This is a genomic window from Pseudomonas sp. D8002, assembly GCF_013385695.1.
Lineage (GTDB): Bacteria > Pseudomonadota > Gammaproteobacteria > Pseudomonadales > Pseudomonadaceae > Aquipseudomonas.
In genome coordinates, this window is sequence record NZ_JACAPM010000003.1 from 55709 (window position 1) to 113379 (window position 57671).

The 57671-nt window shown below is 61.1% G+C and carries 46 protein-coding genes and 2 pseudogenes (2 of these 48 running past the window's edge); 21 read left to right on the top strand and 27 right to left on the bottom strand.

All coding sequences use genetic code 11. The features are described 5' to 3' along the window. The 3 genes from HX807_RS00730 to HX807_RS00740 form a co-directional block, all read right to left on the bottom strand. On the bottom strand, nucleotides 1–671 hold the beginning of the coding sequence (locus HX807_RS00730) for a diguanylate cyclase (RefSeq protein ID WP_177049040.1). The gene continues 835 nt to the left of window position 1, outside the view; 671 of the gene's 1506 nt are visible here — the first part of the coding sequence; it begins with the start codon at nucleotides 669–671; the stop codon falls past the left edge of the window. 51 nt (nucleotides 672–722) lie between these two features. Continuing rightward, the gene (locus HX807_RS00735) at nucleotides 723–2216 is read right to left on the bottom strand and encodes a sensor domain-containing diguanylate cyclase (protein WP_008434208.1); all 1494 of its coding nucleotides are present in this window, start codon (nucleotides 2214–2216) and stop codon (nucleotides 723–725) included. A gap of 86 nt (nucleotides 2217–2302) precedes the next feature. Beyond that, complete coding sequence (locus tag HX807_RS00740; protein ID WP_177049041.1) at nucleotides 2303–3625, bottom strand: OprD family porin; 1323 nt, start codon at nucleotides 3623–3625, stop codon at nucleotides 2303–2305. A 351-nt stretch (nucleotides 3626–3976) separates the two neighbouring features. Here HX807_RS00740 and HX807_RS00745 point away from each other — a divergent pair, with 351 nt between their 5' ends. From HX807_RS00745 to HX807_RS00760, 5 genes and pseudogenes are all read left to right on the top strand, one after another. Then, the gene (locus tag HX807_RS00745) at nucleotides 3977–4951 is read left to right on the top strand and encodes a D-glycerate dehydrogenase (protein ID WP_003216236.1); all 975 of its coding nucleotides are present in this window, start codon (nucleotides 3977–3979) and stop codon (nucleotides 4949–4951) included. A gap of 28 nt (nucleotides 4952–4979) precedes the next feature. After that, a pseudogene (locus HX807_RS31580) lies at nucleotides 4980–5078 on the top strand (outer membrane lipoprotein carrier protein LolA); the annotation flags it as partial. Nucleotides 5079–5129: 51 nt separating this feature from the next. Beyond that, complete coding sequence (locus tag HX807_RS00750; protein ID WP_102369883.1) at nucleotides 5130–6032, top strand: chemotaxis protein CheV; 903 nt, start codon at nucleotides 5130–5132, stop codon at nucleotides 6030–6032. 3 nt (nucleotides 6033–6035) lie between these two features. Next, nucleotides 6036–6518 (top strand): N-acetyltransferase, encoded by a 483-nt coding sequence (locus tag HX807_RS00755; protein WP_008434201.1) that lies wholly within the window; start codon nucleotides 6036–6038, stop codon nucleotides 6516–6518. A 108-nt stretch (nucleotides 6519–6626) separates the two neighbouring features. After that, complete coding sequence (locus HX807_RS00760) at nucleotides 6627–7370, top strand: YkgJ family cysteine cluster protein (protein ID WP_177049042.1); 744 nt, start codon at nucleotides 6627–6629, stop codon at nucleotides 7368–7370. A 3-nt stretch (nucleotides 7371–7373) separates the two neighbouring features. On the opposite strand, the gene HX807_RS00765 is transcribed toward HX807_RS00760, so the two are convergent. From HX807_RS00765 to HX807_RS00775, 4 genes and pseudogenes are all read right to left on the bottom strand, one after another. Continuing rightward, nucleotides 7374–8513, bottom strand: coding sequence for a methyl-accepting chemotaxis protein (locus HX807_RS00765; RefSeq protein ID WP_371316438.1), 1140 nt, complete (start codon nucleotides 8511–8513; stop codon nucleotides 7374–7376). 153 nt (nucleotides 8514–8666) lie between these two features. Next, a pseudogene (locus HX807_RS31880) lies at nucleotides 8667–8948 on the bottom strand (PAS domain-containing protein); the annotation flags it as partial. 107 nt (nucleotides 8949–9055) lie between these two features. After that, nucleotides 9056–9847 carry a transporter substrate-binding domain-containing protein gene (locus tag HX807_RS00770; RefSeq protein WP_008434195.1) on the bottom strand — a complete coding sequence of 264 codons (792 nt, stop codon included), beginning with the start codon at nucleotides 9845–9847 and terminating at the stop codon, nucleotides 9056–9058. Between the two features lie 169 nt (nucleotides 9848–10016). After that, entirely contained in the window at nucleotides 10017–10259 is a 243-nt protein-coding gene (locus HX807_RS00775) for a hypothetical protein (protein ID WP_003216247.1), read from the bottom strand. Nucleotides 10260–10473: 214 nt separating this feature from the next. On the opposite strand from HX807_RS00775, the gene HX807_RS00780 reads away from it, so the two are divergent. From HX807_RS00780 to HX807_RS00795, 4 genes are read left to right on the top strand one after another with little or no spacing between them, the layout of a single operon-like run. Then, entirely contained in the window at nucleotides 10474–11640 is a 1167-nt protein-coding gene (locus HX807_RS00780; protein ID WP_003216249.1) for an efflux RND transporter periplasmic adaptor subunit, read from the top strand. Next, the gene (locus tag HX807_RS00785) at nucleotides 11637–14732 is read left to right on the top strand and encodes a multidrug efflux RND transporter permease subunit (protein ID WP_177049044.1); all 3096 of its coding nucleotides are present in this window, start codon (nucleotides 11637–11639) and stop codon (nucleotides 14730–14732) included. Before HX807_RS00780 ends, HX807_RS00785 begins: the two co-directional genes overlap by 4 nt. A gap of 31 nt (nucleotides 14733–14763) precedes the next feature. Then, nucleotides 14764–15441: a heavy metal response regulator transcription factor gene (locus HX807_RS00790; protein WP_003216255.1), complete on the top strand. Its 678-nt coding sequence runs from the start codon at nucleotides 14764–14766 to the stop codon at nucleotides 15439–15441. Further along, nucleotides 15431–16795, top strand: a complete 1365-nt coding sequence (locus HX807_RS00795) for a heavy metal sensor histidine kinase (protein WP_003216256.1) — start codon at nucleotides 15431–15433, stop codon at nucleotides 16793–16795. Before HX807_RS00790 ends, HX807_RS00795 begins: the two co-directional genes overlap by 11 nt. Nucleotides 16796–16808: 13 nt before the next feature. Here HX807_RS00795 and HX807_RS00800 read toward each other — a convergent pair whose 3' ends face one another. Next, nucleotides 16809–17777 carry a LysR family transcriptional regulator gene (locus HX807_RS00800; RefSeq protein ID WP_003216257.1) on the bottom strand — a complete coding sequence of 323 codons (969 nt, stop codon included), beginning with the start codon at nucleotides 17775–17777 and terminating at the stop codon, nucleotides 16809–16811. Nucleotides 17778–17959: 182 nt separating this feature from the next. Here HX807_RS00800 and HX807_RS00805 point away from each other — a divergent pair, with 182 nt between their 5' ends. The 4 genes from HX807_RS00805 to HX807_RS00820 are packed head-to-tail and all read left to right on the top strand — an operon-like array spanning nucleotide 17960 to nucleotide 22726. Continuing rightward, a complete protein-coding gene (locus HX807_RS00805; RefSeq protein ID WP_177049045.1) occupies nucleotides 17960–19471 on the top strand; it encodes an efflux transporter outer membrane subunit in 1512 nt (503 codons plus the stop codon). A 10-nt stretch (nucleotides 19472–19481) separates the two neighbouring features. Beyond that, on the top strand, nucleotides 19482–21665 hold the full coding sequence (locus tag HX807_RS00810) for an FUSC family protein (protein WP_177049046.1): 2184 nt from the start codon (nucleotides 19482–19484) through the stop codon (nucleotides 21663–21665). Continuing rightward, complete coding sequence (locus HX807_RS00815; RefSeq protein WP_003216262.1) at nucleotides 21655–21855, top strand: DUF1656 domain-containing protein; 201 nt, start codon at nucleotides 21655–21657, stop codon at nucleotides 21853–21855. The genes HX807_RS00810 and HX807_RS00815 overlap by 11 nt, the downstream gene beginning before the upstream one ends. Nucleotides 21856–21865: 10 nt before the next feature. Then, nucleotides 21866–22726, top strand: coding sequence for an HlyD family secretion protein (locus HX807_RS00820; RefSeq protein ID WP_177049047.1), 861 nt, complete (start codon nucleotides 21866–21868; stop codon nucleotides 22724–22726). A 102-nt stretch (nucleotides 22727–22828) separates the two neighbouring features. On the opposite strand, the gene HX807_RS00825 is transcribed toward HX807_RS00820, so the two are convergent. Both HX807_RS00825 and HX807_RS00830 read right to left on the bottom strand, forming a co-directional pair. Further along, nucleotides 22829–23227 (bottom strand): DUF4440 domain-containing protein, encoded by a 399-nt coding sequence (locus tag HX807_RS00825; RefSeq protein ID WP_177049048.1) that lies wholly within the window; start codon nucleotides 23225–23227, stop codon nucleotides 22829–22831. Continuing rightward, nucleotides 23224–24414, bottom strand: a complete 1191-nt coding sequence (locus tag HX807_RS00830) for an MFS transporter (protein ID WP_177049049.1) — start codon at nucleotides 24412–24414, stop codon at nucleotides 23224–23226. The genes HX807_RS00825 and HX807_RS00830 overlap by 4 nt, the downstream gene beginning before the upstream one ends. Nucleotides 24415–24525: 111 nt before the next feature. On the opposite strand from HX807_RS00830, the gene HX807_RS00835 reads away from it, so the two are divergent. Further along, the gene (locus HX807_RS00835; protein ID WP_177049050.1) at nucleotides 24526–25389 is read left to right on the top strand and encodes a LysR family transcriptional regulator; all 864 of its coding nucleotides are present in this window, start codon (nucleotides 24526–24528) and stop codon (nucleotides 25387–25389) included. Nucleotides 25390–25550: 161 nt separating this feature from the next. Here the strand turns inward: HX807_RS00835 and HX807_RS00840 are convergent, their stop codons facing one another. From HX807_RS00840 to yaaA, 15 genes are all read right to left on the bottom strand, one after another. Continuing rightward, entirely contained in the window at nucleotides 25551–26363 is an 813-nt protein-coding gene (locus HX807_RS00840; RefSeq protein ID WP_177027778.1) for an SDR family oxidoreductase, read from the bottom strand. A gap of 20 nt (nucleotides 26364–26383) precedes the next feature. After that, on the bottom strand, nucleotides 26384–26848 hold the full coding sequence (locus HX807_RS00845; RefSeq protein ID WP_003216273.1) for a hypothetical protein: 465 nt from the start codon (nucleotides 26846–26848) through the stop codon (nucleotides 26384–26386). A 154-nt stretch (nucleotides 26849–27002) separates the two neighbouring features. Further along, nucleotides 27003–28454, bottom strand: coding sequence for a mannose-1-phosphate guanylyltransferase/mannose-6-phosphate isomerase (locus HX807_RS00850; RefSeq protein WP_177049051.1), 1452 nt, complete (start codon nucleotides 28452–28454; stop codon nucleotides 27003–27005). Nucleotides 28455–28603: 149 nt separating this feature from the next. After that, on the bottom strand, nucleotides 28604–29251 hold the full coding sequence (locus HX807_RS00855; protein ID WP_008434181.1) for an alginate O-acetyltransferase AlgF: 648 nt from the start codon (nucleotides 29249–29251) through the stop codon (nucleotides 28604–28606). Nucleotides 29252–29267: 16 nt separating this feature from the next. Then, nucleotides 29268–30455, bottom strand: a complete 1188-nt coding sequence (locus HX807_RS00860) for an alginate O-acetyltransferase (RefSeq protein ID WP_003216279.1) — start codon at nucleotides 30453–30455, stop codon at nucleotides 29268–29270. Between the two features lie 11 nt (nucleotides 30456–30466). Beyond that, nucleotides 30467–32032 (bottom strand): MBOAT family protein, encoded by a 1566-nt coding sequence (locus HX807_RS00865; RefSeq protein ID WP_087692834.1) that lies wholly within the window; start codon nucleotides 32030–32032, stop codon nucleotides 30467–30469. Nucleotides 32033–32249: 217 nt separating this feature from the next. Beyond that, the gene (locus HX807_RS00870) at nucleotides 32250–33359 is read right to left on the bottom strand and encodes a mannuronate-specific alginate lyase (protein WP_177049052.1); all 1110 of its coding nucleotides are present in this window, start codon (nucleotides 33357–33359) and stop codon (nucleotides 32250–32252) included. An 8-nt stretch (nucleotides 33360–33367) separates the two neighbouring features. Continuing rightward, a complete protein-coding gene (locus HX807_RS00875) occupies nucleotides 33368–34816 on the bottom strand; it encodes an alginate O-acetyltransferase (RefSeq protein ID WP_076014451.1) in 1449 nt (482 codons plus the stop codon). Nucleotides 34817–34827: 11 nt separating this feature from the next. Then, nucleotides 34828–36387, bottom strand: coding sequence for a mannuronan 5-epimerase AlgG (gene algG, locus HX807_RS00880; protein ID WP_043225844.1), 1560 nt, complete (start codon nucleotides 36385–36387; stop codon nucleotides 34828–34830). After that, on the bottom strand, nucleotides 36387–37874 hold the full coding sequence (locus tag HX807_RS00885) for an alginate export family protein (protein WP_177049053.1): 1488 nt from the start codon (nucleotides 37872–37874) through the stop codon (nucleotides 36387–36389). Before HX807_RS00885 ends, algG begins: the two co-directional genes overlap by 1 nt. Further along, nucleotides 37871–39250 carry an alginate biosynthesis TPR repeat lipoprotein AlgK gene (gene algK / locus HX807_RS00890; protein WP_218174027.1) on the bottom strand — a complete coding sequence of 460 codons (1380 nt, stop codon included), beginning with the start codon at nucleotides 39248–39250 and terminating at the stop codon, nucleotides 37871–37873. Before algK ends, HX807_RS00885 begins: the two co-directional genes overlap by 4 nt. Before the next feature lie 135 nt (nucleotides 39251–39385). Next, the gene (locus HX807_RS00895; RefSeq protein WP_003216292.1) at nucleotides 39386–40555 is read right to left on the bottom strand and encodes an alginate biosynthesis protein Alg44; all 1170 of its coding nucleotides are present in this window, start codon (nucleotides 40553–40555) and stop codon (nucleotides 39386–39388) included. 36 nt (nucleotides 40556–40591) lie between these two features. Then, nucleotides 40592–42073: a mannuronan synthase gene (alg8, locus tag HX807_RS00900; protein WP_003216294.1), complete on the bottom strand. Its 1482-nt coding sequence runs from the start codon at nucleotides 42071–42073 to the stop codon at nucleotides 40592–40594. 84 nt (nucleotides 42074–42157) lie between these two features. After that, nucleotides 42158–43474 (bottom strand): nucleotide sugar dehydrogenase, encoded by a 1317-nt coding sequence (locus HX807_RS00905; protein ID WP_003216295.1) that lies wholly within the window; start codon nucleotides 43472–43474, stop codon nucleotides 42158–42160. 868 nt (nucleotides 43475–44342) lie between these two features. After that, nucleotides 44343–45122: a peroxide stress protein YaaA gene (gene yaaA, locus HX807_RS00910; protein WP_008435666.1), complete on the bottom strand. Its 780-nt coding sequence runs from the start codon at nucleotides 45120–45122 to the stop codon at nucleotides 44343–44345. Between the two features lie 295 nt (nucleotides 45123–45417). On the opposite strand from yaaA, the gene HX807_RS00915 reads away from it, so the two are divergent. The 5 genes from HX807_RS00915 (at nucleotide 45418) to moaE (ending at nucleotide 49615) form a co-directional block, all read left to right on the top strand. Further along, entirely contained in the window at nucleotides 45418–46542 is a 1125-nt protein-coding gene (locus tag HX807_RS00915) for a polysaccharide deacetylase family protein (protein WP_003216300.1), read from the top strand. A 349-nt stretch (nucleotides 46543–46891) separates the two neighbouring features. Next, nucleotides 46892–48286 carry a PhoH family protein gene (locus tag HX807_RS00920; protein ID WP_008435664.1) on the top strand — a complete coding sequence of 465 codons (1395 nt, stop codon included), beginning with the start codon at nucleotides 46892–46894 and terminating at the stop codon, nucleotides 48284–48286. Between the two features lie 164 nt (nucleotides 48287–48450). Beyond that, nucleotides 48451–48924, top strand: coding sequence for a cyclic pyranopterin monophosphate synthase MoaC (moaC, locus tag HX807_RS00925; protein ID WP_008435663.1), 474 nt, complete (start codon nucleotides 48451–48453; stop codon nucleotides 48922–48924). Next, nucleotides 48921–49163, top strand: coding sequence for a molybdopterin converting factor subunit 1 (gene moaD / locus HX807_RS00930; RefSeq protein ID WP_003216306.1), 243 nt, complete (start codon nucleotides 48921–48923; stop codon nucleotides 49161–49163). The genes moaC and moaD overlap by 4 nt, the downstream gene beginning before the upstream one ends. Before the next feature lie 2 nt (nucleotides 49164–49165). Next, the gene (gene moaE / locus HX807_RS00935; protein ID WP_003216307.1) at nucleotides 49166–49615 is read left to right on the top strand and encodes a molybdopterin synthase catalytic subunit MoaE; all 450 of its coding nucleotides are present in this window, start codon (nucleotides 49166–49168) and stop codon (nucleotides 49613–49615) included. Between the two features lie 68 nt (nucleotides 49616–49683). On the opposite strand, the gene HX807_RS00940 is transcribed toward moaE, so the two are convergent. Next, nucleotides 49684–50820 carry an FAD-binding oxidoreductase gene (locus HX807_RS00940; RefSeq protein WP_008435662.1) on the bottom strand — a complete coding sequence of 379 codons (1137 nt, stop codon included), beginning with the start codon at nucleotides 50818–50820 and terminating at the stop codon, nucleotides 49684–49686. A 254-nt stretch (nucleotides 50821–51074) separates the two neighbouring features. On the opposite strand from HX807_RS00940, the gene HX807_RS00945 reads away from it, so the two are divergent. Further along, nucleotides 51075–52100, top strand: coding sequence for a hypothetical protein (locus HX807_RS00945; RefSeq protein WP_032899432.1), 1026 nt, complete (start codon nucleotides 51075–51077; stop codon nucleotides 52098–52100). Between the two features lie 46 nt (nucleotides 52101–52146). Continuing rightward, nucleotides 52147–56922, top strand: a complete 4776-nt coding sequence (locus HX807_RS00950; protein ID WP_177049055.1) for an RHS repeat domain-containing protein — start codon at nucleotides 52147–52149, stop codon at nucleotides 56920–56922. An 11-nt stretch (nucleotides 56923–56933) separates the two neighbouring features. Here HX807_RS00950 and rhlB read toward each other — a convergent pair whose 3' ends face one another. Then, nucleotides 56934–57671, bottom strand: the final stretch of a protein-coding gene (gene rhlB / locus HX807_RS00955) for an ATP-dependent RNA helicase RhlB (protein ID WP_032899430.1). 750 nt of this gene lie beyond the right edge of the window; the window shows 738 of its 1488 coding nt (coding positions 751–1488); its start codon lies beyond the right edge, outside the window — the gene reads right to left on this strand; it ends in the stop codon at nucleotides 56934–56936.

Genomic DNA, 57671 nt, shown 5'->3' on the forward strand with positions numbered 1-57671 from the left:
TGCTGGGCCAGCAGGATGCCTTGCCGGTTGATCAGGTTGATGGTGCTGTCGCTGCCGATATTCAGGCTGCGGAACAGTTGCTGAAAGTACGACAGGCGCATGGTGGCCACGGCCACGCCGAGGAATCGCCCATCCGGCCCGGAAACCCGGCGGCTGAATGCGATACGCCATTGGTCGTCACACACGCAGCGCGCCGTGAAGGGCCGGCTGATGAACAGGCCCAGGTCGGGATTCTGCCGATGGGCCTGGAAGTAATCGCGGTCGGCGAAGTTGGCGGATTTGGGCGTCTGCAGGGCTGAGTCGGCGATCACGTTGCCATCCTTGTCCAACAACAGGATGTCGCCTTTGTAGGGCGCCGCTTCCGAACGGTCGAACAGCACCAGGTGACGGATGCCGGCCGATACCCCAGCCAAATCAGTGCGTTCGGTGGCGGCGATCAGGCCTTTGATCGACAAGTCGTACAGCTCGACGTTGCGCAGCACGTCGGCGTCGATCAGTTGGGTGATGTTATTGGCCGTGCGCTGGGCCGCCTGCAACGTGTTGGCGTGTTCGCGAATCAGCAGCACCGCGACCACCAGCATGATCAGCAGCACCGTGACGCAACTGCCGATGATCAGCAGCAGCTCCGGACGGTGGGTGGGGCGGCGCGGGCGGGTAGTGCCTGGGCTCATCGGGCGTACTTCTGCTTCGAGGATGCCCTTAGCGTAGTTGCTGATAACGGCTTATGTGGCCTGGCTGTGAACGATGCGGTTGCGCCCGGAATGCTTGGCGTCATACAGCGCCCGATCGGCACTCAGCAGCAGTTCTTCCAGCGAGCCACGGCTGCGTTTGTCCCAGGTACTGAGCCCGACGCTGACGGTGACCGACAGCGCGTCGCCGTCCGCCGGTGGCAAGTGCTCTACCGCACTGCGGATATGTTCGGCGATGGTGCTTGCGCCCTCGCCGTCGGTATCCGGCAGGATCACCGCGAACTCTTCACCGCCGTAGCGCGCGGCCAGGTCGGCGGGGCGACGAATATTGCTGCCGATGACCCGGGCCACGTTGCGCAAGGCCTCGTCGCCACCCTGGTGACCATGGCGGTCGTTGAAGGCCTTGAAGTGGTCGACATCAATCATCAGCAAGGCCAGTGGCTCGCCTGAGCGTTGCGCGCGCTCCCATTCCAGGCGCAGGCGCTGGTCGAGGGTGCGGCGGTTGGCCAGGCCGGTGAGGCCGTCGGTGGCCGCCAGTTCCGACAACACCTTCTCGGCGCGATAGCGGCGGCGCAGTTCCAGGCGCAGCATCCAGGTCAGCCACAACAGCCCCACACACAGCACGCCGGTGGCGCCACTGATCAGCAGGGCGGCGCGCTTCCAGGCGGCAAACACGTCATCGCTCGACAACGCCACCACCACAATCAGCGGCAGCGCGCCGACGCTGGTGAAGGTGTACAGCCGTTGCGCGCCACTGATGGCGGAGATGGCGCTGAAACTGCCGCTGCCTTCGCGCAGCATTCGCTTGAAGTTGGGCCGCGCGCTCAGGTCCTTGTTGATCATGTCTCTTTCGAGCAGCGGCTGCTGGGCCAACAGGATGCCGTCGTTATTCAGCAGGTTGATGCTGCTGCCGCTGCCGATGGTCAGGCTATTGAACAACTGGTCGAAATACGCCAGGCGCATGGTTGCCACCGCCACACCGGCAAACTCGCCATTGGGCCCGGGCACCCGGCGGCTGAAGGCGATGCGCCAGACTTGATCGCAGTCGCAACGAATCCTGAAGGGCCGACTGATGAACAGCCCGGCATCGGGGTTCTGCTGGTGGATCTGGAAATAGTCGCGATTGGCGAAATTACGTGGCGTGGGGGTCAGCGTGGAGGAGTCGGCGGTGACCGCGCCGGTTTTGTCCAGCAGCAGGACTTCGCCTTTGAAAGGGGCGGCCGTGGATTGGTCGAACTGCACCATATGCAGGACTTCGGCGGAAACCTGGGGCAGGTCATCGCGAGTGGTTGCGGTGATCAGGCCGTTCAGCGCCAGGTCGTAGAGCTCGACGTTGCGCAGCACATCGGCATTGATCAGTTGGGTGATATTGCTGGTGGAACGCTTGGCTGCCTGCAAGGCGCTGGCGTGTTCGCGGATCAGCAGTACGGCAACGATGACCACGATCAGCACGACAGTAAGGCCACTGCCCAGAATCAGCAAAAGCTCCGGGCGTGCAGGCAGGGTGAAGGCGCGGCGTTGACTCATGGGACTGGCTTCGGCACTCAAGATGCTGGCAGTTTAGTTCCATGCTGTGAAAAATAAGTCGTCGCCGCTAAAAGAAAGCCTGAAGGTTAAAAAACGTCAATCGGATAGTCGACGATCACGCGGTACTCATCCACGTCCCGGTCCACTGCCGCGTAGCCATTGCCGCCGCGATTGGTCGCCCATTGCAGGCGCACGGCCAGGTCCTTGGCCTTGCCGCCTTGCACCACGTACTTGAGGTCGATGTCCCGTTCCCAGTGCTTGGCGTTCTTGCCGTCGGCACTGTACCAGGATGAGTAACCACGGCTGTCCGGATCGACCGTGGTCAGGTCGGTCTTGCCGCTGATGTACGACACCGCCGAGGTCAGGCCCGGCAGGCCCAGCCCGACGAAGTCATAGGCGTACTTGAGCTTCCACGAGCGCTCGTTGGGGCCGTTGAAGTCGGAGTATTGCTGGGAGTTGTCCAGGTAGATGCTGTCGCCCTGGCTGATGTAGTCGAACGGCGTGTTGCCGTTGACCCGCTGGTAGGCGGCGGTAACGCTGTGATTGCCCACGCCCACGGTGAAATGCAGGCTGTAGGTGTTGTTGTCGATGTTGCCCAGCAAGGCTTTGCCGGTCTCCTGGGTGTGGTAGTAGTGCAGGCCCGGGTTCAGGCTGACCAGCTCGTTCAACTGCCAGGTGTAGTCCAGGTCGTAGTAGTACTGGTTCCAGATGTCCTTGAGTTCGGACGCGTACAGGTTGCTGGTCAGCCCCGGCACGCCGCTGAAGGACACGCCGGCCCAGTCCAGGTGGCGGCTGTCTTCGCCATTGGGCAATGCGCCGTAGCTGGTGCCGATGCGGCGATGGCCGCTCTGGTTGTAGAGCTTGGTGAAGCTGGCCTGGCCGCCCTCGAACATCCAGCCGTCCAGGCTGTGGTTGGTCAGGCTCACGCCGCGGAAGGTCTGGGGCAGCATGCGGGTCATGCCGCCGGCAATCACCGGGTTGTTGAGGAACAGGTCGCCGGCTTTCAGTTCGGTGTCGAAGGCGCGCATTTTCAGGGTGGCGCCGGCGGTGGAGAACGAGCCGGGCGCTTTGCCGTTGCCGGAGCTTACCGGCAGGATGCTCGAGCCGTCGGTGCCGCCACCGCCGTCGAGCTTGAGGCCGAGCATGGCGTTGGCGTCCAGGCCGAAGCCGACGGTGCCGGGGGTGTAGCCGGATTCGAAGATGCCGATGAAGCCCTGGCCCCATTCCTTGCTGTCATCGGTGTGAATGTCGCGACGGTCGCGGTTCATGTAGTAGTTGCGGGTGTTGATCTTGAAGCTGGAACCTTCGACGAAGCCGTCGGTGGCCGGGGTGTCTGCCGCGTGGGCAAGGGGAACGATCGTTGCAGCAATCGCGAGGAATAACGGGGTGAACGTCAGCGAGGTTTTCACCGGTGGAGCTCCTTTGGGTCAATCGAAACCGGCCAGTGTTGTTGGGGTTCCTGGCCTTTTTTCAGCGCAAAAAAAAGCCGCTGAACTCAGCGGCTTTAAGACAGATTCCCAGTGTAGAGCCCTGGAAATAAGTCGAGGGAAATCGGGGGAGAGCGGGTCGGTCTTAACCGCTGCGCTCATCGATGCGACAAATTAGCGCAGGTGAGCGGTGCGATACAGAGTGTAACAAGATAATGACTGTTGCCCAAATCGCAACAGTCTGGCTGTGGGGTGTGAGGGGCGGCCTGACAAGCCCTACCCAAGAATGTTAGCGTGCTTGCCATTCCCACGTAGTCGATGAGCCCGCCTTCCATGAAAAAGACCGTCCTCGCCTTCAGCCGCGTCACCCCGGAAATGATCGAACGCCTGCAACAGGATTTCGATGTCATCGCCCCCAACCCCAAGCAGGGCGACATCAACGCCCAGTTCAACGAAGCCTTGCCCCATGCCCACGGCCTGATCGGCGTAGGCCGCAAACTGGGCCGCGCGCAACTGGAAGGTGCAAGCAAACTGGAAGTGGTTTCCAGCGTGTCGGTGGGCTACGACAACTACGACCTGGCGTACTTCAATGAGCGCGGGATCATGCTCACCAACACCCCGGATGTGCTCACCGAAAGCACCGCCGACCTGGCCTTCGCCCTGCTGATGAGCAGCGCCCGCCGTGTCGCCGAACTGGACGCCTGGACCAAGGCCGGCCAGTGGAAAGCCAGCGTCGGCGCGCCGTTGTTTGGCTGTGATGTACACGGCAAGACCCTGGGTATCGTCGGCATGGGCAACATCGGCGCGGCCGTCGCGCGTCGGGGTCGCCTGGGTTTCAATATGCCGATTCTGTACAGCGGCAACAGCCGCAAGACCGAACTGGAACAGGAACTCGGCGCGCAGTTTCGCAGCCTCGACCAGTTGCTGGCCGAAGCCGACTTCGTCTGCCTGGTGGTGCCACTGAGCGAGAAAACCCGCCACCTGATCAGCCATCGCGAGCTGGGCCTGATGAAATCCAGTGCGATCCTGGTGAACATCTCCCGTGGCCCGGTGGTGGATGAGCCGGCGCTGATCCAGGCCCTGCAAAACCAGACCATCCGTGGTGCCGGCCTGGATGTGTACGAGCAGGAGCCGCTGTCCGAGTCGCCGCTGTTCCAGCTGAGCAATGCGGTGACCCTGCCGCATATTGGCTCGGCCACCAACGAGACCCGCGAAGCCATGGCCAACCGCGCCCTGGAAAACCTGCGCAGCGCCTTGCTGGGCGAGCGTCCGCAGGATCTGGTAAACCCGCAGGTGTGGAAGGGCTGACGACTGCTTGTTGTAGGTAGGAGCGAGCTTGCTCGCGAAAAGCGTCAACGATAACGCGGGCATCCTGGATAAACACAGCGCCCTCAGGTTCTTCGCGAGCAAGCTCGCTCCTACAGTTTTTCGCGTGCAAGTCGATAACGGTCTATAGATCGTCATCCCTGATCCACAGAAGGTTTTTATGTCCACCACTAAAGCCCGCGCAGATTCACTCTCGCTTCTGCTCTTTACCTTGCGCAGCGGCAAGCTGATGGCGATCAACCTGCTGAAAGTCAGTGAAATCATTCCCTGCCCGCCGCTGACCAAGCTGCCGGAGTCGCACCCCCACGTCAAAGGCATCGCCACCTTGCGCGGCACCGCGTTGTCGGTGATCGACCTGAGCCGCGCCCTGGGGGAAATGCCCCTGCAAGACCCGGACGGCGGCTGCCTGATCGTCACCGATGTAAGCCGTTCCAAGCAGGGCCTGCATGTGCAGGCGGTAAGCAAGATCGTGCACTGCCTGACCACCGACATTCGCCCGCCGCCGTTTGGTTCCGGCGGTACGCGTTCGTTTATCACCGGGGTGACCCAGGTCGAAGGCGCCCTGGTGCAAGTGCTGGACATCGAGAAAGTCATCCACGGCATCGCCCCGGCACAGATCGAAGCGGCGCCCACCGACCTCACCATGGAAGAAGCCGAAGTGCTGGGCAACGCCCGAATCCTGGTGGTGGACGACAGCCAGGTGGCGCTGCAGCAGTCGGTGCACACCCTGCGCAACCTCGGCCTCACCTGCCACACCGCCCGCAGTGCCAAGGAAGCCATTGACCGTTTGCTGGAGCTGCAAGGCACCGTCGAGCAAATCAACGTGGTGGTCTCGGACATCGAAATGTCCGAAATGGACGGCTACGCCTTCACCCGTACCCTGCGGGAAACCCCGGACTTCCAGGACCTCTACGTGCTGCTGCACACCTCTCTGGACAGTGCGATGAACAGCGAAAAAGCCCGCCTGGCCGGTGCCAATGCGGTACTCACCAAGTTTTCTTCGCCGGAACTGACCAAGTGCCTGGTGGTAGCCGCCCAGACCGTGGCGCAACAGGGCCTGTGACCGGTGGGTGAATATTTCCAGCTGCTGCGCCGCGACCTCACCGGCAGCCTGCCCGCCCCGCAATGGCCGGCGGATATCCAGCTGGATCATTACCGCGAAGCCATGGCCCCGGCGATCCACGCGGTATTGAGCCTGGCCCAGGAACAAGGCGGCGGACGGGTCGGCTCCCTTGAGCACTGGCGCCAGCAGTTCGTTACCGATGCCGAGTTCGACCCAAAACTGTGCCTGGTGGCAAGTAACGCCAGCGGCATCCTGGGTGTGTCCCAATGCTGGACCAGCGCCTACATCAAGAACCTGGCCATTCACCCCTGTGCCCAGGGCATGGGGTTGGGCCGTGCGTTATTGCTGCACACCTTCCAGGTGTTCAAGCAACGCGGCGAAGCGTTTGTCGACCTCAAGGTGCTGGAGTCCAACTTGCGGGCACGGCAGCTGTATGAACGTGCGGGCATGGTGTTTGTGCTTCGCGACCTTGTCCCCGAGGACTGACGGCGCTGGCGCATAACTTGCTTTGCACAGAGGCAGAACGGTGAACAGAGGCAAAAACCCGCCACCGCTCATGAGTGCCTTCTGACCTTGCCTGGTGACAGATCCTCCATGAATACCCATTTTTCCTGCGTCGGTTGCGGTAAATGCTGCACCGACCACCATGTGCCCTTGACCCTCGAAGAAGCCCGCAGCTGGGCGGCTGACGGCGGTAATGTCATCGTGCTGGTGGAAGGTTTCCTGGGCAGTGGCCTGGGGCTGCCCGAGTTGCAACGTGACCACGCACAACGCCGTTCCGCCATCGTGCCCAGCGGCAATACCGAGGCGTATGTGGCAATCACCTTTGCCGCCTATAACGCCGGGCGCTGCCGGAATCTTGACGAAGACGACCGTTGCCGCATTTACGAGCGGCGGCCGTTGGTGTGCCGCATCTACCCGATGGAGATCAATCCGCACATCCCGTTGAACCCGGCCGCCAAGGACTGCCCGCCGGAATCCTGGGAGCAGGGGCCGGCGCTGATCGTGGGGGGCGAGTTGATGGACAAGGAGCTGGCCGAGTTGATCCGCCGCTCACGCCAGGCTGACCGCGATGATATCCAGGCCAAGGAAGCCGTGTGCGGGTTGCTGGGCATCCATACCACGGCGCTCAAGGGCGATGGGTTTACCGCGTACTTGCCCGACATGGGCCTGTTTGCCCAGGCGATCGAGTTGGCGACGCAAGAATTCGTGCAGGCCAATGAGTGGGTGTTTCATGTGTCCGGGATGGACATTGCCGAGCAACTGCTGGATGCCGGCGCCCGGATTGCCACCGAGGTGCCGGCGAACTACGCCTTCATTTCATTGCGGGCGGCTTAAGCGCTAGCGCCGCTTGCCCCAGAATTCCTCCGCCAACCGCCGCAAGTCATCCGCCAGCCCCGCCACGTCCCCTGAGCTGAGCTGGCTCTGCTGGCCAGCGCTGACCGTCACTTCCCCGGCATTGCGAATGCCGATGATGTTGCGATTGATGTCTTCGCTCACCGCACTCTGTTCTTCCACCGCCGCCGCGATCTGCTGGCTCATGGCGGTAATTCGGGTCACTCGCTGGCTGATCCCATCCAGTGCGGCAGCGGCGCGCTGGGCCTGATCGACGCTGGCCTCCACATGCTGGCTGCTTTGCGCCATCGCCTGCACCGCATCCCGGGCGCCGCCTTGCAGGGTGCTGATCATGCGCTGGATCTCATTGGTCGAATCCTGCGTACGCTGGGCCAGGCCTCGTACCTCATCGGCCACCACAGCAAACCCGCGTCCTTGCTCCCCGGCCCGCGCCGCTTCGATGGCGGCATTCAGCGCCAGCAGGTTGGTCTGTTCGGCAATCGCCCGGATCACTTCCAGCACCCCGGAAATATCGCCGCTGTGGCTTTCCAGTTGATGGATCACTGCGGTGGCCCGCGCCAGTTCCTCGGACAAACGCAGCACCGCGTCGCGGCTTTCATCCACTCGTTGATGGCCCTCGCGGGTTTCGCTGCCGGCCTGGTCTGCGGCCCTGGACGCCTGCAACGCGTGCTCGGCGACTTGCGCCACGCTGGCGGCCATTTGATTGATCGCGGCGGCGACCTGATCCGTCTGGGTCTGTTGGCCGAGGCTGCTGGTGTGGCTGCTGTCCAGTTGTTGCACCAGCGCCGCGGCATGGCCGGACAGACGTTGCGATGCATCGCCAATCCGGCCGACCACCGCGCCCACCTGGGCCTCCAGCATCTGCATGGCAAACTCGATACGCCCGAACTCGTCCTTGCGCCCGGTGTAGATCGCCTGGCTCAGCGGGTTATCGGCAATCAGCCGTGCCCGCTGGTTCAACTGTGCCAGGGGCCGTAACAAGCCATGCACACCCGCTACCCCCGCGGCGCAGGCCGCCGTTCCCGCCAGCAGTTGCCAGGTCAGCGGATAAGTCGCCAGCCCAAGGCCCAATGCCCAGGTTGTGGCGCAAGCCCCCAGGACCCATGCCGACAGCTTGAAGGTCATGCCCACCACGGGCCGTGCTCGCCGAGTGCCGGCACGCAAGCGGGCATAGGCCCGTTCGGCCCGATGCACCCGCCGTGCATCGGGCTTGGTGCGCACCGATTGATACTCCACCGTCACGCCGTCCCGGGTGACCGGCGTGGCATAGGCACTGACCCAATAGTGATCGCCGTTCTTGCAGCGATTTTTCACCATACCCATCCACGAGCGACCGCTTTTCAATACCTGCCACATGTGCGCAAACGCCGCGGCCGGCATGTCCGGGTGACGCAGCAGGTTGTGCGGCGTGCCCAGCAACTCCTCGCGGGTGTAGCCGCTGATATCGATGAAGTCCTGGTTGGCGTAGGTAATTGCGCTGGTCAGGTCGGTGGTCGAGAGGATATTGGCGTCGGGGGCAAAATCCACATTTCGACCGGTGACCGGCAGATTGATCTTCATGAAAAAGCGCGCTCGTGATTGTTGGAGGAGTCGGCAGGGCGTCGACTCTAAGCGCACCGGTTGGGCAAATACTGATCCAGCTCATGTTCCGCGCAATTAATTGGCCATTACGGTCTGGAGAGCGGCGCGTCCAGGCGGTAGGGCTCGATGATGCGTTGGTATTCGCCGCTCTGCTTCAGTTGCTCGAGGGCGTGATTGAGGGCGCTGCGCAAGGCGGTGTCGGGCTTGCGCAGTGCGATCGCCACGCCGTTACCCAGCAGTTCGGTGGAGACGTGAGGGCCGAGGAAGTCGAAAACCTGACCATCAGCGGTGTCGAGCAGCGCCTCACGGATTTCCACGGTGCCTTGCAATGTTGCATCGATGTCGCCTGCCAGCAGGCTGCGGATCAACTCGTCATTGCGCCAGAATGCCTTGACGATGACCCCCTTGGGCGCCCACTTCGACAGGGCGAAGGCTTCGCGGTTGCTGCCCACCAGAACGCCCACGCGCTTGCCCTTCAGTGACCGTGGGGTCGGCTTCAACCCCGATGTCTTGCGGGCCACCAGGCGCGTGGTGATCGGATAAAGGTTATCGGTGAAATTCACCCGCTGGCGCCGTTTCAGTGTAGGGGCCATGCCCATGATCGCGTCGAATTGCCTGGCTTCAAGGGCGGGGAAGTTTTCCACAAGGACCTGGTCGACCCAGGTACACCGCACATTGAGCTGTATGCATAAGGCATTGCCCAGCTCGATGTTCAGCCCTGCAAGCTGGCCATGTTGATTGCGGCTTTGGAAGGGTGGAAATTGCGCAGCAACGGCGAAACGAATTTCATGCCGTGGTTGACCGCTGGCCGCAGTGGTGGAGAAAACGCTGGCCATCAGCGACAACAACAGCACGACACAGGTGCGTATCAGAACCACAGGGGACGTCCTTTTCCAGAAAACCAGCTTTACCACGTCCAGCCCCGAGCGAAAGAGTCGGGGCAAGCGGGTGTCATGCAAGCTTTCAAGAATTGGCCGCAGGCCTACAAGGCGAAACGTCAGTAACTGTTGTAGGCATAAATCTCCATTACGGAGGATTTATTACCGGTCAGCGCTTGCCCATCGAGCGACGGGTGCCGGGAGGCGCCATGCCCGGGCTCTTGGTGTGGCCGTTCTTGGCGCCGTTTTTGTACCACGGCTGGCTGGCGTTTTTCGCCCCGGCCAGTTCGCCCGGCTTGAACGGAAACTTGAACGCCGGGATCTCGGCCTTGGTTTCGCCTTCGACGCTGTCAGGGTTGGCCTGTTGGTCGATGTCGACCGCTTCAACAGCGGGTTGTGTCGGGGAATTCATGGAAGCTCCGGGGAGTACTGAAAATGACGCGGGCCCGACTTGCAGGCCACACCGCCGCGCAGTATACCTGCGCGCCTCGGATCTTTAACCACTGCTCGTACGAATGGTCGGACTTTACTGACGGCGCTGTCAGTTAGCAGTCACTTTGCTGACCCGGTTGGCGGGCTATAAAGAGCCTTCATTCTTCCGATCCTTTGCCCTGGCGCCTCACCCCATGCACATTCAACGAAAACCTGCCTTGATCGTGGGCGTCCTTGTGGTACTGGCCGTGGTTGCCTGGGTGGTGACCCGCCCGGCCAAGACCAAACTGACCGCATCGTCGGCGATCCCGGTGCGGGTGATCAGCGTCAAACAGCAGGACATCCCGCGGTTTGTCAGCGGCATCGGCTCGGTGCTGTCGTTGCACAGTGTGGTGATTCGCCCGCAGATCGACGGCATCCTTACCAAATTGCTGGTCAAGGAAGGTCAACTGGTGAAGGCCGGCGACCTGCTGGCGACCATTGATGACCGCTCGATCCGCGCCAGCCTGGACCAGGCCAAGGCGCAACTCGGGGAAAGCCAGGCGCAACTGCAAGTCGCGCTGGTCAACCTCAAGCGCTACAAGGAACTGAGCATCGACGACGGCGTGTCCAAGCAGACCTATGACCAGCAACAAGCCCTGGTCAACCAGCTCAAGGCCACGGCCCAAGGCAACCAGGCCGCGATTGATTCGGCCCAGGTGCAGCTTTCGTACACCCAGATTCGCTCGCCGGTTACCGGTCGCGTCGGGATTCGCACAGTGGATGAAGGCAACTTCCTGCGCATGAGCGACACCCAGGGCCTGTTCTCCGTGACCCAGATCGACCCCATTGCCGTCGAGTTCTCCCTGCCGCAACAGATGCTGCCGACCCTGCAAGGCCTGATCGCCGCGCAACTGCCCGCCGACGTCAACGCCTACATGGGCGCCGACACCGACGGCCAGACCGGCGACCTGCTGGGGGAGGGCCGCCTGAGCCTGATCGACAACCAGATCAGCGGCACCACCGGCACCATCCGCGCCAAGGCCGAGTTCAGCAACGGCGCACAGAAACTCTGGCCGGGGCAGTTGGTGACGATCCGCATCCAGACCGCCCTGCACAAGAATGCCCTGGTGGTGCCGCCTACCGTGGTGCAACGCGGCCTGGATTCGCACTTCGTGTACCGGCTCAAGGGTGACAAGGTTGAGGTGGTGCCGGTGCAGGTGCTGTACCAGAACAGCGACATGAACATCCTCCAGGGTGTGCAGGCCGGCGATGTGCTGGTCAGCGACGGCCAGTCACGGCTCAAGGCGGGCGCCCAGGTCGATGTGCTCAAGGAGCCGCCGCAGGTGATCCAGACCGTTGATGCCAAGGTGCAGCCATGAGTGGCAGTCGTTCGCCGTCGGCCTGGTGCGTCGACCACCCGGTCGCCACCTTGCTGCTGACCTTCGCTTTGGTATTGCTCGGGATGATTGCCTTTCCACGCCTGGCCATCGCCCCACTGCCGGAAGCGGAATTTCCGACGATCCAGGTCAGCGCCACGCTGCCCGGCGCCAGCCCGGACACCATGGCCTCATCCGTGGCAACGCCGCTGGAGGTGCAATTCAGCGCCATCCCCGGCATGACCCAGATGACCTCCAGCAGTGCCTTGGGCTCCAGCCTGCTGACCCTGCAATTCACCCTCACCAAGAGCATCGACACCGCCGCCCAGGAAGTGCAGGCGGCGATCAACACCGCGTCCGGCAAACTGCCCAGCGACATGCCGAGCCTGCCGACCTGGAAGAAGGTCAACCCGGCGGACAGCCCGGTGCTGATCCTCAGTGTCAGCTCCGACAGCATGCCCAGCACCGAACTGAGCGACTACGTGGAAACCCTGCTGGCCCGTCAGATCAGCCAGATCGACGGCGTAGGCCAGATCAACATTACCGGCCAGCAACGCCCGGCCATCCGGGTGCAGGCGTCGGCCGATAAACTCGCGGCCATCGGCCTGACCCTGGCGGACGTGCGCCTGGCGATCCAGCAATCGAGCCTGAACCTGGCCAAGGGCGCGATCTACGGCGAGAACAGCGTGTCGACCCTCTCGACCAACGACCAGTTGTTCCACCCCGAGGATTACGCCCAACTGATCGTGTCCTACAAGGACGGGGCACCTGTACAGCTGCGGGATATCGCCAAAGTCATCAACGGCTCGGAAAACGCCTACGTGCAGGCCTGGTCCGGCGACACCCCAGGGGTCAACCTGGTGATCTCCCGCCAGCCCGGCGCGAATATCGTCGAGACCGTGGACCGCATTCAAGCCGAACTGCCGCGCCTGCAAGCCATGCTGCCGGCCTCGGTGCAGGTCAGCGTGTTGACCGACCGCACCAAGACCATCCGCGCGTCCCTGCATGAAGTGGAAGTGACCCTGCTGATCGCCATCCTGCTGGTGGTGGCGGTGATGGCGCTGTTCCTGCGCCAGCTGTCGGCCACGTTGATCGTGTCCAGCGTGCTCGGCGTGTCGCTGGTAGCCAGTTTTGCCCTGATGTACCTGATGGGCTTCAGCCTGAACAACCTGACCCTGGTGGCGATCGTGATCGCCGTGGGGTTTGTGGTGGACGATGCGATCGTGGTGGTGGAGAACATTCACCGCCACCTGGAAGCGGGCCTCGACAAGCGCGAAGCCGCGATCAAGGGCGCGGGTGAAATCGGTTTTACCGTGGTCTCCATCAGCTTCTCGCTGGTGGCGGCGTTTATCCCGCTGCTGTTCATGGGCGGTGTCGTGGGGCGGTTGTTCAAGGAGTTTGCACTGACAGCCACCTCGACCATCCTGATTTCGGTGGTGGTCTCGCTGACCCTGGCGCCGACCCTGGCCGCATTGTTCATGCGCGCACCAACCCATCATGCCCACGACAAACCCGGTTTCAGCGAACGCCTGCTGGCCGGCTATGCGCGCAATCTGCGCCGCGCCCTGGCCCATCAACGCACCATGGCCGCGATCTTCATGGTGACCCTGGCCCTGGCCGTGGTCGGCTACGTGTTTATCCCCAAGGGTTTCTTTCCGGTACAAGACACCGGCTTCGTCCTCGGCACCAGCGAAGCGGCGGCCGACGTGTCGTTCCCGGACATGGTCGCCAAGCACAAGGCAATCGCCGAGATCGTCAAGGATGACCCGGCGGTGGAAGCGTTCTCCCATTCGGTGGGTGTGACCGGCAGCAACCAGACCATCGCCAACGGCCGGTTCTGGATTGCCTTGAAAGATCGCGGGGATCGCGACGTGTCGGCCAGCCAGTTTATCGACCGGATCCGCCCGAAACTGGCGAAAGTGCCGGGCATCGTCCTGTACCTGCGGGCCGGCCAGGACATCAACTTGAGCTCCGGCCCCAGTCGCGCCCAGTACCAGTACGTGCTCAAGAGCAATGACGGCCCGACCCTGAATACCTGGACCCAGCGCCTCACCGAAAAACTGCGGGCCAACCCGGCGCTCCGCGACCTGTCCAACGACTTGCAGCTGGGCGGCAGCATCACCCACATCAGCATCGACCGTCAGGCCGCCGCGCGGTTTGGCCTCACCGCCACCGATGTGGACCAGGCACTGTACGACGCCTTCGGCCAGCGCCAGATCAACGAATTCCAGACCGAGATCAACCAGTACCAGGTGGTGCTGGAACTGGACACCCAGCAACGCGGCAAGGCCGAAAGCCTGAACTACTTCTACCTGCGCTCGCCGCTGACCAACGAGATGGTGCCGCTGTCGGCGGTGGCCAAGGTCGACCCGCCTACCGTAGGGCCATTGTCCATCAGCCATGACGGCATGTTCCCGGCGGCCAACCTATCGTTCAACCTGGCACCCGGCGTCGCGTTGGGCGATGCGGTGATCCTGCTCAACCAGGCGAAGAATGAAATCGGCATGCCGACTACCATCATCGGCAACTTCCAGGGCGCGGCCCAGGCGTTCCAGAGTTCATTGGCCAGCCAGCCCTGGCTGATCCTCGCGGCACTGGTGGCGGTTTACATTATCCTGGGTGTGCTGTACGAGAGCTTCGTGCACCCGCTGACGATCATCTCCACCTTGCCGTCGGCGGGGTTGGGGGCGCTGATCATGTTGTCACTGATGGGCCAGGACTTTTCGATCATGGCGTTGATCGGCCTGGTGCTGCTGATCGGGATCGTGAAGAAGAACGGTATCCTGATGATCGACTTCGCCCTGGACGCCCAGCGCGTACGCGGCCTGCCGCCCGAGGAAGCGATTTATGAGGCGTGTGTCACGCGGTTCCGGCCGATCATCATGACCACCCTGGCCGCCCTGCTGGGTGCGGTGCCGCTGATGCTGGGCTCCGGCCCCGGCGCGGAAATGCGCCAGCCGCTGGGTATCGCGGTGGTGGGCGGGTTGCTGGTGAGCCAGGCGCTGACGCTGTTCACCACACCGGTCATATACTTGTACCTCGAGAAGTTTTTCCACAGACCCAAACCAGCTCCCCAGCTGGCAATCACACACTGAGGCTGAGGCCCCGTCCTGGAACAAAAGGCTCATGCGTGTACTGATTATTGAAGACGAAGAAAAAACCGCCGACTACCTGCACCGCGGCCTGACGGAGCAAGGCTATACCGTCGACGTCGCCCGTGAAGGCGTCGAAGGGTTGCACCTGGCCCTGGAGAACGATTACGCGGTCATCGTGCTCGACGTGATGCTGCCCGGCCTGGATGGCTTTGGCGTATTGCGCGCGCTGCGGGCGCGCAAGCAGACGCCGGTGATCATGCTCACCGCCCGCGAGCGCGTGGAAGACCGTATTCGCGGCCTGCGCGAAGGCGCGGATGATTACCTCGGCAAGCCGTTCTCGTTCCTCGAACTGGTGGCGCGCCTGCAAGCCCTGACCCGTCGCAGTGGCGGGCATGAGCCGGTGCAGGTGACCATCGCCGACCTGTGGATCGACCTGATCAGCCGCAAGGCCAGTCGCAACGGCGTTCGCCTGGACCTGACCGCCAAGGAGTTCTCGCTGCTCAGCGTATTGGCCCGGCGCCAGGGTGAAATCCTGTCCAAGACCTCGATTGCGGAAATGGTCTGGGACATCAATTTCGACAGTGACGCCAATGTGGTGGAAGTAGCGATCAAACGCCTGCGGGCCAAGCTCGACGGGCCGTTCGAACAGAAACTGCTGCACACCATCCGTGGCATGGGTTACGTGCTGGAGAACCGCAGTGTCGGCTAACTCCATCGCCCTGCGCCTGAGCGGCATGTTCACCCTGGTGGCGCTGCTGATCTTCCTGTTGATCGGCGGCGCGCTGTACCAGCAGGTGGACAAAGGCCTGGGCCTGCTGCCCGGGGCCGAGCTGGATGCGCGCTACAGCGTGCTGGAGTCTTCGGTCAATCGCTTCGGTACGCCGGACCATTGGGCGAAGATCACCGCCAAGCTCAAGTTGTTGGGAGAGGAAGACAAGCGCATTCGCTTCTGGGTGGTGAGCAGCGACCCGACCTACGAATACGGCAACCCGGACGCGCAGATTCGCGCCTTTGCCGCCGGCCCGACCGGCAAGCGCGACTTGCGCCTGCCGGGCCATGCCTACCCGTTCAAAGTATTGGTCAGCCAGTTTCCAGCCAAGGAGCAGCGCCCGCCGCTGCGTTTCCTGATCGCGGTCGACACCGAGAACTTCCGCGCCACCCAGCATCAACTGCTGGTGGCGCTGATCGGCCTGGCGTTTGTCGGCGTGCTGCTGGCCTCGCTGCTGGGGTTCTGGGTGGCGCGCATCGGTCTCAAGCCGCTGATCAAGCTGTCGGACGAGGCGCAGAAACTTGCACCGCCGAAACTCTCCGGGCGCCTGCAATTGTCGCCATTGCCGCCGGAGCTGAAGCAGTTCGTCAACTCCTTCAACTCGACCCTCGACCGGGTAGAACAGGCCTATTCGCGCCTGGAGTCATTCAACGCCGATGTGGCCCATGAGCTGCGCTCGCCGCTGACCAACCTGATCGGCCAGACCCAGGTGGCGCTGACCCGTGGGCGTTCGGCCGAGCATTATTTCGAGGTGCTGCAATCGAACCTCGAAGAGCTGGAACGGCTGCGCTCGATCATCAATGACATGCTGTTCCTGGCCAGTGCAGACCAGGGCAGCAAGGCCACCAAGCTGATCACCAGTTCGCTGGCGGATGAAGTGGCGACCACCCTGGATTACCTGGACTTTATCCTCGAGGACGCCCAGGTGCAGGTGCGTGTGACCGGCGATGCCCAGGTGCAGATCGAGAAGGCGCACTTGCGCCGGGCGTTGATCAACCTGTTGAGCAATGCGGTGCAGCATACGGCGCCTGGCCAGGTGATCGAGGTGAAGATCGAAGTGCTGGAGGACCACGTGGCGATCGGGGTGACCAACCCGGGCGATGAGATTGCCAGCGAGCATCTGCCCCGGTTGTTCGAGCGGTTCTATCGGGTGGACGCGTCCCGCAGCAATAGTGGGGCGAATCACGGGTTGGGACTGGCGATCGTCAAGGCGATCGCGTTGATGCACGGCGGAGATGTGTTTGTGCGCAGCGAGGGCGGCGGCAACACCTTTGGCATTACGCTGCCGGTGTAGCGGCCGCCCCCCCTCAGTTACTCAGTCGTACCCCGCCCAAACTGCCACTTAGCTCATAGGCCGCCAGTTCCGCCTGATGCGCGGCCATGATTTCCGGCAGGGAACTGCGCAGGTATTCCACCCACGTCTTGATCTTCGCATCCAGGTATTGGCGCGACGGGTAGATGGCGTACAGGTTGAGCTCCTGGGAGCGGTAGTTGGGCATCACCCGCACCAGGGTGCCGTTGCGCAGCCCTTCAATCGCCGCATACACCGGCAACAGGCCAACGCCCATGCCGCTGGTGATCGCGGTCTTCATCGCATCCGCCGAGTTCACCAGGAACGGTGAGCTGTTGATCGCCACACTTTCCTGGCCTTCCGGGCCATTGAACGACCATTTATCCAGCTGAATCACCGGGCTGACCAGGCGCAGGCACGCGTGGTTGAGCAGGTCGCTGGGCCGTTGCGCGCAGCCGTTGGCCTTGACGTAGGCCGGCGAGGCACAGGCGATGCTGTAAGTTATCCCCAGGCGCTGCGAGACAAACCCCGAATCCGGCAACTCGCTGGCGAGCACGATGGACACGTCGTAACCCTCATCCAGCAGGTCCGGCACGCGGTTGGCCATGGTCAGGTCAAAGGTCACGTCCGGGTGGGTGCGGCGGTAGCGGGCAATCGCATCGATCACGAAGTGCTGGCCGATGCCGGTCATGGTGTGCACCTTCAACTGCCCGGCGGGGCGGGCGTGGGCGTCGCTGGCTTCGGCTTCCGCTTCCTCGACATACGCCAGGATCTGCTCGCAACGCAGCAAATAGCGCTTGCCGGCCTCGGTCAGGGCGATGCGGCGGGTGGTGCGGTTGAGCAAACGGGTTTGCAGATGGGCCTCAAGGTTGGAGACCGCGCGCGAGACGTTGGCCGTGGTGGTATCCAGTTGCACGGCGGCGGCGGTGAAGCTGCCGGCTTCGGCCACACAACTGAAGGCGCGCATGTTTTGCAAGGTGTCCATTAAGGTGCTCTCAGGGGAGATGGCAAATTGTGACACGAAGTTGCAGGATCCAGTGATCCCTACGAACGGATTATCGCCTGAACGGTAACAAAGATTCACAAGAATCCCACCTTATCGCCATCCGGCCCGCCCCTTAGAATTGCGCCACCTTCCCCGCAACACCCTCTCAGGAATTCGCAGCAGTGCCGCGTCGCATCAGCAGAGAGCTGAAGACTCTCAGTGTTTGGGCCTTATCGTTAGCAATCAGCGGCTGCATCGGAACCGGAGGAATTGCCCCTCAAGGCCAGTCACTCGTCGCCAATTCATTGGCCACCGACGAGGCGATCAAAAGCGCTGCCCAGGACGCCCACTGGCCCACCGCGCAATGGTGGCAAGCCTACGGCGACCCGCAACTCAACCACTGGATCGACCTCGCCGTGCAAGGCAGCCCGAGCATGGCCATGGCCGCTGCACGTGTGCGTGAAGCCCGGGCCATGGCCGGGATCGCCGAGTCGGCCGAGTCGTGGCAGATCAATGGTGATGCCACGCTCAAGCGCCATAACTGGCCGAGCGACCAATTCTACGGCCCGGGCGCGCTGGACAATTCCACCACCTGGGACAACAACGCGTCCCTGGGCTTGAGCTATGCCCTCGACCTCTGGGGCCGCGAAAGCAACGCCACCGAGCGCGCCGTGGACATGGCCCACATGAGCGCCGCCGAAGCGCGCCAGGCGCAGCTCGAATTGCAGAACAACGTGGTGCGCGCCTATATCCAGCTGTCGTTGCACTTCGCCCAGCGCGATATCGTGGCCGCCACCCTGGCCCAGCAACAACAGATTCTCGACCTTGCGCAAAAGCGTTTGAATGGCGGGATCGGCACCCACTTCGAAGTCAGCCAGGCTGAGACGCCGCTGCCGGAAACCCATCGCCAGCTGGACGCCCTGGATGAACAGATCGCCCTGAGTCGCAACCAGTTGGCCGCGCTGGCGGGCAAAGGGCCGGGGGCGGGCGCGCAGTTGCAGCGGCCCACCTTGTCCCTGGCCGCGCCGCTGAAACTGCCGTCGAGCTTGCCCGCCGAACTGCTCGGCCAGCGCCCGGACGTGGTCGCCAGCCGCTGGCAAGTGGCGGCCCAGGCCCGTGGCATTGATGTGGCCCACGCCGGTTTCTACCCCAACGTCGACCTGGTGGGCAGCCTCGGCTACGTCGCCACCGGCGGCGGAATGCTGAGTTTCCTGACCGGCAAGAAACTCAACTACACCGCCGGCCCGGCCATCAGCCTGCCGATCTTCGACGGTGGCCGCCTGCGCTCGCAACTGGGTGAAGCCAGCGCCGGCTACGACATCGCCGTCGCGCACTACAACCAGACCCTGGTCAACGCGCTCAAGGGCATCAGCGACCAGTTGATCCGCCGCGAGTCGATGGACAAGCAGCAAGCCTTCGCCGCCGAATCCGTGGCCTCGGCGCAGAAAACCTATGACATCGCGATGATCGCCTACCAGCGCGGCCTCACCGACTACCTCAACGTGCTGAATGCCCAGAGCCTGTTGTTCCGCCAGCAGCAGGTGCAGCAGCAGGTCCAGGCCGCACGCCTGAGTGCCCACGCCGAACTGGTGACCGCGTTGGGCGGTGGCCTCGGTGCCGGCAGCGATGTACCTCAGGACAGCCAGACTTTACCGAGCAAGACCCCGGCGGCCCTCGCCGTGTTTGATCACTGAGTAGGATGCGATGACTCCCTTGCCTGCACCGCTGCGCTGGTTGCACTCGCTTGAGTGGCGCCGTGGTTTCTTCGATTGGGCGCGCAGTGATGGCGTGACCTGGGTCTATATTTTCAAGGTGCTGATCGCGGCCTTCCTGACGCTGTGGCTGGCGATGCGCCTGGAATTGCCGCAACCGCGTACCGCGATGATCACGGTGTTTATTGTGATGCAGCCGCAAAGCGGCCAGGTGTTCGCCAAGAGTTTCTACCGCTTCCTGGGCACCCTGGCGGGCTCGGCGGTGATGGTGTTCCTGATCGCGTTGTTTGCGCAGAACACTGAACTGTTCCTCGGTTCGCTGGCGATCTGGGTCGGCATCTGCACTGCTGGCGCGACCCGCAATCGCAACTTTCGCGCCTACGGTTTTGTGCTGGCCGGCTACACCGCGGCGATGGTTGGCTTGCCGGCCCTGGCCCATCCCGACGGCGCGTTTATGGCGGCGGTGTGGCGAGTCCTGGAAATCTCGTTGGGGATTGTCTGCTCCACGCTGGTCAGCGCCGCGATCCTGCCGCAAACCTCCAGCGCTGCGATGCGCAACGCCCTGTACCAGCGCTTCGGTGTGTTCGCGCTGTTCGTCACCGACGGCCTGCGCGGTCGCAGCGAGCGCGAAGGCTTTGAACGCAGCAACGTGCGCTTTATCGCCGAAGCCGTGGGCCTGGAAGGGCTGCGCAGCATCACCGTGTTCGAAGACCCGCACATGCGTCGGCGCAATGGCCGGCTGACGCGCTTGAACAGCGAGTTCATGGGCATCACCACGCGCTTCAACGCCTTGCACCAATTGCTCGAGCGCCTGCGCAGCCAGGAGGCCGATCACGTGGTGGCTGCCATCAAGCCGGGCCTGCAAGACCTGGCGGAACTGCTCGACGGTTTTTCCGGCCGTGCGCTCACCAGCCCCGATGCGGCGCGCCTGGCCAATCAGTTGAACGCCTACAAGGAAGGCCTGCCCGCCAAGGTGCGCAGCCTGCGCACCCGCTTCCAGGAAAGCGCCCCCAGCGACGCCGAACTGTTGGACTTTCACACCGCCTATGAGCTGCTGTACCGCTTCGTCGACGACTTGCACAACTACGCCCAGACCCACGCATCCCTGGCGGATCACAGCCACGAGCGCGAACACTGGGACGAACCCTACACCCCCAAAACCAACTGGCTGGCCTGCGCCGCCTCGGGGATTCGCGCCTCGTTTATCCTGATCGTGCTCGGCAGTTACTGGGTGGCCACGGCCTGGCCCAGTGGCGCCACCATGACCCTGATCGCCGCGGCGACGGTGGGTTTGTCGGCCGCCACCCCCAACCCCAAGCGCATGGCCTTTCAAATGGCTTGCGGCACCTTGATCGGGGCGCTGGTGGGCTTTGTCGAAATGTTCTTCGTGTTCCCCTGGATCGACGGTTTCCCGTTGCTGTGCGTGATGCTCGCGCCGGTGATCATCTTCGGTTCATTCCTGGCTTCGCGCCCGCAGTACGCGGGAGTCGGCGTCGGGTTGCTGATCTTCTTCAGCACTGGCTCGGTGCCGGACAACCTCACGATCTACAACCCCTATACCTTCATCAACGACTACATCGCCATGGTCATCGGCATGCTGGTGTGTGCGGCGGCGGGCGCGATCATCCTGCCGCCCAACAGCCGCTGGTTGTGGCGTCGGCTGGAGCAGGACTTGCGCGAGCAAGTGGTGTTCGCCATCAGCGGTAAACTCAAGGGCCTGGCGTCGGGTTTCGAAAGCCGCACCCGCGACCTGCTGCACCAGGCCTACGGCTTTGCCGCCGGGCAACCCCAGGTGCAACGCAACCTGCTGCGCTGGATGTTCGTGGTGCTGGAAGTCGGCCACTCAATCATCGAATTGCGCAAGGAACAGGCGATCCTGCCGGTGCACCCGGCGTATGCCGAGTCCCAGCCGTGGCGCCAGGCGATCCGGGTGATGGGCCGCTCGCTGGTGCGGCTGTTCCTGCAACCCAGCGCCAGCAACCTGGAGCGCAGCCTGGTCGCCGTGGACCACGCCATCAGCCGGGTGCAGGCCACCGACGAACCCTTCGCCCCGCACTTCGACACCTCGGCCCTGCGCCGGGTGAAAAGCTACCTGCACTTTATCCGCACCTCATTGCTGGACCCGCAATCACCCCTGGCTGCCCTCAAGTCCGAAGGACCCGCCCATGCCTCGTGAAATCGCCTTCCACGGCGTCTACATGCCTACCATGACCCTGATGTTTCTGATCGCGGCGGGCCTGGCCTGGGCCCTTGACCGGTTTCTGGCCGGCTTTGACCTGTACCGTTTTTTCTGGCACCCGGCGCTGCTGCGCCTGAGCCTGTTCGCTTGCTTGTTCGGCGCCCTGGCGCTGACCGTCTACCGTTGAGAATGCCCCGATGAAAAAGTTTTTCAGCCTGCTCGCGACCTTGCTGGTACTGGCCCTGGCGATCTGGATTGGCCGCACGTTGTGGGTGCACTACATGGAAACTCCCTGGACCCGCGATGGCCGGGTGCGCGCCGACATCATCAACGTCGCCGCCGACGTCACCGGCGAAGTGGTCAACGTTCCGGTGCGTGACAACCAGTTGGTGAAAAAGGGCGACCTGCTGATGCAGATCGACCCCGAGCATTACCAGATTGCGGTCAAGCAGGCGCAATCCCTGGTGGCGTCCCGCAAGGCCACCTGGGAGATGCGCAGGGTCAACGCCCACCGCCGCGCCGACCTCGACGCCCTGGTGATCTCCAAGGAAAACCGCGACGACGCCAGTAACATCGCCGACTCGGCCCTGGCCGACTACCAACATGCCCTGGCCCAGCTTGAAGCGGCGCAACTGAACCTCAAGCGCACCCAGGTGGTGGCGGCGGTCGACGGCTACGTCACCAACCTCAACGTGCACCGTGGCGACTACGCGCGTATTGGCGAGGCGAAGATGGCGGTGGTGGATATGAACTCGTTCTGGGTGTACGGCTTCTTTGAAGAAACCAAGCTGCCCCACGTCAAAGTCGGGGACAAGGCCGACATGCAGTTGATGAGCGGCGAAACCCTCAAGGGCCACGTGGAAAGCATTTCGCGCGGCATCTACGACCGGGACAACCCGGAGAGCCGCGAGTTGATCGCCGATGTGAACCCGACGTTCAACTGGGTGCGCCTGGCCCAGCGGGTGCCGGTGCGGATTCATATCGATGAAGTGCCGGAAGGTGTGCTGTTGGCGGCGGGGATCACCTGCACCGTGATCGTCAACCAAACACAGAACTGAATGTGGGAGCGGGCTTGCTCGCGAAGGCAGTTTGTCAGTCAACGAAAATATCGACTGATCCACCGCATTCGCGAGCAAGCCCGCTCCCACATTTTGACCGTGTCAGGACTGTAGAAACGTCTCGTGCAAGTGGCGCCACAGCAGGGCGCCACTGGCCTGCTTTTCAAACACCACGGTCGATCGCCGATCGGTTTGGGCACCGCTGCCATCCACCTGCTGCTCGCGATAACTCACCGTCGCGCCACGGGCATGTCGGTCAATCCCGGCAAACTCGCTGAGGCTGATCTTGAACCCGGGCCGCTTGCCGCCAGCCTGGCTGAACAGCTGGTTGAGCAGTGCAAAATCCAGTTGTTTGCCCGCCGGGGTGATCATGGAAAAGTCCGGCGAAAAACGCCTCAGCAAAACCTCCAGTGTTCCCTCGGGGGCTGTGCCGGCAAACCATTGCTCGATCTCGACATGGGCCTGGATCACTTCATCAAAAAAATCGCGGTAGTCAATCATCGTGTGGGCTCGCTGGCAGGGTGAAGCAGTGTCCGTACCTTGGACGCATCCAGGCACAGTACGGCAAATAACGGAAACAGGGTCAACGCCGCGGCAATCGCGAAGGTGACGGTGAACGAGTCCAGCGCAGCCAGCACCCCACTGAGCACGGCGGCACCGAGGCAAAAACTCAATTGCCGATTGATGTTCCACAAGGCGCTGGCATGCCCCATGCGCTCGGCCGGAATGTCGAGAAAGGCGAGGGTTTGCGCGGTGCTGCTGCACAGGCTGCCACCCAGGCCCATCAGGAGGTAGGCGAGCACCACGACAACCGGGTGCGGCTCGATCAGCAACAGGATGCCGAGGGCTTGCAGCAGCATGCCCGCCAGCAGCAGCGGCCTCGGCCCGCAGCGATTGAACAGTTTTTTGCTCAAGGCAATCGCCAGCCCCGAGGCCAGCGCCCACGGCAGCATCAGCGCGCCGATGTGGCTGGCGGTAAAGCCGAGGCCGTGCAGATAAAGAATCGCCACCAGGCTGGTGCCGATAAACACCCCCGGGATGAACAGGTAAACCAGCATCGCGACCCGCAGCATCGGGCGGCGAGCCTGGCCCAATACGTGACCGAGCTCCAGCGCCGGGCGTGTGGACGCGGGCGTGTCTGCCACCAGCCAGCGCAAGGTCAGCATCACGGTGATCAGCGCCAGCGGCAGGTTGGCGAAAAAGATCCAGCGCCACGACACGCTGTCCACCACCAGGCCGCCCAATGCTGGCGACAACGCCGGAATCAGCAGCGCCACCAGCATGACCCTGGCTGTCAGTTGGCTGCGTTCTGCCGGCGGAAAATGCCGATAGGCCAAGGCTTGCCCCACCGGAATCAACAAGCCGCCACCCAAGCCCTGCAACAGGCGCCAGCCGATCAGCGCTTCAATCGAGGCGGCCTGGCCCACCAGCACCGAGGCTACGCCGAACAGCAACAGGCTGACGGCAATCAACCGGCGCTCACCCAGCAGCGCCGCCAGCCAAACGCTCAGGGGAATCACCACGGTCAGGCCGAGCATGTAGGCGTTGCCGATCCATGCCAGTTGCGTGACCGAGGCGTGCAACTCGCGGGCGATGTCCGGGTAAGCGATGGTGGCGACAAACATGTTCACCAGGTCGAGGGCGAAGCCCAGTAGAAAGATCCAGGTAACTTTCGAGCGGTAGGTCATTGCGCGGTTCCTGCTGTGGATGGCGGCAGGGTAGGCGGGTGCGGGCACTTGGGAAACAGCGGTTTGACTGTTAGTTTGTCAAAAATATTTTGACAAAGGAGCGCGTGGCATATGGTCAGCCTGGATCGTTTCGACACCTTCAAGGCCGTGGTCGAGGCCGGTTCGTTGACGGCAGCCGCGGATGTCCTCGGGCAGACGCGAGCGGTGGTGAGCTTCAACCTCAAGCGCCTGGAAGCCGAGCTGGGCGTGACCCTGCTGACCCGCAGTACTCGGCAACTGGCACTGACCGATGCGGGCGAACGCTTTTACCTGCGCTGCACGCGCATGCTGGAAGAAGCGCGCCTGGCGGTGGAAGAGGCCCGTTCGGAGCACAGCCAGCTCAAGGGCACATTGCGGATCACCACCACCGTCGAATACGGATTGGCGGTGGTGGTGCCGGCAGTGGAAACCTTTCGCGGCCTGCACCCGGAATTGAACATCCAGTTATCCACCTCCTCCAGCCACGCCGACCTGATCTCCGAGCGCTTCGATGTAGCTATTCGATTGGGGCGGATGCTCGACTCCAATCATCGGGCGGTGCAGCTGTCGAGCTACGAAATCCTCGCCGTGGCTGCACCGGGGTTTGCCGGGGTCGCTACACTGGAAGAACTGGAGCAACTGCCCAAGCTGGGGCACGGGCGGCTCACGGAGTTGACGGTGCTCGACCCGGCCGGCCATGAGCACCTGTACCGTCCAGGCCCCGGCAAGGCTTCACTGGTTGCCGACAGTGCCGCGATTCTCCAGGCGTTTTCGGTGCGCGGGCATGGCGTGGCGATCCTGCCCCAGTGGCTGGTGCAGGAAGACCTGGATGCGGGGCGTTTGGTGCGGTTGCTGCCGGGGTATCGATTTGCGCCGCAGGGGGTGTATGCGTTGTACCCGGATACCCGGCATTTGCCCCTGAAAGTGCGGGCCTTCATTGATTTCATGAAAGGCTGATCAGCCGAGAAACCGTGTGGCGAGGGAGCTTGCTCCCGCTGGGGGGCGAAGCACCCCTGAAAAGGTCAGCGCATTCTTTCAGGAAACTTGGATGGGTGGTTTTGGGGCTGCTGCGCAGCCCAGCGGGAGCAAGCTCCCTCGCCACGGGGAGGCGGGGGCTCTTAGAGCTGGCCGCTCAGGCCAAAGCGTTTTTTCAAGACAGTCTCCAGCAAGCCCTTGGGCAACAGCGCCGCCATCCACGGCAGTGCCCGGCAACCATTACCCGAGCGCAACAGGCGCGGCGGCGTGCCCTGTTGCACGGCCTTGAGCACGTCTGCCGCAAACTGGCTGGCGGGCGTAGGCCGATCCTGGGAGGCCTTGGCCCGGGCGCGGATGCTTTCGCGCAGTGGCCACCAGGGCGACTTTTCATTGATCAACAGTTCGGCCTGGGTGCCGGCGTTTTTTGCAAAACTTGTATCGATGGCGCCTGGCTGCACTTCCATCACCCGCACGTCAAACGGTGCGAGCTCCATGCGCAACGCATCACTCAAGGCATGCACTGCGGCTTTCGAGGCGCAATACGCACCGGCGAACGGTGTGACCAACACGCCGGACACGCTGCCGATATTCACCACCAACCCTTTACGGCGACGCAGGGCCGGGAACAGCGCCTGAGTCACGCCGACCACTGAGAATACGTTGGTCTCGAATTGCTGCTGCATCGCCTGGGTGCCGCCGTCGAGCAACGGGCCCATGGCGCCATAGCCGGCGTTGTTGATCAGCACATCCAGCTCGCCGACCTGCCCGGCCAACTGCGCCAGTGCAGCGCTGTCGTTGACGTCCAGTTGCACCGCGTTAAAGCCGGCGCTGGCAAGTGCCGCCACATCCTCGCTGCGCCGGGCGCTGGCCCACACGTCAAAGCCGGCTTGCTTGAAGGCGTCCGCCAGGGCACGGCCAATGCCACTGGAGCACCCGGTGATCAGTACGTTGGGCATGGATCAGTCCTTTGTCGTTATCAGTCAGAGAAGCTGCCTTGCAAATGCTCGGCACGAAATTCCAGGGTTTGCGGGCGGTAGCCGGGGCGCAGCGGCGGCACTGGCAGGCAGTCTTCCCAGGTGGCGCCGGCCTGCAGTTCGCCGGGGCCGCGATAGCGCGGGGCAGCGTACACGTTGTCTGCCAGGTTGACCGTATCGCCCGGCGCATACGCGGCGATGCGCCAACGCAGTTCGGTCAGCGGTACGTTGTTGCCGTTGTTCAAGGTGAGCTTGAGCGGGCGGTCTGCGGGGCATTCTTTCGGCGCGTAGACGGTACGCAGTTCCAGGCGTGCCAATTGCTGGGCCTCGCGGTTGTCCAGCCACACCACCCATACCGCCACCAGGCCCAGGCCGACGGCGGCCGCGAGGGAAACCGGCAACGCCCTGGCGGGGTAGCGCAGCAAGAGGATCAGCCAGGTGATAATCAGCAAGACACCAAAGAACATGGCAACAACCTCGAAAACGGAACGGGCATCCTAACCAAGCGTAGGTGGAGTTGACCATCTTCGGGTTCCCCGGCCCCAAAGAAAAAGCCCCCGGCCCACCGGCTGCGGATAGGGGACGCAGTCGGTGGGGCGGGGGCTTGTTGTGCTGCTCTGTTTACTGCGCGATGGTTTTCACCGAAACGCCACGCTCGATTGGCGTGGATCGACCGTAGATATCTTCAAAGCGTTCGATATCGTCTTCACCCAGGTAGCTGCCGGACTGCACCTCGATAATCTCCAATGGAATCTTGCCCGGGTTACGCAAACGGTGCACCGAGGCAATCGGGATGTAGGTGGACTGGTTTTCGGTGAGCAGGAACACGTTCTCGTCACAGGTGACTTCGGCGGTGCCGCTGACCACGATCCAGTGTTCGGCGCGGTGGTGGTGCATCTGCAACGACAGGCACGCGCCCGGTTTCACCGAGATGTGCTTGACCTGGAAGCGCCCGCCCATATCCACCGAGTCGTACGAGCCCCATGGACGGTACACCTCGCAGTGGTTCTGGGTTTCGCTGCGGCCCTGCTCGTTGAGGGTGTTGACCATCTGCTTGACGCCCTGGACCTTGTCCTTGTGGGCAATCATCATCGCGTCCTTGGTTTCCACCACCACGATGTTTTCCAGGCCAATCACCGACACCAGCTTGCCGTTGCCGTGGATCATGCAGTTCTTGCTGTCCTGGATCACCACGTCGCCCTTGCTGACGTTACCGTTGGCGTCTTTTTCATTCACGTCCCACAGCGATGCCCAGCAACCCACGTCGCTCCAGCCGGCAGTCAATGGCACCACGCAGGCCAGTTGGGTTTTTTCCATCACGGCGTAGTCGATGGAGTTGTCCGGGCAGCAGGCGAAGGTGGATTCGTCGATGTCGATGGTGTCGGCGGTTTGGTTGCTGCGTTCCAGGGTCAGCAGGCAGGTGTCGTAGATGTCCGGATCGTGTTTTTTCAGCTCTTCGAGGAAGCGGCTGGCACGGAACAGGAACATGCCGCTGTTCCAGAAATAACCACCGCTCTTGACGAATTCGCCGGCGCGTTTTTCATCGGGTTTTTCCACGAACTGTTGCACGCGGCTGACGCCTTCGGGCAGCAGCGAATCGTTGGTCGACTTGATATAGCCGTAGCCGGTCTCCGGACGGGTGGCCGGCACACCGAACAGCACCATTTCGCCACGCTCAGCCGCCACAGTGGCCAGGGCCAGGGCGCGTTGCAGGGCTTTCTGGTCATCCAGCACGTGGTCGGCGGGCAGCACCAGCATCAGTTCGTCGCGGCCTTCGTTGACCAGCATCATCGCCGTCAGGGCCACGGCCGGCGCGGTATTGCGGCCGAACGGCTCCATCAGGATGCGCTGGGTTTCCAGTTTGCGGGCAGCCAGTTGCTCGTTGACGATAAAGCGGTGGTCCTTGTTGCACACCACGATGGGCGCGTCCATGCCGTCGAACACCAGGCGCTCCAGGGTTTGCTGGAACAAGGTGTGCTCGCCGGTCAGGGCCAGGAACTGCTTGGGAAACTGTTTACGCGAAAGCGGCCAAAGACGTGAGCCGCTACCACCGGAAAGGATTACTGGGATCATGGTGTTTCTCCTTGAATCAAATTTGGTTAGAGCCTGTGGGAGCCGGGCTTGCCCGCGATGGCATCACCTCGGTGTACCTGATACACCGAGTTGTCCGCATCGCAGGCAAGCCAGCTCCCACAAGGGGCAGCGTCAATCTGAAAATCTAATCAGCGGGTCGACACAGGGCGTTTCACCCACACTGGCGACAGGTTGGCGCCGGTGCCGGTGACGTACAGCACTGCGGCCTCACCGCGTTCCAGAGCTACCGGCTTCACGTCGCCGACTTTTTTATCGCCTTCATACAGCGCCAGGCTGACCTTCACCGGGTTGATCTCGCGCTCGCCACGGCCCTTGGCGGCCACGGCCTGGACCACGTCGGTCTTGCCATCGGCGGTTTTCAGGGTCAGCGACTTGTCACTGAGGTTCTGCACGCGCACCAGGGATTTCTGCTTGTTCTTGAACGGCGGTTCTTCGATCAGTTGCGGTTGGCCGCTGCCGCTGCTGACCAGGGTGTAGTAGTGGTCGGCGGCGAGCTTGACCGGCAGGGTCTGGCTGCCGACCTTGGCGCTGTAGTCACCGCCCGGCATGAAGCTGAAGTCACTGCTGGCCAGCGGTGCAACCTCGTTGAGGTTGGTGCTGCCGACGGTGGCGCTGACTTCCTGGTTGCTGGCGTTGTACACCCGCACAAAGCTCGAGCCTTTTGGCGCGACGGGACCGTAGAGGGCGGCGTCGCCACCGGCGAAGGCGGACATCGAAACAACGCTCATGCCGGCGACGAGGGCAAAAGTTTTTGCGAGGTTAGTAGTGAAAGTCATGTGAGTTACCTCTCTTTCAGTTTTGCGCCCGGTCGGGCGTCTCGGAGTTCATGTTTTTAACGGTGGGGGTGTTGATAGCCATGTTCTGTTGGCGCATACCGGCTTGTTTGAGCTGCGCAACCCACTGCGGGTCGGCATCGCCGATTTCGTTGTTCACAGGCAGATAACGCTCGGGAAACTCCCAGATCAGCACCTGTGGCGGGCTGTTCTTGAAGTCGTCGCTTTTCAGGTAGCTGAGCATCGGCAGGATCGGGCCGTGGCCGTCTTCGGAGTAGTTGATGACGTCGCTGCCCAGGGCTTGCTTCAGCGCGCCGACAAAGTTCCAGTTCGGGTTGGCGCTGTAGCTGGTGCCCACCAGTGCCACCGGGGTTTCACTGTCGGTGAACAGCGCATCGTCGCCCTTGGTTTCAGCCAGGTGCGTCACGCGTTTTTGCAGTGGCTCCTTGGGCGGCATCAGGTTTTCGAACAGCGGGTCCAGCGGCAGGAACAGGCGCAGGTCGCCCTTGTGTGGCTCGGTCTTCTCGGCTTCGGTGACAAAGCGTTGAGGCTCGCCGCTCAGGGGCGTTTTGTTGGCAATTGTCTTGGCCAATTCTTTGGCCGCCACTTCAGCGCCGTCCGGGGTCCAGTGGGTGTCGGTGCGCAGGAACACTTGCTGGCCGTGCAGTTTGGCCTGTTGCAGCGGGCCCATCAGGTCGGGGGCGACGATCTTGTCGGCGGCCATGCGGGCATGGAAGTCCTGGTACAGACCGGCGCGGATGCTCGCCGGCTGCACTTCACCCACGTGTTCCGGGTACAGCCGCACCTTGGCTGGCACGATCGCCATCACCAGTTGGATACCCTGGGCCTTGAGCTTCTGGCGCACGCCTTCCACCAAGGCGTAGTTGCCTTGCAGGTTCTGGTCTTCGTTGACGATCGGGTTGAATTCCTCGTCGCTGTACAACCAGTGGTCGCGGCCAATCACCACGCCAGGGCGGCCTTCGTTGAACAGCTTGTAGTCCAGCGCTGCCCAGAGGTTGGTGCCCAGGCGCTTGATCGGGAACTGGTCGTCGTAGTGGGTCTCGACGGCCTTGGTCCAGCGGCCGTTGAGCACGGTGGCGTCGGCGTTGGTGCTGAAGCCCAGGAAACTGCGCATCGACCAGGCGCCCAACGCCAGCAGCACGGCGAGGAACAAGGCGATGTAGAGGACGCGTAATGAACGGGTCATGGTCGGCTCCCTCAGAACTGGAAGTAAAGGAACGGCGAGAAGCTCTGCGCCGAAAGTTTGAGAATCGACGCCACGAACAGCAGCAGTACTGCGGCGCGCATGGCGTAGCGTGGCCAGGTGGCGCTCCAGTAGGCCGGTTGCACGGTGGCCTCGGTGCCCACGGTGTAGCCGGGCTCATGGATGCTGCCCGGGTTGTCGCCCGGTACGGCCTTGATCAAGCCCGGTTGCGCAGTCGCCGGGCCATCGGCCTGGGTGTTCACCGCAGGCTTGGTTTTTTCCGGTGGGCGGTTGCTGTAGAAGTCCCGCAGGCCGAAGAACGCCAGGGTTGCGTACGCCACCACCAGGGTTGCCACTTGCAGGCCGGTGAGGCTGGCGCGGTTGAGTTCCGACAGCGACCACTCGCCGAAGCTGAACATCGCGCCGTACATACGGCCGGCGACGTGCAGGTTTTCCGAGCGGAAGATCACCCAGCCCATCACCACCAGCAGGAAGGTGAAGGCCCAGCGCACAACGTTGAAACTGCGCGGTGCGGTGTTGAGGCCGATGGCTTTTTCAATCGCCAGCCACATGCCGTGCCAGGCGCCCCACACGATGTAGGTGATGTTCGCACCGTGCCACAGGCCACCGAGGAGCATGGTCAGGAACAGGTTGCGGTAGGTGGTCAGCGTGCCTTTACGGTTGCCGCCCAGAGTGATGTACAGGTAGTCACGCAGCCAGGTGGACAGGCTGATGTGCCAGCGCCGCCAGAACTCGGTGATCGACTGGCTGATGTACGGCTGCTTGAAGTTTTCCATGAAGCGAAAACCCATCATCAAGCCCAGGCCGATGGCCATGTCGCTGTAGCCGGAGAAGTCGAAGTACAGCTGCGCGGTGTACGCCAGTGCGCCGAGCCAGGCATCGCCGGTGGTGGGGTTTTGCAGGGCGAAGCAATGATCGGCGACCACCGCCAGGGTGTCGGCGATAAACACCTTCTTGATGAAACCCTGCATGAACCGCGTGCAGCCCTCGGAGAATTTATCGAGGGTGTGGGTGCGGTTGTTGAACTGGTCGGCCAGGTCGCGAAAGCGCAACACCGGGCCGGCAATCAGGTGCGGGAAGATCGCCACGAACGCCGCAAAGTCGATCAGGTTGCGGGTGGCCGGGGTGTCGCCGCGGTACACGTCGATGATGTAGCTGATGGACTCGAAGATGTAGAACGAGATCCCGATCGGCAACAGCACGTGGGTCAGGATGAAAGGCTCAAGGCCGGCCGACTTCATCATCAGGTTGATGCTGTCGACACCGAAGTTGGCGTACTTGAAGTAGCCGAGGATGCACAGATCGACCGCCACGCCCAGCAGCAGCCAGCGCTGGGCCGGCCTGGTGCGCACGCCTGCCGCACCGACCTTGAGGCCGATCCAGTAGTTCCACAGCGTCACGGCGGCGAACAGCGCCAGGAAGTCCACTCGCCACCAGGCGTAGAACACATAACTGGCAACCAGCAGCAGCAGATTGCGATAGCGTTGCCCGCTCAGGTAGTACAAGCCGAGGAAGATCGGCAAGAACAGGAACAGGAACACATTGGACGAGAAAACCATCCCGATCTCTCCATGTTTAACCAACAGTCAAGGGCCAACGGCCCCCCCAAACCCCCCACCGAAAACGGAGAGGGGCGGTATTACATTCCCACTGACGAAACCGGCTCAAAATGTGGGAGCGGGCTTGCTCGCGAATGCGGTGTGTCATTCAACACAGAGGGCGACTGATACACCGCCTTCGCGAGCAAGCCCGCTCCCACATTTGAAGTGCGTTTCGTCAGCTGCCTTTGTTGCCTTTCTCATGCGCCGGGTCGTAGACCTTGGTCAGGTCACCCCCCAGGCGGAACGTCTTGAACGGCTGCATCCCGTGCTTGCGCTCGATCACATCCGGGGCGCAGGTGTAGAGGGTGCAGAAGGGCTCAAGCCAGGCAAATTTCATGTCTTCCTTGAGGTCCTTCATGTCCTGTTCCTTGCCGTTCTTCTGCTCGAAGATCTCCGGGTCTTTCACCCCGGCCAGCACCTTGTCACCCAGGCGTTTCAACGCGCCGTTGTTTTCCTGGCGCAGGTCCACACCGTTCACCAGGGCAAAACTGGCGATCATCGCCAGCGGCGGCAGGGCGTAGTTGTGGTACGAAAGGGCCCGTTGCTGACGCTTCAATTCGTTGGGCAGGAAGCCTTGGGCATCCACCTGGTTGGCGCCGACCTTGTATTCCTTCACGGCCCAGTCAAACAGGTCGCGGCGGTTCACGGCGACGGAGGTCGCCATCACCGACCAGGCAGCCCAGTAGGAGTGGTTGTTGGTTTTATCCAGCGGCAGGTTGTCCCAGTCGCTCACCACCTGGTCGGCCATTTTGCTGAACCAGGCTTCGATCAACTGCGACTCCTGCTGGTGGTTGGCCAGCGGATGAGAGTCGGAGAACTTCAGGCGCACATAGGCCGACGCCATGCTGCCCAGTGCCCATTTGCGCATGGACTTGCCGGTGTGGTTGAAGTCTTTGGACATCAATGCATCGGCCTTGGCCCAGCTCGTGAGCCAGTTCAGCGTGCATTCCAACTGCTCCGGCCTGCCGTCACGCATGAATTGCATCACGCGCTTGCTGGTGTCTTTTTCCAGCTTGGTGATGTCGGCGGTGCTGTCGCGAAAAGCTTTTTCGGACTGCACATTCAGGGTGGAACGAGCCTTGTCCGAACCTTCGTACTTGCTGCGAAATTGCAGCGAGCCGGTGTATGGCGCGGGCATGGTGTCGCAGTCATTCTTGAAGTCGCCGGTCTTGAATGCTTCCACCGGGGCGAAATAACCCTGGGGCGGACGCAGTGGTGCGGCGGCGTTGACTTGGCCGGCAAACATCGCCAGGCCCAGCAGCGTTGGAATCAATAACTTCTGCATAAGTAACCTCATTGCCCCGTTGAAGCAGTCTGTTGACCACCGGCGGGGAATACGTTGCGTGTGCAAATTTTCGCTTCGACTTTCTGCGCGGCCTGGCCCGCTTCAGGGCCCTGCACTTCCACGGCCAGCAGGTTTTGCGTGGCCCAGTCTTCATCGGTGCGCAGTTCAAAGGCGAAACGCCCGTCTGTATCGGATGTTTCGGGTTTCTCGATCTTGATGTCCTCGTGGCGCCCGTTCATGTACCAGAGGGTGGCTTGCAGGGTTTTCACCGATGGGTCGGCGAAGCGGATGTCGACCTGGTGACTGCTGTTGCGCAGGTCTTTGTTCGAACTGTTCACCAGCAATTCGTTCTTGCCGGGTTTCAGCGTGGTGCTGGCGCTCATCTGGGCGGTCTTGCCTTCACAGCCGTTGTCCAGCAGCGACATCATCTGGCGGTAGATGGTCTCCTGGTCCAGGCGATACAGCGGCGAGAATTCCCAGATCAGGATCTTCGGCGGGGTCTTCTGGAATTCTTCGCTGCCCAGGTACTGGATCATCGAGCCTTCCAGGCCACCACCGGGGAAGGCGACGTTAAGGATGTCGGCACCGATTTCCTGTTCCAGGAAGCCGGCGAAATTGTAGTTCTTGCCACTGTGGCTGGTACCCACGAGGGTGATCTGCGGGTTGCCGGAATCACCGAACAGGTCGCCGTCCGCCGCTTCGCCCTTGGGCTCGGTGGTGAACTGGTCCATGTACTGGATCGCGTAGCTGGTGCCGCACAGTTGCCCGGCCATGTTGTGCAGGGTGCCGGTCTTGCCCATGCGCCCGGAGCGTTTGGTCTCGAACTCACGTTGCGGGATGCCGGCAAACTCAGGCATCGCCCGCACTTTGGCGCCGACGATTTTGGCGGTGCGCTGGGCGCCGTATGGCGTCCAGTGTTGGTCACCGCGGAAGTAGAAATCGTGGGCCGGTAACTCGTCCGGCAGTTGCTCGTTGGTCAGCGGCGACAGGTCCGGTACGACGTAGCCCATCTTGGCGAAGCGCCCGAGCATGGTCTTGTAATTGCCCAGGGCCTTGTCGAAATCGAACCTGGCTTTTTCTTCAGGGTTGAGCTTGTTGCGGTTCACCAAGCCACGGGTTGGCTGGTAGACCACCACCAGTTCCACGCCCTTGCTCTTGAACGCATCGTGCAGCTGCTGCATGCGTTTGTAGCCGGCGGGGCTGGTGTCGAATTCGGTGCGCAGGTCTTCCTGGGTCCGGAACAGCCAATCGCCCTGGGCTTGCACCAGGGTGGTGAAGTTCTGCTGGTAGCGCGTGGTGTAGTTCTTCGCGTCGTGGGCGGCCGGGCACAGGCTGCAGCACGGTTCGGCGGTGAAGGTTGGCGCCTTGATTTCGTCGGCGCGCACGCCCTGGCTGGCCGCGAGCAGGCCGAGGGTCAAACCCGAAAGGCTGAGCAGTTTGATCATGTGTGGGTGCATAAAGGTCATCCTCAGTCCTGCATTTCGGTCTGGCGTTCGACAGGGTCGATCAGCACGGCTTTCTTCTGGCGTACCAGCAAGTCGAGGATCTCTTCCTGGCGATCGCCAAGAACGCCCGAGAAGCTGATGCCACTGGATTTGGTCGGCGCAAGCATCGATACGCGGTACAGCTCGACGCTCAGCGGCGAGTCGATGGACAGCGGCCCGCTGCCGTTGGCGGCCAGTTCACCGCCGACCACGATCAGCGAGACCTTGGTGTCGAACGGGTCGAGGGCGATGTCGCGGTCGGTGTCGGTCAAATCCTTGATGTGGCCGTACACGCCGGTCAGCCCGTTGGCCATGGCAATGTTCTCGTACAGGCGAATGTTCACGCTGTTACGCACGCGGATGCCGTGGCGACGGTTGCTGATCACCTTGTTGCCCCACAGCAGGTTATCGCCGCTCTCATAGAGGGTGATGCCGTCGGTGTGGTTGCGGTAGATCTCGTTGTCGGCGATCAGGTTGTTGACGCTGTTACGGTCGATCACCAGGCCCGAGAGCTTGTTGTCGAAGCTGCGGTTGTTGAAGATGAAGCTGTCGTTCACTTCCCGGGAAATGATGATGCCGTGCTTCTTCTTCGTGCCGTAGACGGTGTTGTCGGTGATGATCAGGCCGTGTGAACGGTCGTGGGGGTCAATGCCGTAGACGATGTTGTCTTTGTAGGTATTGCCCTTGAGCACAAAGCCGGTGGTTTCGTAGCAGTAGAAGCCGTACCACATGTCCGAGAACTCGGAGTCGACGATCCAGCCCGTCGGCTCGGGGCGCTTGAGCACCTTGGCCATGTTCGGCGTGTACTGGGAAATACTCACGCCATACGACTTACTGTTGGCGTAGCCGAAACTGGCCATCTTGCTGTTGGCGATGTAGGTCTCGGTGCCGCCCCAGGCCAGCAGGAACGGGCGGAATTCCTTGGGCGACTGGAAGGTCGCCGGGCCGTTGGTCTTCTCGCGCCAGCCGGTGATTCTGGTGTCACGCACAAACAGTTGGCCGTCGTTGATCAGGAACGAACCGGCTTCCTGGGACAGGCGCAGCTCTTGAGTCTGCTTGTCGATTTCGAGGATGCCTTTACGGCCCACCACGATCGGCAACTTGGCCAGGAACACCCCCGGCGAGGTTTCGCTGAAGTACTGCTTGGGCACTTTCTTCAGCAGGTCCTTGAGGTTCATGTAGCCGTCGTCGACAAAGATCGCCTGGGGAATGCCGTGCTGGCGCACTACCCATTCGGCCATCTTGTTGTCGCCGCCGATGAAGTCCTTCAGGGCGTCTTCCTGCATCATCCGGCGGATGCTGATTTTGCCTGGCTTGGTACGCACGATCTTTTTCGCGATATTGGCCGCGGTGTAGCCGGACACGTCCGGCAGCGCAGGCTTGGCCATCTCCAGCGGCTCGGTCGGCGGGCTGGAGATGGTGTAGGTCTTGGCCTGTTGCAGCTCTTTGGCGATGGTCGGCGCTTTGTCGGCGAAGGCCGAGGCGCTGGCCAACAGCATGGCCGCGACGAGCAGGCTTTGAGACTTCATTGCGCAGGCTCCCATCAGAACTTCCAGATCACGTCGACAAAGGCGCGATGCATGTACGAGTCGACCTGGCTGCCATAGGCGTCGCCCGGCTTGAACACGCCTGCACGGAAGCGCACCAGGGCCGACGGCTCGTCGATCGACTGGCTGAGCCCGGCCGGCAGCAGGCCTTTCTTGAAGTACTTGGTGACCACCAGGTCCATCTCCTGGCCGAGATCTTTCTTGCCGTCTTCAAGCGGCAGGGACGTGCTGGACAGGATCGCGCCGGTCACGTCATCGGTGTTGTTCTGCACGGCATCGATGCCGTTGCTGCCCACCGGCTTGTTGCCGTCTACGCGCCAGAACTTGTGGTACACAAGGCTTGCGTCATAGTCCTCGCGCAGCTGCCAGGACCCGAACAGGCTCATGGACTGCATGTTGTTCATCTCGCCGCGAAACGCTTCGCCGAAGCGATGGACGCGGGACTGGGTACCGGTCCAGTTCGAACGGTTGCTTTGCAGGCCGTTCTGCTCGTATTCGGCACTGGCGCGGGAGTAGGCGGCGCCCACTTGCCACTGCGGGTCGAGGCGCAGGCGTACACCCAAATCGGTGGCCCAGCCATTCACGTCATCGCTGCGCTTGGCGTTGGCCGGGCGGGTGCCGTCGGCGTTCAAGGCGTTGACCGTGTCGCGGTCGCCCTGCATGCCGGTGACGCTCGCCCAGTAGTTGACGGTGTTGGTGTTGCGCCAGTTGTAGGCGTCGCTGTTGGCTTCGATGCCGAGCCAGGTCAGGTCGCCGTTCTCGCGCTTGTCCAGCGAGTCGGAGGCCACGCCCGGTTCCGGGTAGTCGAGCTTGCCGTCATCATGGGTGTGGTGCGCGCGCAGGCCGATCCACTGGCCTGGCGTCCACTGGTAGGCGGCGTCGGCGTACAGGTGCTGACGGTCCTTGTCCTTGGGCGACAGTTCCTTGAGGTCGGTGCGGTATTCGCTGAAGCGCTCGGCGACGCCGACATTGGCCTTGAGCAAGGTGGTGTCGAAGGTCCAGTTCAGCGCTTCGATATTGGTGTCGCGCCATTGGCCGTCGTCATTGCGCAGGCGTTGGCGACCAAGCTTGAGGATCTCGCCGGGGTAGGGCGTGAAGCCGCCATAGGCGACCCAGAACTCGCGCATCGCCAGGTAGTTCTTCTTGCTCTTGCGGTCGTCATTGCTGGTCTGTTGAGTGGCGTCATCCGAGGACTGTTGCAGGGTGTCGGTCTCGATGATGTCGCTGGAGGTCACGGCCTGGCCCATGGCGTAGGCGCTCCAGTTGCCGCTTTCACCGTAGATCCACGGGCGCAGGTCAAGGCCGATGCCGTTGACGTCGCCGCCTTTCTGGGTGCCCAGGTCGCGGTCATCTTCGGACTGGCCGGTGACTTTGACTTCCAGGCCGAAGTTCTTGGCTTCGGTCAGCGCCGCCAGGGTCGGGCACGACCACAGCAGGGCGAAGGTCAGGCCGATACCGGCCTTGACGAATGGGTTGAGCTTCATAGGGATTCCTCGCCGTCTTCTTCTTGCAGGGCGTGCAATTGCAGCGTGCTTTGGGCCAGGGTGCCGCGCACGGCCAGCTCCTGTTGCACCAGGCGTTGGCCTTCGGCGCGTTGTTCCGGGGTCAGCGGCGCTTCGAGCTGGGTCGCCAGGTCGTTGGCTTCCGGCGTGTCCTGGGCCTTGGCCAACTGGCTGAAGACATAGGCGTTAAGCGGGTCGGGCTTGGTGCCCTTGCCTTGGGAAAACAGCTGGGCAATCGCGAAGTCGGCGCTGTTCTGGCCGTTGCGCGCAGCGGTCAACAGATGGTCCAGGGCCTTTTGCGAATAGACCTTGCCCAGGTAGCCACGGCGGTAGATCTGGCCGAGGTAGTAGTCGGCGGCGACTTCGCGGCCGACGGCTTTCTGGAAGTGTTCTTCGGCGGCCTTGGCGTCAGCCGGGACCCACTTGCCTTCGTAGTAGAGCTTGCCCAGCAACAGTTCGGCGCGGGGCTGGTCGGCGGCGCGGCCGTTGTCGAGGTACTTCATCATCTGGTCGACGTCGCCCAGTTCCGGGAAGTCGTAGAGCAGTTGCGCCAGGCTGACCCAGGAGGCCGGGTAGCCGGGGGCGATTTTTTCCAGCAGGGCCTGGGCGGTTTTTTCGTCGGTCTTGCCCAGGCTTGCATCACCCAGTACACGAGCCACGCTGTCGACCCGTTGGGCGGTGACGGTGCCGCGGCTGTAGCCGGCTTCCATCTGCTTGAGCAGGTCGGCCTGTTTTTCCGGCTCGGCTTTTTTCTGGTAGACCGTGGCCAGCTCGACGTAGCAGATATCGGTGGTGTTCAGCGCCGCCTTGCAGATGCTTTCCACTTCATCCAGGTGCTGGTCGTAGGTGTCCTGGGTGCGATACAGCAGCACCTGGGCGAGACCGGCTTCCGGGTAACCCGAGGCGCGCCATTTGCTGATCTGCTGCTGGGCGTTGATGTTCGGGAAACTGTGCGGGTATTGCAGGTAGAGCATTGCCAGCGGGATCAGGGTGTTGCCTTCGCCATTGGCAAAGGCTCTTTTCAGCAGGCCTTCGGCTTCATGGTGTTCGGCTTCGGTCGCGCCGGGCTTGGCCACCAGCAGGCGGCCCAGGCGTGCCTGGGCACGGGGCGATGTATCGGCGGCCGCGCGGTACGTCGCTTCGGCCTGCTTGATATGCTCGGGGTCGCGGGTGCCGACCTGGATATCCGCCAGGCCCACTTGGGCCTCGCTGTAGCCCAAATCCGCGAGCTGCTGGTAGTTCTGCTGGGCAGTGACGGTGTCGCCACGTTTCAGCGCTTCATTGGCCAGGCGTTGGTCGGGCAGACCGGCGCAACCGGCGAGGCTGACCGCAACAGCCAGCAACGCCACAGTTCCCATGTGGGAGCGGGCTTGCTCGCGAAGGGGCCCTGTCAGTTGATGCATGTGTTGGCTGACACACTGCTTTCGCGAGCAAGCCCGCTCCCACAGGGATTGCGGTGTTTTTGAGAGAGTCATCACAGGCATGTCCTCTGCTTACAGACCGTTGGCCATGGCTTTGTCGATCAGCCAGTTCAGGGACGGGCCGCGATCGCTGGTCACTTCAACCGGGCGACCGGCGTAGGTGCTGTCCAGCGGGGCATCGGGTTTGATCTGCACGCGGATGTCGGAGGACATTTCGCTGCTGTTCAGGCTGGTGCTGCTGACGATGGTGCCGGTGCGTACCTGCTCTTCATCCGCTACCTGGAAGTTCACGCGGGTGCCCGGGCGAACGTCGGCAAACTGGCGATAGGAGAAGCGCGCATCAACGTTGGCCTGGCTGCCGCGTGGCACCAGTTGGAAGATCACGTCGCCCTTGCTGGCGTACTGACCGTCGGCGACCAGTTGCTGGGCCACGACGCAGTCGCACGGGGAGGTGAGGGTGCCGGTCATTTGCTTGCCGAACAGCTCTTCGACCTTGGCCGGTTGCAGCTGGTCTTCGTCCAGATGGCCCTTGAGTACGTCGAGCATGCTGGTGCTGAAGGTTGCCAATGGCGCGCCTTTGGCGGCGACCGCATCGCCTTTGATCAGGCTTTGCACGGTGCCATCGCGGGGCATGGTCACGTTCATCCCGGGCACGCTCACCAGGCCGGAGGTGGCGTGGCTGACGAAGTACATGCCGTACACCGATTTGACCACGAAGCCGAATGCCGCCAGGCCCACCACGAAGATCCCGAGGCTGAAAGTCACCGCCCGCAGGCGGCCACCGACGCTCATGTTGCTGCCGCCGTCCTTGACCTTGCGCGCCTTGGTGAAGTTGTCGCGTTGCAGGGTTGCCAGCACGTCACCCATGGTTACGATGTCACCGGCCAGGTGCGAGGTGATCAGGTGGCGCAGGGTGGAGATGTCTTGTGCATCGAGGTTCTGGAACTGGCAACCGGTGCGGCCGGTCTGGCGGTCGTAGGAGCGAATCTGCAGCTCGACGTCCATCGCCAGGCCCAGGTTGTCGATCACGAACTGCAAGCGACCCTTGTGCACATCGCCGACTTTCAGCGGCTGCTGCGGGGCGTTGAAGGCCAGGCCGCCGGCGGACAGGTCGATCACCCGCACTTCCATCGGTGTTTGATCGGCGCCGAAGAAGCGCAGCTTGGCCGGGATTTTGACCCGGGCGTGTTGGCGCTGGGCTTCGGATTCGTGGACAACGTTGGCGTTTACTGGGCTATTCATGGTGTTTAGTTCCTAGTTAATTCAGGCTTGGCAGGGTCAAACCATCATCAGCAACACGGCGACGAAAATGCTGCCGGCGGAGAAGGTCATGGTCCGAGACGACCAGGTGTTGAACCAACGTTGAAAGCTGGCCAAATCGCGGGTCAGTTTGGTGTCCTGGCGGGTCCAGGACTGTTGATCAAGGCGGAAGAACACGTAGATCTTCACCAGCGCGCCCATGATCTGGTTGTAATAGAGAATCACCGGGTAAGCCGGGCCGATCTTGTGGCCGGAGCACGACAGCAGCAGGGTCAGAATCAGGCGGGTGATGCCGATCCACAGCAGGTAGGCGAGGATGAACGCGCCGCCGTATTTGAAGGTGGCGATGATCGCCACGGTCAGCCCCAGCAGGGAGGTCCACATCGACACGCGTTGATCAAACAGCACGATGCTGGTGAACAGGCCCAGGCGACGCATACCCAGGCCCAGGGCACGTGAGTTCTGGCGCAGGTTGTTGCCGTACCAGCGGAACATCAGTTTGCGGCTGGCCTTGATAAAGCTCTTTTCCGGCGGGTGTTCCACGGTGTGGATCGCGGCGTCCGGTACGTAGAAAGTGTCGTAGCCCAGGCGCATCAGGCTGAACCAGCTGGACTTGTCGTCACCGGTCAAAAACTTGAAGCGGCCCAGGCGCCAGTGTTGCAGCGAGTCGCTTTCCACATCGGCAATGAAGCCCGGGTCGGTGACCACGTTGGCGCGGAATACCGACATGCGGCCGGTCATGGTCAGCACGCGTTTGGACAGGGCCATGGAGCACATGTTGATGTGGCGCTGGGCGAAGCGCAGCTTGTGCCACTCGCTCATGATGTAGCCGCCGCGCACTTCGCAGAACTCGTTGGTGGTCAGGCCGCCGACATTGCCGAACAGCTGGAACCACGGCACGGTCTTGCGCACTACGCCCTCGGCGAGCACGGTGTCGCCATCGATCACGGCCACTACGGCGCGGTTGTCCGGCAGGTGGCGGGAGATGGCGCGAAAACCGAAGGCCAGGCCGTCACGCTTGCCGGTACCGGCGATGCGCACGAAGTCCAGCTTGACGTGGTCGGGCGGGTTCATCCTGGCCCACAGGCTCTTGACCAGCAGCTCATCGGACATTTCCACCAGGGAGCAGACCACGGTGGTAGGGAAGCCACATTCGATGGCCTCGCGGATCACCGAGCTGTAGACCTGGGCCGTGGTCAGCGCGTCGATCCGAAAGCTGGTAACCATCAGGAATACGTGGGACGGGTCTGCCGCCTTGCCCAGCTTGCGCACTTTGCGCCGCAGGTGCGGGTAGACCACGTACAGGAACAGCATGCCGCGAAAGAAATGCGTAGCACCCATCGAGTAGCGCCAGATACCGACGGCGCCAATCAGGAAAATAAAATTCTTCGACTCTGAGTCGAACGTACTCGCCGGCAACAGCAGGGCGAGTCCCATCAGCAGGCTCAGGAAAAACAGCCAGCCGGCAGATTGGAGGAGTACGTGTTTTAACTTGGACATAGGCGTCATTCCGCAGGTGAAGGAGGTTTCAAGCAGCAAGCGCCGGGGATCAGGACGCTTGCCGCTTGAAACTTGCCGTTGCTGTTACCAGCAAATGCCTTCGGTACGGCCGCTCACGCTGGTGGCCTTGGACATGAAGCCCACCAGGTCGACCACTTGCTTGCCGTGGGGGGCGTTGTGCGCCAGGGCACGGAACTTCTCGTCGCGGTTGCCCAGGATGATCACGTCGGAGTTGTTGATCACTTCGTCGAAGTCCGAGTTGAGCAGGGACGACACGTGAGGGATCTTGCCTTCGATGTAGTCCTTGTTGGCGCCGTGCACGCGAGCGTATTCGACGTTGCTGTCGTAGATGCTCAGGTCGAAACCCTTGCCGATCAGCATCTCTGCCAGTTCCACCAGCGGGCTTTCGCGCAGGTCATCGGTGCCGGCCTTGAAGCTCAGGCCCAGCAGGGCGACTTTGCGTTTGTCGTGGCTGGAAACGATGTCGAAAGCGTTTTGCACCTGGGACTCGTTGCTGCGCATCAGCGAGTTGAGCAGCGGCGCATCCACGTCCAGAGAGCCTGCGCGGTATGTCAGGGCGCGCACGTCCTTGGGCAGGCAGGAACCGCCGAAGGCAAAGCCCGGGCGCATGTAGTACTGGGACAGGTTGAGGGTCTTGTCCTGGCAGACCACTTCCATCACTTCGCGACCGTCGACACCTACCGCCTTGGCGATGTTGCCGATCTCGTTGGCGAAGGTCACTTTGGTCGCATGCCAGACGTTGCAGGTGTACTTGATCATCTCGGCGACGGCGATGTCCTTGCGGATGATCGGCGCGTCGAGTTCTTCGTACAGCGACTGCAGAACATCGCCGGAAGCGGTGTCGAATTCACCGATGACGGTCATCGGCGGCAGGTCGTAGTCGGCGATGGCGGTGCTTTCACGCAGGAACTCAGGGTTTACGGCGACGCCGAAGTCGACGCCGGCTTTCTTGCCCGAGCAGTCTTCGAGAATCGGAATCACCACATTGGCCACGGTACCTGGCAGCACGGTGCTGCGGACCACGATGGTGTGACGGGAGGTCTTGTCACGCAGGACAAAACCGATCTCGCGGCACACCGATTCGATGTAGTTGAGTTCCAGGTCGCCGTTCTTCTTGCTCGGCGTGCCGACGCAAATCATCGACAGGTCGGTATCACGGATTGCCTCGGCGAAATTGGTGGTGCCGCGCAGTCGGCCGGTTTGAACGCCCTGGCTTAACAGCTCGCCCAGACCCGGTTCAACGATGGGGGATTTACCCGCGTTGATCAGGTCGATCTTTTCCTTGGAGATGTCTACGCCAACGACCTCATGGCCCCGTGCAGACAGGCAACCGGCACATACCGCGCCGACGTAACCCAAACCAAATATGCTGATGCGCATCGCATTCACCTCATTGTTAATCGTGCCACTAGATGGCCGGAGTTCATGTTTTGAAGCGTCACCCAGGCACTGGGAAGTGCGACGAATAAACGTCGGTATATCCAGTGCAGGCATACTAAAAGTCGAGTGGCTAACTAATGCACTCAAGTTGTGCGCAACTTGGCCTTATTGTTGGGGCTTGCCCTGAAATGCAGCCAGCCTTCCTGGGGAAGGGCCTGGCGCCAGTGCCGCAAGGCGTTGACAGGGGCTTTGAGCCCTTATATATCAACGGCTTGGGTTGTCTCACTGACCCATACAGGTGAGCTCAGCCTTGGCCTTGTCGGAGAAAGTAGTGAAACCTTTGCGTCCGCCTTCAACTAATCAGTTGATGATTTGACCATTTAGTCAAAGTCATATGACAACTTTGCTACTTCCCTTGGTCGCCACGTAAGTCATCTCTTACATCTTCAGAGATAATCGTTACCGGTGGTATGAGCGGTGCTTTAGGACATAGTTCCTGTCCACTCATCCTGTTTCCGGAAATTTCTTGAAATATTAGGAAAGATGGCACTAGTACTATTCTGATAGCACTTGCTATTTAGGCCAGTAGTTGCGGGGAGTTGCGAAGGGTAAATAGTTTTGTGCCACTACTGTTTTAAAAAAGTGGTGCCACTACGAAAAAAATTGACGAATGTCGAGTGAAATAAATGTTAGGGAATCTGAAGAATTATTTTTGACGCCAAATAAATGGCGAATTCGGAATTGGAATGCAAACAAAATGTGGGAGCGGGCTTGCTCGCGAAAGCGGCGTGTCAGGCAATAAAGGCATCGACTGAACCACCGCTTTCGCGAGCAAGCCCGCTCCCACATTTGGATCTTCGTTGTCAGGTTATTCCGGTGCGTGATCGCGCAGGAACACCAGGTTATCCGGCTTCGACTGCTCCGCATTGAAGCGATAACCCTGCACGTCAAACTCCTTGAGCCTGGCCGGGTCGTTGATGCGTTCTTCAATCACAAAGCGGCTCATCATGCCCCGGGCCTTCTTGGCGTAGAAGCTGATGATCTTGTACTGGCCGTTTTTCAGATCCTTGAACTCGGTGTTGATGATTCGCGCATTCAATGCCGGGCGTTTGACTGCCGAGAAGTACTCGTTGGACGCGAGGTTGAGCAGCACGTCATCGCCTTGTTCGGCCAGGGCTTCGTTGAGCCACTCGCTGATGCGGGTGCCCCAGAAAGCGTACAGGTCCTTGCCACGCGCGTTGGGCAGTTTGGTGCCCATTTCGAGGCGGTACGGCATCATCAGGTCCAGTGGCCGCAGCAGGCCGTACAGGCCGGAGAGCATGCGCAGGTGGTCCTGGGCGTAGGTGAAGTCGGCGTCCTTGAGTGTTTCGGCGTTGAGGCCGGTGTAGACGTCGCCCTTGAATGCCAGCAGGGCTTGTTTGGCGTTGGCGGGGGTGAAGGCGGGGGTCCAGCTGCCGAAGCGTGCGGCGTTGAGGCCGCCGATTTTGTCGGAGACGTGCATCAGTTCGCTGATTTGCGCCGGGCTGAGTTCGCGCAGTTGTTCGATCAGCTCCTGGGAGTGGTCGAGGTATTGCGGCTGGGTGAAGCGCGGGGTGACCGGCTTTGACTCGAAATCGAGGGTTTTGGCGGGGGAAATCACCGTCAGCATGAAGTCGTCTCCTTTAATCGTGGGGGGATTCTAGGGGGTAGGGCGGTTTGACTCCACCTATGATGGTGATAGATAGCTGTGCGGTCGTTGGGGGGGCATATCCGTTTCTGCGGTTACGGCGGCTTATGGTTTCGCTCTTACAGCGAGTCACTTTGCAAAAGCGTTCAAAAGTGAGCCGCTGTAAGAGCGGAACCAATACAAGCCATCACTCAAATAACGCATATACACACCAACCCAATAGCGCCCCCACACGATCGGCTATAGTGCCCGACGACTCTGGAAAGGGAGACCCTTCGTGCGAATTGCGCTTTTACTGTCAGCCTGGCTCATCTGCCTGGGCGCCCAAGCCGCCCCTGTGGATGTCGCGACCCTGGACCGCGGCACCTGGCCCGAACGCCTCAGCAGCCCCGCCCTGTTCGACGTCGCCTCACGCGCAGAAATCCTGATGTTCGCCCACACCCTGCTCGCCAGCGAATCCCTCGACGAACCCGCCCTCAAGCAGCGCCTGGGCCTGAAGATCATCAACCAGGCCTCGATCGACGACCTGCGCCGCCAACTCTGGCAACGGCTACTGGAAAACTACACCTTCGCCCAACAAAGCTGCGAACAGGACGCCTCCTTCTGCTACCTGGTGGAAAACATGGACGACCTGCGCGAACAAGCCGCCAAATTCGAAGTCAGCGACAACTCCTTCTATATAGGCTGGGCCGGCCCCAGCCGCGCATTCCACGAGCGCTACCTGGATGAACAGTTGCGCAAGGCCGCCCTGTTCCCCCAGATCAGCAGCGAAATCGCGCGCTTCGGCGACCACGAGCGCAACGGCGACGAACTCAACGACCGGATGTTCCTGCTGACCTTCGACAGCGGACCGTCCCCGGTCAGCGGCAATACCGACTGGCTCGCCGACTACCTGCGCAAACAGAAAATGCACAGCCTCTTCTTCGTGCTGGGCAACAGCCTGCAAACCCGCGTCGAGAAAAGCTCGGCCACCGATGTGCAGGCGCTGTACCAGGGCCAGTGCGTTGGCATCCAGGGCTGGCAGTACCGCTCCCATAGCCACTGGGTCGACTGGCAGTCGTCCATCACCCGCAGCGCCTCCCTGGCGCAAAACCTGATGCCGGAAAACTACCTGCCGCTGTTCCGCCCGCCGTACGGTCAGCGCCGGTCCGACAGCCAGGGATTTTTCCAGTCACAAGGGCTGCAAGTGGCCTTGTGGGACATCGACTCGGAAGACGAACCCGGCAAGCTCAAGGCTGATGAGTCGGCGAACCGCGTGCTCACACTGATGCTGTTGTGGCGGCGCGGGGTGATCGTCTTCCACGACACCCAGGACAAGGCGCGCATCGCTTTACCCTGGCTTTTACACGCCACGGCAGAAAGTGGACTCGGCTGGCAGGATTGCCGCGAAGCGTTTCGCTGAAAAAGCACGAAAAGCCCGGCCCTGTTGGGGCTGAGGTTTTTCAGGGGGGAATTTTGGAGGTATTTCGATACAGGCGGACTTCCGACTTTAACGGTGCAATGCCGGCGCGCCTAGTGCTATTCGTCATCCTGAAAAATAAACTTCAAAAAAGCGTCAAAGTGCTTTTTCCTGTCATGTGTTTTGCGGTATTACGAAGACAGACAGCCGAAACCTGCAACACAGGTGGCGTCTTCCAAGACACCTCTTGTGTGCACCGCACTTGACGCCCCTTAAGTGCGTTCGACGGTCGAATCGAGGCGCAGCACTGTCGCGGTATTGCGTCGACTGGCTCCCACAAAGGTGACCGAGTATGGATGATCATGGACGTAACCCTTCTTCCGACCAGCCAATCCTTTATGTGCTTGATACCAATGTACTGATTCACGATCCAAACGCACTGCTCAACTTCGAAGAACACCACGTCGCCATCCCGATGATCGTGCTTGAGGAGCTCGACAAACTCAAAAGCGGGCACCACAGCGTTGCCGCCGAATGCCGCCAGGCCATCCGCCTGATCGACAAGACCCTCGGCGAAGCCTCCCCCGACGATGTCGAGGTGGGCGTACCGATCCAGCGTGGCAAAGGCGGGCCCAAGGGCTTGCTGTCGATTCTGATGAACAAGCGCAGCGAGCCCAACAGCTTGCTGCCGGAGAATCTGAACGACAACAAAATCATCAACCAATTGATCGACCTGCACGCACGCGACAAGGACCTGCGCCTGGTGCTGGTGACCAAAGACATCAATATGCGCCTCAAGGCACGAGCGTGTGGGATCGCTGCCGAGGACTACAGTACCGACCAACTGGTTGACGACGTGTCAATGCTGTCTCGTGGTTATCACACCATGACCGGCTCGTTCTGGGATCGCGTCAGCAAGGTCGAAACCCGTCAGGACCATGGCCGCACCTGGCACCAGGTACAGCTGATCGACAACCTGCCGGCTGTGCACATCAACGAATTCATCATCGACGAACAGGGTTTTGTGGGCTGGATCAAAGAGATCCAGGTCGACAAGCTGCTGATCCTCGACCTGCATCAGGAACCCCTGTTGCACCAGGAAGCCTGGGGCCTGAAACCGCGTGATATCTACCAGAGCCTGGCGCTGTATGCCTTGCTTGATCCGGACATCCACCTGGTCAACCTGACCGGCGCCGCAGGTTCGGGGAAAACCATCCTCGCCCTGGCTGCCGCCATCGAACAGACCATGGTTACCAAACGCTATCGCCGCATCATCGCCACCCGCAGCGTGCAGGGCCTGGACCAGGAAATCGGTTTCCTGCCCGGCACCGAAGCGGAAAAAATGGAGCCGTGGCTGGGGGCGATCACCGACAACCTCGAAGCCTTGCACATGGATGACGAAAACACCCATGGCAGCGTCGATTACATCCTCAGCAAAGTGCCGTTGCAGTTCAAATCCCTCAACTACATTCGAGGTCGCAGCTTCCAGCAGAGCCTGATTTTGATCGATGAATGCCAGAACCTCACGCCGCACCAGATGAAAACCATCATCACCCGTGCCGGCGCCGGTTCCAAAGTGGTGTGCCTGGGCAACCTGGCACAGATCGACACCCCTTACCTGTCCGCGACCAGCTCCGGGCTGACTTACCTGACGGAACGCTTCAAGGACTTCCCGAACGGCGTGCACATCGCCTTGCAAGGTGTCCCTCGTTCGATTCTGGCCGAATACGCCGAATCTCACCTGTAACCACGGTCAATGTGGGAGCTGGCTTGCCTGCGATAGCATCACCTCGGTGTAACTGACATACCGAGGTGCCTGCATCGCGGGCAAGCCCGACTCCCACAAAAGCCAGCTCCCACATTTGATCGGCGTTGGGTTTACAATCGGAGCTCCTGATCAGGAGTATCCCTGTGCTGACTCATCTCGATTCCCAAGGTCGCGCCCACATGGTCGACGTCACTGAAAAAGCCGTGACGTTCCGTGAAGCCGTGGCCGAAGCGCGGGTGCGCATGTTGCCCGAGACCCTGAAAATGATTGTCGACGGCGCCCACCCCAAGGGCGACGTGTTTGCCGTGGCCCGTATCGCCGGGATCCAGGCCGCAAAAAAAACCAGTGATCTGATTCCCCTGTGCCACCCGTTGATGCTCACCGGGGTCAAGGTCGAGCTCAGTGCCGATGGCCTGGACGCGGTGCGCATCGTCGCCCGCTGCAAACTCTCCGGGCAGACCGGCGTGGAGATGGAAGCGTTGACCGCGGCCAGTGTTGCCGCCCTGACGATCTACGACATGTGCAAGGCCGTGGACCGTGGCATGACCATCGAAACCATTCGGCTGCTGGAGAAACTCGGCGGCAAGAGCGGGCATTTCAAGGCGGACCAGGCATGAGCATCAACGTACTGTTTTTTGCGCGCTACAGCGAAGCGATTGGCCTGGACTCCCTGGAGATGGAAGGTGACTTCGCGACGGTCGACGCTGTACGCCAGGCATTGGCCGGTGACCCGGAATTCGCAGTGCTCAATGAGGCCAGCCTGATGTGCGCTCGTAACCAGGAACTGTGCGACCTTGAAGAGCCACTGCAAGCTGGCGACGAAGTGGCATTCTTCCCGCCCGTGACCGGAGGCTGACCATGGCGATTCGGGTGCAGGCCGAGGCGTTTGATCCCGGCGCCGAGGTCAATGCGATGCATGCGGCCAATGTGGGCGTAGGCGCGGTGGTGAGTTTTGTCGGCTATGTGCGCGACTTCAATGATGGCCTGGATGTGGCGGGGATGTTCCTCGAACACTACCCGGGCATGACTGAAAAGGCTCTCGGCAAAATCGTCGTGGAGGCCGAGCAACGCTGGCCGCTGCTCAAGCTGGAAGTGTTGCATCGCATTGGCGCCCTGGAGCCGGGTGAGCCGATCGTGTTTGTTGCGGCGGCCAGCGCCCATCGTCAGGCCGCGTTCGATGCCTGCGCCTTTGTGATGGACTACCTGAAGACGCGGGCTCCGTTCTGGAAGAAGGAAAACACCAGCGAAGGGCCACGCTGGGTGGAAGGGCGCGACAGCGATCACGCAGCCGCTGACCGCTGGAAATAACGTGTGGCGAGGGAGCTTGCTGTGGCGAGGGAGCTCCCTCCCCACAGCAAGCTCCCCCGCCACACAGGTCAGGTCGAGGCGTGCAGCCGGTGTGGAGAAAGCATCGCTTCGGTCAACCCGAACGCCGCCAATGCATCCGGCAAAGGCTTGCCGCGCACCAGCGCCGCACTGGCCTGGCCCATCGCCGGAGACGTCTGGATCCCGTAGCCGCCCTGAGCCGCAATCCAGAATAATCCCTCCACCTGTGGATCGAACCCGCAGACCAGATCACCATCGCTGACGAAACTGCGCAGCCCGGCCCAGGTCCGCGCAGGTCGGCGGATACTCAGGGTGGTGGCTTCTTCGATGTGATAGATCCCCGTGGCGATGTCCAGCTCTTCCGGTTGCACATCGTGGGGCTCCACCGGGTCGGCATTGGCCGGTGAGCCGAGGAACATGCCCGCGTCGGGTTTCATATAGAACGAACCATCGAGGGCCGCCAGCTCCGGCCATGCGTGGATGTTCAGCTCGGCGGGTGGAGAGAAGACGAACGCGCTGCGACGTTTGGGTTGCAGGCCGATTTTCTGTGCACCGGCCAACTCGCCGATATGGTCGGCCCAGGCGCCGGCGGCGTTGATGATCACCGGGGCGCTGAAGTGTTGTTGGGCCGTGCGCACTTGCCACAGTCCCTGACCGTCGCGGGTCAGTTTCTGCACGTCACTGTCGGTGTGGATTTCTCCGCCATTGCGCCGAATGCCGCGCAGGTAACCTTGATAGAGCGCATCGGTATCGATGTCACACACGGTCGGGTCGTAGATCCCGCCATGGACTTTTTCCCGGCGCAGGATCGGCATCATGGCCATCGACTCCTCGACGTCGAGCAGTCGCGTTTCTGGCACAAGGGCTTTGGCACTCAGGTACTGGCGCTGCAACTCACCGGGGTCGCCAATCAAGTCCACCAGCAATTCGCCCCGTGGGGTGAGCAATGGGTGTTCGGCAAAGCCTGCGGGCGGCTGATCGAAGAAGGCGCGGCTGCCCAGCGTCAGTGCGCGGACCTGGGGCGTGCCATAGGCGGCGATGTACAGGGCGGCGGAACGGCCGGTGGAGTGGTAACCCGGCATCGACTCGCGTTCCAGCACGATGACGCGGGCATGGTGTGACAGCCAGTAGCCGGCGGATGCGCCGGCGATGCCACCGCCGATGATGAGGTAGTCGGCCTGGTTCATGTGTTCCTCCTGGATTTGAAAATGCTGAAACCAAATGTGCAGGCTTGCTTGCTCCCCCACAAGCCCACTTTCACATTTATATTCAGCCTGGCGATAAAGCAGGAAATCGCTATTTCCTTTTGACCTGAAAACTCCGGAAAAACTGTTATTTCTAACAGTAGGCGGTCCCTTCTATAAAGCGCTTACTTGCATCAGGCCGGTACAAGATGTGGCGTTGATGATAACTGTTCTCTATGTTGGATAAGGAGAAGGAAATGAAAGCGGAAGATCCCAATGTTCGTTTAAAAACGTTTGATATTGAATTCCCTCGCGATGGTGGCAATGTAGTTAATAATGAGGTGTATCTGGGTGGCAAACAGCAATGTCAAGTCAATATAATTGTCCAAAAGGAGAGGAGAAACGCTGAAGGTATATGGGAGCTGGCAGCCTTTGAGGCGACGGAGCTTGAAAGTGCCACGGTGGTTGAGTATTCCACAAACCCAGAAGCGACGATTCCGGCCGGATGGTATTGTGATACAAAAAGGAACGAATTTAACATGGGTCGGTGGTCGGGGGTGCTTGAGGAACCCAGCATGGCTACAGCCCCTTCTAACCCTATTATTCAGCCGATGCCCGGTATTGGTCCGCTCGAAAATGAGAAGCGATACCTGAGGTGTGATCTGAGATCAACTGGTAATCAGCAGTTTATGGCAAAAATTACGGTGGGACGTAAAACATATACAACCAATATGGAGAGAGATAATGTTAATTATCAATCATCTGTCACTGTTAAGTGTCAAGAGCCCTATACATTGTCTGCTGAGCGGCTCGATCATTGGGCTGATACCGACGCCTTTTCAGTGCAGGGTGTGGATGTGGATATTTATTATTGGACGCCACCCCTTGGGTTGAGATTTGTCGAGAATATACCTCCGACTGATCCCGTAAAATTAAAAGATCCATCTGTTCAGGGGGATCACTTTGATATTTACTACACTCGGGACATTGGGCACGGTATTAGACAGATCGGCGGTGTCATACGGGGTAATACTGTTGGAAACATCACAATGAATAGCCTGCTGAAAAAATCTTCAGGGGGAAATGAACTAATTCCTGCGAACAAGCGCAATACCATCATGCGTGCTGCGCGAGTCAAGGCCTGGTTGAATAACCCCAACACCGATCAACAAGGGGCCAGTATTTGGACAATGGTCGATAGTTATGGCTGCTCGCATCACTATTACCTGACCGAGACCGACAATTACAATGTGATGGTGCTGCGCGCCACTTCAAAACCCTGACGTTCCAGGCATTTCATCCCCTCTCCAAGTGCGAAGCGGTGGACCTATGGACATCTATTCGAACGCGTTTAATTTCAGCGCCCACCTCGGCGGTTCGGTTGACCTGCGTACCGGGCAGTATGGGTGTCTGGTTCGTTTGGCAGTCTTGAGCCCAAAAGGGCCGTTAGAGATCAGCCGAGAGATTGCCTTGGCGTTCTCGATGATGGATACCCGCAACAGTGGCTACGGTAAAGGCTGGAGCTTGTCGAATACCGAATTTGACCCGAACAGCTTCAAGCTTACGCTACTCAACGGTGAACAATATCTAACCCAAGGGCTGCCCTCCGTAGGGGACAATGCTGTTATTACCGACCATAAGTTGAAGGACCTCACCATAAAACGGGTTGCGCAAAATACGCTGCACGTAATTTACAAGGATGGCACTGTCGAAATCCTGCGTCCCCTCAGCATTCCCGGTCCCTATAAGATCAGTGCCATCCAGTTCGAAAATGGCGAGCGGCTGACCTTCCGGTATGGCGGTAATAACTTATTGCAGAGCATTGTTGACGATAAAGAAACCGACCTGTTGATGTTGAAGTATTCCGCCGGATCGCTGGTAACCGCCGATACACTAATTGATGGTAATTGTTATGCCCGTACGCGATTTGAATATACTCATATCGACAATCAACTGACCAAGGTCACGGTTCCTTATGACTTGGCCGGGCCAGTCGCAAGTGAGGCCTATTCGTTTCAGTACCTCAGGTTGCCTGATGCAATGGTAGCTATTTCGCAGGTTATGACACCCATGGGGGGGCAGGAGATAATTCGGTATAACTCAAATGGGCATCAATACGATGCCCGTTTGTATATTCCGGTCGTCACCTACTGGGAGCAAAACCCCGGACGCGGGCAGCCCTCTGTCGTCCGCTCTTATAACTACAGTCCCAACCGTAACTTCACGGGATATCCTCTTAATGGCGGATTTCGCCAGGGCCAGGATAATTTGTATCGGGTGGATAGCGAGTACGCTTATTGGGCGGAAGAAACTTACGTTGATAATAATGGCAAGTCCCTGCGGTCTACCCGCGCCACTTATAATCGTTTTCACCTGTTGACTGAGGAATTAATGCTAGCCAATGGCAGCCAGGTCAAAACCGAGACTGTCTACAATGAAGTTCGGGGCGTCCAGTTTCCAAATCAGCCCGCCAATCTCCAACTTCCGAGCCGCATCACCAAGACCTTTGAGCTGTATCCCCAGGGTGGCAAACCCCCAAGGGCGGAAGTGGTCAGTATCACCACCGATGACTTCGGCAACGAACTAAGCCGCACCGAGGCCTCCGGCGTACGCACCGAATACACTTATTACCCGGTGACCGGCGAGCCCCGAAGATGCCCTGCCGACCCCCATGGACTCTTTCAACGTTACCTGAAGCTGGAAAAGCTTTTCCCGGCCAGATCGACCACTGCGACTCGGACCACTGAACATTCCCACACCGACGTCTCGATAACGGGGGGCGGCTACTTCGTCATGCCGCTTGCCATCAACCTTGAAGGGGGCACCCATACGTCTTATACCTATCATTCTGCGGCCGCCAACCCCGCCCTGCATGGTCGCTTGAAAAGCTCCACGACGACGATCGACAAACTCTCTCTGGTCTCCGATTTCACCTGCACCTTCAATGGCGACTCGATCACCGAAGTCCGGAGCTTGAAGGGGCGTGAGCCTGGTCAATGGCTCGAGTCCGCGCGCACGTGGTCACTGACCAATCAGCGTCTGCTCGACATGACACGTGATGCCGTCGGCAGCCTGGCGATGACGTACGATGTCAGTGGGCGGCTGACATCGGAAACCGCCGCGCCAGGCAAGCCCCAGATGGCCCGACGTCGTTATGCCTATCACTTTTCGGCCGGGGCCAAGATGGCCCATTTGGTCACCACGGACGCACAAGGCACCGTGCTCTTCACGTATTTCGATGGCATGGGACGCCAGCTCTCTGCTGCGCAATCGCTTGATGGCATCGCGGACAATGACAGGCTTCTGGGTTCCTGGGCGTACGACGCACTCGGGCGGCTCGTGAAGCAAACCCGTCTGGATTATCTGGGTGATGGGCCGCGTACATTGAAAACCAGCCACGCCTATAACATTTGGGGCAACCCGTGGACGGTAACTCAACCCGATGGTCGGGTATTGATCGATGAATATGACCCGCTCCTCAACCGCCGGGTGACGGGTGTGCAAGGTGACGCGCAACTGGAAACCTGGTTCAACGAACACAATCAACCGGCACGGGTTGAGCGGGTGAGCGTTGGCGGTGCGCGCATTGTGGTGGAAACCCGTACTTATGACGGGCTGGGCCGCTGCACGGAGCGCATCGATGCCAGGAAGACCAAGACTGAATACGCCTATGACATTTTTGATCGTGTGGTGCGCAGCCTGGAAACCCCATCCGACGGAACGCCGCCCCGTGAGCGGTTGACGACGTATGCGCTTGGCACCAGTGAGCCAATGGTGCGCACCCTCACCGTAGACAGCAAGCTGCTTGGCACGCGTGAATACGACAGCCTGGGCCGCGTCATTTCCCAAGCGCGTGGCAACGCAACAGCCACGACCTGGGAGTACAAGCCCAACCAGGTTGCGCCAGTGGCGGTGACTTCGCCGCGCGGTGACCGCCAGGAGTACCGGTATGACCTCGAGCTGGAAACATTGACGGGCGTCCAGATGGCAGGGCATGCGCCGATAGACCTTGAGTACGACCCCATCAGTGGCGCGATGCGACAATCCCTTACAGCCGGGCTCAAGCATGAGATGAGTTACGACGAGAACGGCTATCTCGCCAAGGAAGTTCAGACGCTGGGCAATCAGGCATTGACTAGCCTGACCAGCTACTCACCGGGTGGGCGGCTGTTGCGGCATACCTCGGCGGATGGGCAGCGCAGTGACCTGAAATATGACCTGTTCGGACGCCTCCAACAGACAACCACCGGTTTTATCGGCACGATCCAGGCTTACGACAGCCTGGGGCGCCCATCGGCGCGAACCCTCAGTTACCAATTCATGCGTCTTACCGACTCGGTGGTCTATGACGCATGGGGGCGTGAGTCAGAACGTAAGCTGGATCAGTTCGGTGCGCTACTGCAGAACATCGTCAGCACCTATTACGACGATGGCCTGCTGGCCACTCGCACGTTGAAAGATGCGAATGACGTCGTGGTCACGGGCGAGACGTTCACTTACGATGGTTATTCGCGGCTCAAATCCTATGTGTGCGACGGCACGCAATTCCCCATGGATCGATTGGGTCGGGCGATCAAGCAGCAGTATTTCAGTTACGACGGTCTCGATAATATGACCGAAGTGCAGACGACATTTACCGATGGCGGTAGCGACCGTAGCGAGCGTTTTTTCCAGGGTCAAGATCCTGCTTGCCTGACGCGCGTAACCCACACTAACCCGGTGCAAAACCAGACCCTGAGCTATGACGCCTCCGGTAATTTGCAGCAGGGCACCTACAGCCGCAGCTTTGCGTACAACGGTTTTGACCAGCTCACTGGTGTGCAGGTCGACGCCCTCAGGTACAGCTATCAATACGACGGCGAGGCACGCCAGGTGCTTGCTGCGCGAGGCAACGAAGCCCCCGTGATGCTGGCCTATGCCGGGGATCGGCTCGACACGCTGGTGGAGGGCAGTAAACGGGTGCATTACGTGCGCGACGGCGACCAGGTGCTGGCCTACCGTGATCACGGTAATCGCGAGCAACTACTGGTCAATGACGGCGCTGGCAGTGTCCGCGGTGTGGTGGCGCCGGGCATGGAGCAGGTGCGCCGGCAGTACGCGCCCTACGGTGACGCCAGGATCGCCTTGGCAGATGGCACGCCTCCTTCGATGGTCCATCTGCAACTGCCCGCATACAATGGCGAACGGCTGGACGTACCGGTCAACCTCTATCACCTGGGTAATGGGCGCCGTGCCTATGATCCTGAACTCATGGTGTTTCTCTCTCCTGATCCCCTCAGTCCTTTTGACGAGGGCGGGATCAACAGCTACGCCTATTGTGGCGGTGACCCGGTGAATTGGTCGGACCCCAGCGGCCTCTTCAGTTTTCCAACATGGGCCCGGTGGGCACTGACCGGTGTTGCACTGGGCATGTCGGTGGTCACCGCTGGGCTTGCAACTGCGGGCTTGCTCGCTGCCATCAGCGCTCAAGCCGCTGTACTGACCATTGCCGGCAAGAGCGCGCTGTTGGTAGCCTCAGGCGCGGCCTCGGTAGGTGGGACGTTGGGGATTGCCGCACTGAGCGTTGAGGCGGTCGACAATCAGATGGGCTGGGATCGCTCCAGTCAAATCAACGTCCTGAACTGGGCATCGCTGACCTTTTCAGCGGTGGGTGTCGCGGCCAGTTTAGGGGGCGCAGGCATAGCGGCGACGGGCGCTTCCCGGGCGGTTGAAGTCGCCGCAAGCCCGGCGGTCCGAAGCTTCAGTCTATTGAGTTCCCAAGCAAGGGCCGGATTGCAGGCCGCTGGCAAGTTGCTGACCGGTGCTTCTTACAAGTTCTTCAATGACATTACGCTGCCAAGCCAAGCCTGGGGGGTGACGCGTTTTGGCTTGCGCGTGGTCAATCTGTACCGCTCGGTCGACGGTCGGATCAGAAAGCGCCAGCCGGCAGCCCCTATCGGGGGCGATGCCGAGAACTTGCAGCAGCCACTGGGGCAGCCGCAACCCCAGCCTCAGGCCCATCGTCTTGTCGATATGTCGGGCAGCAGCTTCACTTTCCATGAGGCCTTTTCGCAGGAGGCCTCGCGTGTTCGCCAACCCATCCTGGCCGAATGGAATTCGGCCTGAGGTCTTCCAGCTTAAGGGCGTTTGCGCTCCACCGGACGCAACAAATGCGTCGGCGGCGTTTCGCAGCTGATCTTGCGGCCCAGCAAGGTTTCGATCGACGGCAACTGATACGAGTCGTCTTCACCGGCAAAGCTGATGGACACGCCCGCCGCGCCCGCGCGGCCGGTACGGCCAATCCGGTGCACGTAGTCGTCCGGCACTTCCGGCAGGGTGAAGTTGATCACGTGGCTGATGCCATCGATGTGAATCCCGCGTCCGGCCACGTCGGTGGCCACCAGCACGCGAATCTTGCCTTCGCGGAAACCTTCCAGGGTCTTGATGCGCTTGTGCTGCGGCACGTCGCCGGACAGTTGCGCGGCATTCACGCCATCACGCACCAGGCGTTCTTCGATGCGGCGCACTTCGTCCTTGCGGTTGGCAAACACCATGACCCGCTCCCAACCGTTGTCGTTGACCAGGTTGTAGAGCAGCTTGTATTTGTCGGCACCGGCCACGGCATAGATATGCTGTTCGACGTTCTCGCTGGCGACGTTGAGTGCCTCGATCTCGACGATGGACGGGTCGGTGGTCCACTGCTTGGCGAGGTTCATCACGTCTTCGGTGAAGGTCGCGGAGAACAGCAGGGTCTGGCGCTCGTTTTTCGGCGGGGTCTGGCGAATGATCTGACGCACTTGCGGGATGAAGCCCATGTCGAGCATGCGGTCGGCTTCGTCCAGCACCATCACTTCGACCATGTCCAGGTGCACGTC

Excerpts from the sequence above, each read along its gene's own strand:
- HX807_RS00825 (WP_177049048.1), bottom strand. The coding sequence starts at position 23,227 with ATGATTGACTACCGCGATTTTTTTGATGAAGTGATCCAGGCCCATGTC.
- HX807_RS00860 (WP_003216279.1), bottom strand. The coding sequence starts at position 30,455 with ATGACCCGTTCATTACGCGTCCTCTACATCGCCTTGTTCCTCGCCGTG.
- HX807_RS00870 (WP_177049052.1), bottom strand. The coding sequence starts at position 33,359 with ATGCAGAAGTTATTGATTCCAACGCTGCTGGGCCTGGCGATGTTTGCC.
- HX807_RS00885 (WP_177049053.1), bottom strand. The coding sequence starts at position 37,874 with ATGAAGCTCAACCCATTCGTCAAGGCCGGTATCGGCCTGACCTTCGCC.
- moaD (WP_003216306.1), top strand. The coding sequence starts at position 48,921 with ATGAGCATCAACGTACTGTTTTTTGCGCGCTACAGCGAAGCGATTGGC.
- HX807_RS00750 (WP_102369883.1), top strand. The coding sequence starts at position 5,130 with ATGTCCACCACTAAAGCCCGCGCAGATTCACTCTCGCTTCTGCTCTTT.
- HX807_RS00845 (WP_003216273.1), bottom strand. The coding sequence starts at position 26,848 with ATGTTCTTTGGTGTCTTGCTGATTATCACCTGGCTGATCCTCTTGCTG.
- HX807_RS00820 (WP_177049047.1), top strand. The coding sequence starts at position 21,866 with ATGAAAAAGTTTTTCAGCCTGCTCGCGACCTTGCTGGTACTGGCCCTG.
- HX807_RS00895 (WP_003216292.1), bottom strand. The coding sequence starts at position 40,555 with ATGAATAGCCCAGTAAACGCCAACGTTGTCCACGAATCCGAAGCCCAG.
- HX807_RS00840 (WP_177027778.1), bottom strand. The coding sequence starts at position 26,363 with ATGCCCAACGTACTGATCACCGGGTGCTCCAGTGGCATTGGCCGTGCC.
- HX807_RS00855 (WP_008434181.1), bottom strand. The coding sequence starts at position 29,251 with ATGACTTTCACTACTAACCTCGCAAAAACTTTTGCCCTCGTCGCCGGC.
- HX807_RS00765 (WP_371316438.1), bottom strand. The coding sequence starts at position 8,513 with ATGACCTTCAAGCTGTCGGCATGGGTCCTGGGGGCTTGCGCCACAACC.
- HX807_RS00815 (WP_003216262.1), top strand. The coding sequence starts at position 21,655 with ATGCCTCGTGAAATCGCCTTCCACGGCGTCTACATGCCTACCATGACC.
- HX807_RS00875 (WP_076014451.1), bottom strand. The coding sequence starts at position 34,816 with ATGCACCCACACATGATCAAACTGCTCAGCCTTTCGGGTTTGACCCTC.
- HX807_RS00850 (WP_177049051.1), bottom strand. The coding sequence starts at position 28,454 with ATGATCCCAGTAATCCTTTCCGGTGGTAGCGGCTCACGTCTTTGGCCG.
- algG (WP_043225844.1), bottom strand. The coding sequence starts at position 36,387 with ATGGGAGCCTGCGCAATGAAGTCTCAAAGCCTGCTCGTCGCGGCCATG.
- HX807_RS00785 (WP_177049044.1), top strand. The coding sequence starts at position 11,637 with ATGAGTGGCAGTCGTTCGCCGTCGGCCTGGTGCGTCGACCACCCGGTC.
- HX807_RS00920 (WP_008435664.1), top strand. The coding sequence starts at position 46,892 with ATGGATGATCATGGACGTAACCCTTCTTCCGACCAGCCAATCCTTTAT.
- HX807_RS00745 (WP_003216236.1), top strand. The coding sequence starts at position 3,977 with ATGAAAAAGACCGTCCTCGCCTTCAGCCGCGTCACCCCGGAAATGATC.
- HX807_RS00810 (WP_177049046.1), top strand. The coding sequence starts at position 19,482 with ATGACTCCCTTGCCTGCACCGCTGCGCTGGTTGCACTCGCTTGAGTGG.
- HX807_RS00780 (WP_003216249.1), top strand. The coding sequence starts at position 10,474 with ATGCACATTCAACGAAAACCTGCCTTGATCGTGGGCGTCCTTGTGGTA.
- moaE (WP_003216307.1), top strand. The coding sequence starts at position 49,166 with ATGGCGATTCGGGTGCAGGCCGAGGCGTTTGATCCCGGCGCCGAGGTC.
- HX807_RS00760 (WP_177049042.1), top strand. The coding sequence starts at position 6,627 with ATGAATACCCATTTTTCCTGCGTCGGTTGCGGTAAATGCTGCACCGAC.
- HX807_RS00800 (WP_003216257.1), bottom strand. The coding sequence starts at position 17,777 with ATGGACACCTTGCAAAACATGCGCGCCTTCAGTTGTGTGGCCGAAGCC.
- HX807_RS00940 (WP_008435662.1), bottom strand. The coding sequence starts at position 50,820 with ATGAACCAGGCCGACTACCTCATCATCGGCGGTGGCATCGCCGGCGCA.
- HX807_RS00945 (WP_032899432.1), top strand. The coding sequence starts at position 51,075 with ATGAAAGCGGAAGATCCCAATGTTCGTTTAAAAACGTTTGATATTGAA.
- HX807_RS00950 (WP_177049055.1), top strand. The coding sequence starts at position 52,147 with ATGGACATCTATTCGAACGCGTTTAATTTCAGCGCCCACCTCGGCGGT.
- HX807_RS00830 (WP_177049049.1), bottom strand. The coding sequence starts at position 24,414 with ATGACCTACCGCTCGAAAGTTACCTGGATCTTTCTACTGGGCTTCGCC.
- yaaA (WP_008435666.1), bottom strand. The coding sequence starts at position 45,122 with ATGCTGACGGTGATTTCCCCCGCCAAAACCCTCGATTTCGAGTCAAAG.
- alg8 (WP_003216294.1), bottom strand. The coding sequence starts at position 42,073 with ATGTCCAAGTTAAAACACGTACTCCTCCAATCTGCCGGCTGGCTGTTT.
- HX807_RS00865 (WP_087692834.1), bottom strand. The coding sequence starts at position 32,032 with ATGGTTTTCTCGTCCAATGTGTTCCTGTTCCTGTTCTTGCCGATCTTC.
- HX807_RS00835 (WP_177049050.1), top strand. The coding sequence starts at position 24,526 with ATGGTCAGCCTGGATCGTTTCGACACCTTCAAGGCCGTGGTCGAGGCC.
- HX807_RS00905 (WP_003216295.1), bottom strand. The coding sequence starts at position 43,474 with ATGCGCATCAGCATATTTGGTTTGGGTTACGTCGGCGCGGTATGTGCC.
- HX807_RS00775 (WP_003216247.1), bottom strand. The coding sequence starts at position 10,259 with ATGAATTCCCCGACACAACCCGCTGTTGAAGCGGTCGACATCGACCAA.
- HX807_RS00735 (WP_008434208.1), bottom strand. The coding sequence starts at position 2,216 with ATGAGTCAACGCCGCGCCTTCACCCTGCCTGCACGCCCGGAGCTTTTG.
- HX807_RS00790 (WP_003216255.1), top strand. The coding sequence starts at position 14,764 with ATGCGTGTACTGATTATTGAAGACGAAGAAAAAACCGCCGACTACCTG.
- algK (WP_218174027.1), bottom strand. The coding sequence starts at position 39,250 with ATGGGAACTGTGGCGTTGCTGGCTGTTGCGGTCAGCCTCGCCGGTTGC.